The 56,614-nt window shown below is 71.4% G+C and carries 52 protein-coding genes, 2 tRNA genes and 1 pseudogene (2 of these 55 running past the window's edge); 38 read left to right on the forward strand and 17 right to left on the reverse strand.

What is annotated here, in order from left to right; all coding sequences use genetic code 11:
- The 4 genes in view from ligA to NAMU_RS07255 are tightly spaced (at most 27 nt apart) and all read left to right on the forward strand, a layout consistent with a single transcriptional unit that may run on beyond the window.
- Nucleotides 1-1,504 carry the 3' portion of an NAD-dependent DNA ligase LigA gene (gene ligA, locus NAMU_RS07240; protein WP_015746758.1) on the forward strand. It extends 707 nt beyond the left edge of the window, so the window shows 1,504 of its 2,211 coding nt (coding positions 708-2,211); its start codon lies off the left edge, out of view; the stop codon is at nucleotides 1,502-1,504.
- Entirely contained in the window at nucleotides 1,501-2,718 is a 1,218-nt protein-coding gene (locus tag NAMU_RS07245) for a cytochrome P450 (RefSeq protein WP_015746759.1), read from the forward strand. The genes ligA and NAMU_RS07245 overlap by 4 nt, the downstream gene beginning before the upstream one ends.
- Nucleotides 2,719-2,725: 7 nt before the next feature.
- On the forward strand, nucleotides 2,726-3,436 hold the full coding sequence (locus NAMU_RS07250) for an AAA family ATPase (protein WP_015746760.1): 711 nt from the start codon (nucleotides 2,726-2,728) through the stop codon (nucleotides 3,434-3,436).
- Between the two features lie 27 nt (nucleotides 3,437-3,463).
- On the forward strand, nucleotides 3,464-4,024 hold the full coding sequence (locus NAMU_RS07255) for a TIGR03086 family metal-binding protein (protein ID WP_015746761.1): 561 nt from the start codon (nucleotides 3,464-3,466) through the stop codon (nucleotides 4,022-4,024).
- Nucleotides 4,025-4,040: 16 nt separating this feature from the next.
- Here NAMU_RS07255 and NAMU_RS07260 read toward each other — a convergent pair whose 3' ends face one another.
- Nucleotides 4,041-4,802, reverse strand: a complete 762-nt coding sequence (locus NAMU_RS07260; RefSeq protein WP_052307844.1) for a transposase — start codon at nucleotides 4,800-4,802, stop codon at nucleotides 4,041-4,043.
- 81 nt (nucleotides 4,803-4,883) lie between these two features.
- On the opposite strand from NAMU_RS07260, the gene NAMU_RS07265 reads away from it, so the two are divergent.
- Nucleotides 4,884-6,266 (forward strand): IS256 family transposase, encoded by a 1,383-nt coding sequence (locus tag NAMU_RS07265; protein WP_407669224.1) that lies wholly within the window; start codon nucleotides 4,884-4,886, stop codon nucleotides 6,264-6,266.
- Nucleotides 6,267-6,322: 56 nt separating this feature from the next.
- Here the strand turns inward: NAMU_RS07265 and NAMU_RS27110 are convergent.
- Nucleotides 6,323-6,658: pseudogene (locus tag NAMU_RS27110) on the reverse strand (transposase); the annotation flags it as partial.
- 84 nt (nucleotides 6,659-6,742) lie between these two features.
- Between NAMU_RS27110 and NAMU_RS07275 the strand changes: the two are divergent.
- Nucleotides 6,743-7,360: an IS110 family transposase gene (locus NAMU_RS07275; RefSeq protein WP_052307846.1), complete on the forward strand. Its 618-nt coding sequence runs from the start codon at nucleotides 6,743-6,745 to the stop codon at nucleotides 7,358-7,360.
- A gap of 282 nt (nucleotides 7,361-7,642) precedes the next feature.
- On the opposite strand, the gene NAMU_RS07280 is transcribed toward NAMU_RS07275, so the two are convergent.
- Both NAMU_RS07280 and NAMU_RS07285 read right to left on the reverse strand, forming a co-directional pair.
- On the reverse strand, nucleotides 7,643-8,014 hold the full coding sequence (locus NAMU_RS07280) for a VOC family protein (RefSeq protein ID WP_015746763.1): 372 nt from the start codon (nucleotides 8,012-8,014) through the stop codon (nucleotides 7,643-7,645).
- A 37-nt stretch (nucleotides 8,015-8,051) separates the two neighbouring features.
- Nucleotides 8,052-8,738 carry an ACT domain-containing protein gene (locus tag NAMU_RS07285; protein ID WP_015746764.1) on the reverse strand — a complete coding sequence of 229 codons (687 nt, stop codon included), beginning with the start codon at nucleotides 8,736-8,738 and terminating at the stop codon, nucleotides 8,052-8,054.
- Between the two features lie 327 nt (nucleotides 8,739-9,065).
- On the opposite strand from NAMU_RS07285, the gene gatC reads away from it, so the two are divergent.
- Genes gatC through gatB form a run of 3 tightly spaced genes read left to right on the forward strand, consistent with a single transcriptional unit; the run spans nucleotide 9,066 to nucleotide 12,459 of the window.
- Nucleotides 9,066-9,395: an Asp-tRNA(Asn)/Glu-tRNA(Gln) amidotransferase subunit GatC gene (gatC, locus tag NAMU_RS07290; protein WP_052307847.1), complete on the forward strand. Its 330-nt coding sequence runs from the start codon at nucleotides 9,066-9,068 to the stop codon at nucleotides 9,393-9,395.
- A gap of 41 nt (nucleotides 9,396-9,436) precedes the next feature.
- Nucleotides 9,437-10,951, forward strand: a complete 1,515-nt coding sequence (gatA, locus tag NAMU_RS07295) for an Asp-tRNA(Asn)/Glu-tRNA(Gln) amidotransferase subunit GatA (protein ID WP_052308152.1) — start codon at nucleotides 9,437-9,439, stop codon at nucleotides 10,949-10,951.
- The gene (gene gatB, locus NAMU_RS07300) at nucleotides 10,948-12,459 is read left to right on the forward strand and encodes an Asp-tRNA(Asn)/Glu-tRNA(Gln) amidotransferase subunit GatB (RefSeq protein ID WP_015746767.1); all 1,512 of its coding nucleotides are present in this window, start codon (nucleotides 10,948-10,950) and stop codon (nucleotides 12,457-12,459) included. The genes gatA and gatB overlap by 4 nt, the downstream gene beginning before the upstream one ends.
- Before the next feature lie 31 nt (nucleotides 12,460-12,490).
- On the opposite strand, the gene NAMU_RS07305 is transcribed toward gatB, so the two are convergent.
- From NAMU_RS07305 to NAMU_RS27115, 3 genes are all read right to left on the reverse strand, one after another.
- Complete coding sequence (locus tag NAMU_RS07305; protein ID WP_015746768.1) at nucleotides 12,491-13,714, reverse strand: PQQ-dependent sugar dehydrogenase; 1,224 nt, start codon at nucleotides 13,712-13,714, stop codon at nucleotides 12,491-12,493.
- 89 nt (nucleotides 13,715-13,803) lie between these two features.
- A complete protein-coding gene (locus tag NAMU_RS07310) occupies nucleotides 13,804-15,324 on the reverse strand; it encodes a PH domain-containing protein (RefSeq protein ID WP_015746769.1) in 1,521 nt (506 codons plus the stop codon).
- Nucleotides 15,325-15,343: 19 nt separating this feature from the next.
- The gene (locus NAMU_RS27115) at nucleotides 15,344-15,961 is read right to left on the reverse strand and encodes a PH domain-containing protein (RefSeq protein ID WP_169312475.1); all 618 of its coding nucleotides are present in this window, start codon (nucleotides 15,959-15,961) and stop codon (nucleotides 15,344-15,346) included.
- A 296-nt stretch (nucleotides 15,962-16,257) separates the two neighbouring features.
- Here NAMU_RS27115 and NAMU_RS07320 point away from each other — a divergent pair, with 296 nt between their 5' ends.
- From NAMU_RS07320 to ilvC, 3 genes are all read left to right on the forward strand, one after another.
- Nucleotides 16,258-18,111 (forward strand): acetolactate synthase large subunit, encoded by a 1,854-nt coding sequence (locus NAMU_RS07320; RefSeq protein ID WP_015746771.1) that lies wholly within the window; start codon nucleotides 16,258-16,260, stop codon nucleotides 18,109-18,111.
- 92 nt (nucleotides 18,112-18,203) lie between these two features.
- Complete coding sequence (gene ilvN, locus NAMU_RS07325; protein ID WP_015746772.1) at nucleotides 18,204-18,716, forward strand: acetolactate synthase small subunit; 513 nt, start codon at nucleotides 18,204-18,206, stop codon at nucleotides 18,714-18,716.
- 83 nt (nucleotides 18,717-18,799) lie between these two features.
- Complete coding sequence (gene ilvC, locus NAMU_RS07330; RefSeq protein ID WP_015746773.1) at nucleotides 18,800-19,828, forward strand: ketol-acid reductoisomerase; 1,029 nt, start codon at nucleotides 18,800-18,802, stop codon at nucleotides 19,826-19,828.
- A 92-nt stretch (nucleotides 19,829-19,920) separates the two neighbouring features.
- Here the strand turns inward: ilvC and NAMU_RS27120 are convergent, their stop codons facing one another.
- The gene (locus tag NAMU_RS27120) at nucleotides 19,921-20,643 is read right to left on the reverse strand and encodes a hypothetical protein (RefSeq protein WP_015746774.1); all 723 of its coding nucleotides are present in this window, start codon (nucleotides 20,641-20,643) and stop codon (nucleotides 19,921-19,923) included.
- Between the two features lie 38 nt (nucleotides 20,644-20,681).
- Nucleotides 20,682-21,248, reverse strand: coding sequence for a hypothetical protein (locus tag NAMU_RS28845; RefSeq protein WP_015746775.1), 567 nt, complete (start codon nucleotides 21,246-21,248; stop codon nucleotides 20,682-20,684).
- Nucleotides 21,249-21,591: 343 nt separating this feature from the next.
- Here NAMU_RS28845 and serA point away from each other — a divergent pair, with 343 nt between their 5' ends.
- The 8 genes from serA to NAMU_RS07380 all read left to right on the forward strand — a co-directional run bounded on the left by serA (nucleotide 21,592) and on the right by NAMU_RS07380 (nucleotide 29,834).
- A complete protein-coding gene (gene serA / locus NAMU_RS07345; protein WP_015746776.1) occupies nucleotides 21,592-23,184 on the forward strand; it encodes a phosphoglycerate dehydrogenase in 1,593 nt (530 codons plus the stop codon).
- A gap of 133 nt (nucleotides 23,185-23,317) precedes the next feature.
- A complete protein-coding gene (locus tag NAMU_RS07350; protein WP_015746777.1) occupies nucleotides 23,318-24,340 on the forward strand; it encodes a 3-isopropylmalate dehydrogenase in 1,023 nt (340 codons plus the stop codon).
- 34 nt (nucleotides 24,341-24,374) lie between these two features.
- Complete coding sequence (cimA, locus tag NAMU_RS07355; protein WP_015746778.1) at nucleotides 24,375-26,078, forward strand: citramalate synthase; 1,704 nt, start codon at nucleotides 24,375-24,377, stop codon at nucleotides 26,076-26,078.
- 32 nt (nucleotides 26,079-26,110) lie between these two features.
- A complete protein-coding gene (locus NAMU_RS07360; RefSeq protein ID WP_015746779.1) occupies nucleotides 26,111-26,884 on the forward strand; it encodes a fumarylacetoacetate hydrolase family protein in 774 nt (257 codons plus the stop codon).
- A gap of 335 nt (nucleotides 26,885-27,219) precedes the next feature.
- A complete protein-coding gene (gene gltX / locus NAMU_RS07365; RefSeq protein ID WP_015746780.1) occupies nucleotides 27,220-28,758 on the forward strand; it encodes a glutamate--tRNA ligase in 1,539 nt (512 codons plus the stop codon).
- Nucleotides 28,751-29,530, forward strand: coding sequence for an HAD family hydrolase (locus NAMU_RS07370; RefSeq protein WP_015746781.1), 780 nt, complete (start codon nucleotides 28,751-28,753; stop codon nucleotides 29,528-29,530). The genes gltX and NAMU_RS07370 overlap by 8 nt, the downstream gene beginning before the upstream one ends.
- Nucleotides 29,531-29,593: 63 nt before the next feature.
- A tRNA-Gln gene (locus tag NAMU_RS07375) sits at nucleotides 29,594-29,665 on the forward strand.
- 96 nt (nucleotides 29,666-29,761) lie between these two features.
- Nucleotides 29,762-29,834, forward strand: a tRNA-Glu gene (locus NAMU_RS07380).
- A 69-nt stretch (nucleotides 29,835-29,903) separates the two neighbouring features.
- Here NAMU_RS07380 and NAMU_RS07385 read toward each other — a convergent pair.
- Complete coding sequence (locus NAMU_RS07385; RefSeq protein ID WP_015746782.1) at nucleotides 29,904-30,617, reverse strand: IclR family transcriptional regulator; 714 nt, start codon at nucleotides 30,615-30,617, stop codon at nucleotides 29,904-29,906.
- Nucleotides 30,618-30,707: 90 nt separating this feature from the next.
- Here NAMU_RS07385 and leuC point away from each other — a divergent pair, with 90 nt between their 5' ends.
- The 3 genes from leuC (at nucleotide 30,708) to NAMU_RS07400 (ending at nucleotide 33,701) form a co-directional block, all read left to right on the forward strand.
- Nucleotides 30,708-32,168 (forward strand): 3-isopropylmalate dehydratase large subunit, encoded by a 1,461-nt coding sequence (gene leuC, locus NAMU_RS07390; protein WP_015746783.1) that lies wholly within the window; start codon nucleotides 30,708-30,710, stop codon nucleotides 32,166-32,168.
- Nucleotides 32,169-32,211: 43 nt separating this feature from the next.
- Complete coding sequence (gene leuD / locus NAMU_RS07395; protein ID WP_015746784.1) at nucleotides 32,212-32,799, forward strand: 3-isopropylmalate dehydratase small subunit; 588 nt, start codon at nucleotides 32,212-32,214, stop codon at nucleotides 32,797-32,799.
- 233 nt (nucleotides 32,800-33,032) lie between these two features.
- A complete protein-coding gene (locus NAMU_RS07400; RefSeq protein WP_015746785.1) occupies nucleotides 33,033-33,701 on the forward strand; it encodes an HU family DNA-binding protein in 669 nt (222 codons plus the stop codon).
- A gap of 153 nt (nucleotides 33,702-33,854) precedes the next feature.
- On the opposite strand, the gene NAMU_RS07405 is transcribed toward NAMU_RS07400, so the two are convergent.
- Nucleotides 33,855-34,760 (reverse strand): NUDIX hydrolase, encoded by a 906-nt coding sequence (locus NAMU_RS07405; RefSeq protein ID WP_015746786.1) that lies wholly within the window; start codon nucleotides 34,758-34,760, stop codon nucleotides 33,855-33,857.
- Entirely contained in the window at nucleotides 34,750-37,041 is a 2,292-nt protein-coding gene (locus NAMU_RS07410; RefSeq protein WP_015746787.1) for an RNA degradosome polyphosphate kinase, read from the reverse strand. The genes NAMU_RS07405 and NAMU_RS07410 overlap by 11 nt, the downstream gene beginning before the upstream one ends.
- A 179-nt stretch (nucleotides 37,042-37,220) precedes the next feature.
- Between NAMU_RS07410 and NAMU_RS07415 the strand changes: the two genes are divergently transcribed.
- The 3 genes from NAMU_RS07415 to NAMU_RS07425 all read left to right on the forward strand — a co-directional run bounded on the left by NAMU_RS07415 (nucleotide 37,221) and on the right by NAMU_RS07425 (nucleotide 40,210).
- Nucleotides 37,221-38,024 (forward strand): lysophospholipid acyltransferase family protein, encoded by an 804-nt coding sequence (locus NAMU_RS07415; RefSeq protein WP_015746788.1) that lies wholly within the window; start codon nucleotides 37,221-37,223, stop codon nucleotides 38,022-38,024.
- A complete protein-coding gene (locus tag NAMU_RS07420; protein WP_015746789.1) occupies nucleotides 38,021-39,031 on the forward strand; it encodes an NAD(P)H-dependent glycerol-3-phosphate dehydrogenase in 1,011 nt (336 codons plus the stop codon). The genes NAMU_RS07415 and NAMU_RS07420 overlap by 4 nt, the downstream gene beginning before the upstream one ends.
- A 75-nt stretch (nucleotides 39,032-39,106) precedes the next feature.
- Nucleotides 39,107-40,210 carry a D-alanine--D-alanine ligase family protein gene (locus NAMU_RS07425; RefSeq protein ID WP_015746790.1) on the forward strand — a complete coding sequence of 368 codons (1,104 nt, stop codon included), beginning with the start codon at nucleotides 39,107-39,109 and terminating at the stop codon, nucleotides 40,208-40,210.
- Between the two features lie 77 nt (nucleotides 40,211-40,287).
- Here NAMU_RS07425 and NAMU_RS07430 read toward each other — a convergent pair whose 3' ends face one another.
- Nucleotides 40,288-40,863 (reverse strand): DUF3515 domain-containing protein, encoded by a 576-nt coding sequence (locus tag NAMU_RS07430; protein ID WP_015746791.1) that lies wholly within the window; start codon nucleotides 40,861-40,863, stop codon nucleotides 40,288-40,290.
- 8 nt (nucleotides 40,864-40,871) lie between these two features.
- Nucleotides 40,872-41,105, reverse strand: a complete 234-nt coding sequence (locus NAMU_RS07435) for an Lrp/AsnC ligand binding domain-containing protein (protein WP_015746792.1) — start codon at nucleotides 41,103-41,105, stop codon at nucleotides 40,872-40,874.
- A 187-nt stretch (nucleotides 41,106-41,292) separates the two neighbouring features.
- Between NAMU_RS07435 and NAMU_RS07440 the strand changes: the two genes are divergently transcribed.
- The 4 genes from NAMU_RS07440 to NAMU_RS07455 are packed head-to-tail and all read left to right on the forward strand — an operon-like array spanning nucleotide 41,293 to nucleotide 44,681.
- Nucleotides 41,293-42,255 carry a thiamine-phosphate kinase gene (locus NAMU_RS07440; protein WP_041368544.1) on the forward strand — a complete coding sequence of 321 codons (963 nt, stop codon included), beginning with the start codon at nucleotides 41,293-41,295 and terminating at the stop codon, nucleotides 42,253-42,255.
- 10 nt (nucleotides 42,256-42,265) lie between these two features.
- A complete protein-coding gene (locus NAMU_RS07445; RefSeq protein ID WP_015746794.1) occupies nucleotides 42,266-42,937 on the forward strand; it encodes a uracil-DNA glycosylase in 672 nt (223 codons plus the stop codon).
- Nucleotides 42,934-44,136: an MFS transporter gene (locus NAMU_RS07450; RefSeq protein WP_015746795.1), complete on the forward strand. Its 1,203-nt coding sequence runs from the start codon at nucleotides 42,934-42,936 to the stop codon at nucleotides 44,134-44,136. The genes NAMU_RS07445 and NAMU_RS07450 overlap by 4 nt, the downstream gene beginning before the upstream one ends.
- A complete protein-coding gene (locus NAMU_RS07455) occupies nucleotides 44,133-44,681 on the forward strand; it encodes a potassium channel family protein (RefSeq protein WP_041368546.1) in 549 nt (182 codons plus the stop codon). The genes NAMU_RS07450 and NAMU_RS07455 overlap by 4 nt, the downstream gene beginning before the upstream one ends.
- 5 nt (nucleotides 44,682-44,686) lie before the next feature.
- On the opposite strand, the gene NAMU_RS07460 is transcribed toward NAMU_RS07455, so the two are convergent.
- Nucleotides 44,687-46,090 (reverse strand): chloride channel protein, encoded by a 1,404-nt coding sequence (locus NAMU_RS07460; RefSeq protein ID WP_052307849.1) that lies wholly within the window; start codon nucleotides 46,088-46,090, stop codon nucleotides 44,687-44,689.
- A gap of 133 nt (nucleotides 46,091-46,223) precedes the next feature.
- Nucleotides 46,224-47,288, reverse strand: coding sequence for a nicotinate-nucleotide--dimethylbenzimidazole phosphoribosyltransferase (locus tag NAMU_RS07465; protein ID WP_015746798.1), 1,065 nt, complete (start codon nucleotides 47,286-47,288; stop codon nucleotides 46,224-46,226).
- A gap of 180 nt (nucleotides 47,289-47,468) precedes the next feature.
- Between NAMU_RS07465 and NAMU_RS07470 the strand changes: the two genes are divergently transcribed.
- The 7 genes from NAMU_RS07470 to NAMU_RS07500 all read left to right on the forward strand — a co-directional run bounded on the left by NAMU_RS07470 (nucleotide 47,469) and on the right by NAMU_RS07500 (nucleotide 54,152).
- Nucleotides 47,469-47,666, forward strand: coding sequence for a hypothetical protein (locus NAMU_RS07470; RefSeq protein ID WP_015746799.1), 198 nt, complete (start codon nucleotides 47,469-47,471; stop codon nucleotides 47,664-47,666).
- A gap of 62 nt (nucleotides 47,667-47,728) precedes the next feature.
- Nucleotides 47,729-50,428 (forward strand): valine--tRNA ligase, encoded by a 2,700-nt coding sequence (locus NAMU_RS07475; RefSeq protein ID WP_015746800.1) that lies wholly within the window; start codon nucleotides 47,729-47,731, stop codon nucleotides 50,426-50,428.
- Nucleotides 50,425-51,972 carry a bifunctional folylpolyglutamate synthase/dihydrofolate synthase gene (locus NAMU_RS07480; protein ID WP_015746801.1) on the forward strand — a complete coding sequence of 516 codons (1,548 nt, stop codon included), beginning with the start codon at nucleotides 50,425-50,427 and terminating at the stop codon, nucleotides 51,970-51,972. The genes NAMU_RS07475 and NAMU_RS07480 overlap by 4 nt, the downstream gene beginning before the upstream one ends.
- A complete protein-coding gene (locus tag NAMU_RS07485; protein ID WP_015746802.1) occupies nucleotides 51,969-52,397 on the forward strand; it encodes a DUF4233 domain-containing protein in 429 nt (142 codons plus the stop codon). The genes NAMU_RS07480 and NAMU_RS07485 overlap by 4 nt, the downstream gene beginning before the upstream one ends.
- A gap of 47 nt (nucleotides 52,398-52,444) precedes the next feature.
- On the forward strand, nucleotides 52,445-52,855 hold the full coding sequence (gene ndk, locus NAMU_RS07490) for a nucleoside-diphosphate kinase (protein WP_015746803.1): 411 nt from the start codon (nucleotides 52,445-52,447) through the stop codon (nucleotides 52,853-52,855).
- Complete coding sequence (locus NAMU_RS27130; protein ID WP_138179995.1) at nucleotides 52,852-53,439, forward strand: GNAT family N-acetyltransferase; 588 nt, start codon at nucleotides 52,852-52,854, stop codon at nucleotides 53,437-53,439. The genes ndk and NAMU_RS27130 overlap by 4 nt, the downstream gene beginning before the upstream one ends.
- Nucleotides 53,436-54,152 (forward strand): cyclase family protein, encoded by a 717-nt coding sequence (locus NAMU_RS07500; RefSeq protein WP_015746805.1) that lies wholly within the window; start codon nucleotides 53,436-53,438, stop codon nucleotides 54,150-54,152. The genes NAMU_RS27130 and NAMU_RS07500 overlap by 4 nt, the downstream gene beginning before the upstream one ends.
- 57 nt (nucleotides 54,153-54,209) lie before the next feature.
- Here the strand turns inward: NAMU_RS07500 and NAMU_RS07505 are convergent, their stop codons facing one another.
- Nucleotides 54,210-54,500, reverse strand: a complete 291-nt coding sequence (locus tag NAMU_RS07505) for a hypothetical protein (protein WP_015746806.1) — start codon at nucleotides 54,498-54,500, stop codon at nucleotides 54,210-54,212.
- A 532-nt stretch (nucleotides 54,501-55,032) separates the two neighbouring features.
- Between NAMU_RS07505 and NAMU_RS07510 the strand changes: the two genes are divergently transcribed.
- Nucleotides 55,033-56,614, forward strand: the start of a protein-coding gene (locus NAMU_RS07510) for an Rne/Rng family ribonuclease (RefSeq protein ID WP_015746807.1). The gene runs 1,661 nt beyond the window's last position; only the first 1,582 of its 3,243 coding nucleotides appear in the window; its start codon is at nucleotides 55,033-55,035; the stop codon falls past the right edge of the window.

The raw sequence follows: 56,614 nt of genomic DNA on the forward strand, positions 1-56,614 counted from the left end.
CTCCCGGCGGCTGACCATGCTCTGCCACGGGATCGGGGCCCGGGTCGGGTTCGACATCACCCGGCAGTCGCAGGCCTACGACCGGCTGCGCTCGTGGGGGCTGCCGATCTCCGACCACAACCAGGTGGTGCAGACCGAGCAGGAGGTCGCCGACCGGATCGCCTACTGGGCCGAGCACCGGCACGATCTGTCCCATGACATCGACGGCCTGGTCGTCAAGGTCGACGAGGTCGCGGTGCAGCGCCGGCTGGGGTCCACCTCCCGGGCGCCCCGGTGGGCGATCGCCTACAAGTACCCCCCGGAGGAGGCCACCACCCTGCTGCGCGACATCCAGGTCAACGTCGGCCGCACCGGCCGGGTGACCCCGTTCGCCGTGCTGGAGCCGGTGCTGATCGCCGGGTCGACCGTCGGCATGGCGACCCTGCACAACCAGGATGAGGTTCGTCGCAAGGGCGTGCAGATCGGCGACACCGTCGTGGTGCGCAAGGCCGGCGACGTCATCCCCGAGATTCTCGGCCCGGTCGTCGACCTGCGGGAGGGGCGGACGCTCCGCGAGTTCGTCATGCCCACCCACTGCCCGGAGTGCGGCACCGCGCTGGCGCCGGCCAAGGAGAACGACGTCGACATCCGCTGCCCGAACTCCCGGTCCTGCCCGGCCCAGTTGCGGGAGCGGGTGTTCCACCTGGCCGGCCGGGGTGCGTTCGACATCGAGGGAATGGGCTACGAGGCGGCGGTGGCTCTGCTCGCCGCGGGTGCGATCACCGACGAGGGCGACATCTTCGACCTGGACGAGGACCGCCTGCTCGGCGTGCCGCTGTTCACCACCAAGGCCGGCGCGCTGTCGGCGAACGGACGAAAGCTGCTGGCCAACCTGCAGATTTGCAAGGACCAGCCGCTGTGGCGGGTGCTGGTCGCGTTGTCCATCCGGCACGTCGGGCCGACCGCGGCCCGGGCGCTGGCCCAGCAGTTCGGCTCGCTGCCGGCGATCCGGGCGGCCGCCCAGGAGGAGCTGGCGGCGGCCGAGGGCGTCGGTCCGACCATCGCCGACGCCGTCATCGAATGGTTCACCGTCGACTGGCACCGGCAGATCGTGGACAAGTGGGCCGCCGCCGGGGTGCGCATGCAGGACGAGATCACCGATCGGCCGGAGCAGACGCTGGCCGGGCTGTCGGTGGTCGTCACCGGTGGCCTGGACGGCTTCTCCCGGGACGAGGCCAAGGCCGCCCTGCTGAGCCGGGGGGCCAAGGCGGCCGCCTCGGTGTCGGCCAAGACGGCGTTCGTGGTGGTCGGGGACAGCCCGGGCAGCAAGTACGACAAGGCGTTGGGCCTGGGCGTGCCGATCCTGGACGAGGCCGGGTTCCGGGTATTGCTCGAGCGGGGGCCGGACGCGGCGCGGGGCGTGGCCACCAACGCGCCCGAACCGTCGGCCGAGCCCGCTGTGGCGCCCGCCGACGCTGTCCCGACCCCGACCCCGACCCCTGACCCGGCGCCGGACTCGGAATGACCGCCGCCGAGCTGGGTTTCGACCCGTCGTCGCCGGAGTTTCTGGCCGACCCGTATCCGGTGTACGCGCGGCTGCGCGCGGCCGGCCCGATCCAGTGGCACGAGCAGCGACAGGTTCATCTGATCACCCGGTTCGAACCGGTGCACGCCGCGCTGCGCGATCGCCGGCTCGGCCGGGCCTTCGATCACCGCTACCGAGCCGCCGACTTCGGCCAGCCCGAACCCGATCCGCGCTGGACCCGGTGGGCCGAGTCGGAACGGTGGTCGCTGCTGAACCTGGAACCGCCCGACCACACCCGGCTGCGCCGCCTGGTCAGCGCGGTTTTCACCCCGCGCGCGGTCAGCGCGCTGCGCCCGGTGATCAAGCACTACAGCGACCAGACCCTGGGCGCGGCCCGCGCACGCGGCGAGTTCGACCTGATCGCCGACTACGCGCAACCGTTCTCGGTCGCGGTCATCTGCACCCTGCTCGGCGTGCCGGTGACCGACGGTCCGCGGCTGCTGGACTGGTCGCACGCCATCGTCAAGATGTACGAGATCAGCACCGACGACGCCCATCGGTTCGCCGCCGAGCGAGCCGCGGGCGAGTTCATCGACTACGTCACCGAGCTGATCGCGCAGCGGCGGGCCGCGCCCCGGGACGACCTGATCTCTCAGCTCATCGGGATCGCCGACCAGGGCGACCGGCTCACCCAGGACGAGATCGTCGGCACGGTCATCGTGTTGCTCAACGCCGGGCACGAGGCCACGGTCAACACCTTGGGCAACGGGATGCGGGCGCTGCTGCACCATCCCGACCAGTGGGCCCGGGTGGTCATGGGGCAGGTCGATCCGAGCGTCGCGGTCGAGGAGATGATCCGCTGGGACGGCCCGCTGCAGCTGTTCGAACGCTGGGTGCTCGACGACGGCGTCGAGATCGGTGGCCAGCAGCTGCGAGTGGGGGAGCGGATCGCCATGCTGTTCGGGTCGGCCAACCGCGACCCGGCCCGGTTCGCCGACCCCGATCGGTTCGACATCGGCCGCGGCGACACCGGTCACATCGGGTTCGGTGGCGGCACCCACTTCTGCATCGGCGCCCCGCTGGCCCGGCTGGAGGTGGCCGTCTCGCTCGACCGACTGCGCCGCGACGGCGCCGGGCTCGAGCTGGCGGCCGAGCCGGAGTACGAGCCGTTCTTCGTCATCCGCGGTCTGCGCGAACTGCGTGTCCGGAGCTGATCGCACGGTGGCGAAGAAGGCCGCCACCCGGCCGCTGCGGGCGATCCGCGGTGAGCCGGCGGCCGGTGACGGCTGGCCCTGGTCGATCCCCGCGGTCCGCCAGCTGCTGGCCGACGGCCTGGAACCGGGTGCGTTGACCATCCTGGTCGGCGAGAACGGCAGCGGAAAATCCACTCTCGTCGAGGGCATCGCGGTGGCTTACGGGATGTCGCCCGAAGGCGGCTCGATCGGCGCCCGGCACCGCACCCGGGCCACCGAATCCCCGCTGCCCGAGCGCCTCTCGTTCGTACGCAACCCCGGGTCGGCGCGCTGGGGATACTTCCTGCGGGCCGAGACGATGCACGGCCTATACTCCTACCTGGAGGCCAATCCCGGTGGTCCCGACCCGGTCTTCCACGAGCTTTCGCACGGTGAGTCGATCGTGGCCATGCTGGCCGCCCGGTTCAGCAGTCCCGGGCTGTACCTGATGGACGAGCCGGAGTCCGCGCTCTCCTTCACCAACACCCTGGCCTTGGTGCACCTGCTGGAACAGATGGTCGCGGACGGCACTCGGCAGGCCATCGTCGCGACCCATTCCCCGATCCTGGCCGCCACCCCCGGCGCGCAGGTGTGGGAGCTGGGCTCCTGGGGGATGCGGCGCACCGACTGGACCGAGCTGGCCCTGGTCGGCCAGTGGCGGCGGTTCCTGGCCGACCCGGAGCGCTTCCTGGGTGACTGACGGCGCCGGATGTGCTGCAGTGGGCGCATGATGCTCGTGCCGTACTACCGCAGCGCGGTCCGCCAGTTCGACAACCGGATCCGCGCCGTCGGCGCCGGTCAATGGACGTCGTCGACCCCCGACGACGACTGGGACGTCCAGCGCCTGGTCCGGCACGTGATCAACGTGCAGAACCGGTTCGCGGCCGGGGTGACCGGGCGGCCGAGCCAGGCGACCACGGTCGACGGACCGGCCCTGGTCGACGATTGGGCGGCGGCCTCCGCTTCCTCGACCCAGGCGTTCGCCGCGATCACCGACTGGTCGGTGCCGGCGCCGATTCCCACCGGCCGATCGACGTTGGAGGATCTGGGCTGGTTGGTCACCATGGACCTGACCGTGCACGCCTGGGACCTGGCCCGGGCCATCGGGGCCCACGACGAGCTGCCCAACGACCTGCTTGCTGCCGTCCTGGACCGGGCCAAGCAGGCCAAGGACCGCTGGTTCCGTCCGGAAGCCTTCGCCCCGTCGATCCCGGTCCCCGGCTGCACCGACGACCTGACCGAGCTGCTCGCCCTGTCCGGCCGCAACCGCTGGTGGCGTCCCGCCTAACCCCAATGCCGCTCAGTTAAGGATCTGGGGGCGTTGTCAAGTGTGGCGGTGACGTCGGCGTGTTGATGGTGACGGCGATTGTGATCTTGTAGCTGTTGCGGTCGACGTGGCCTTTGGCGCGGTGTTTGGATATTGCGCGTTTGACCACGCGAGGGCTGGTTCGGTTGCGGCGTGCGGGTAGCAGGTGGTGAAGGACGGCCTGGCCGATCTTGCCGACGAGGTCGATGGTGGTGTCGGCGATGATTCCGGCGGCGAGGATGATCTGGTCGCGGGCGGTGTTGAGAGCGATGGTGAAGCTCGCGCGGTCGGCGACGGTGTCGGCGGTGCTGGTGGCGTCGGCCACGGCTGTGCGCAGCGCTTGGTAGGTGGTCAGCAGGGCGTAGATCTCCTGGGTGATGCCGTCGGGGGTGCGGGCGCGCAGGACGCGACCGCCCAGCATGGTGGATTTCAGTTCCAGGTAGCTGGTCTCGATCGACCATCGCTGGTGGTAGAGGGTCACCAGTTCGCTTGCCGGGTGACGTTTCTCGTCGGTGAGGGTGGTGATCAGCAGGTAGCTTTCGGTGCGGCGGGGTCCACCGGCCTGGTGTACGACGATGTCGGCGCGAATGACGCGCACGGTGGTGGCGCCGATCCTGGACAACCAGGATCGGTCGCTGCGGCGGTCGATCGCCGGGAGTTTCCGGTTGTTCTTGCACCGGAACAGCAGGTCGGCTCCGGTGCCGGTGACCTGGGTGATCAGTTCGGCGGCGGCGAAGTTGCGATCGGCCAGCAACAGCATGCCCGGGCGTGTCAGATGGTCTGTGTAGGAACCGCGATCGGATGCTGAGGCGGGTGCCTCGCGAAGGAGCGGATCATGACCATGACCGAGCAGTCCTCATCGGTGCCGTCGTCGCCGGTCGATGATGAGGTGCCGGGTCCGGCCCGGTCGACTGGTCGGCAGCTGCGGGAGTTGCTGGCCGACGACGTGTGGCTCGACGAGTTGATCGACCGCGCCGAGGCCGGCGGGGTCCGGCTGACCGGCGAGGGCGGGTTCCTGCCGGAGATGATCAAGGCTGTGCTCGAACGAGGCCTGGCCGCGGAATTGACCGGGCACCTGGGCTACGAAGCGGGCGACCCGGCTGGTCGGGGCTCGCCGAACAGTCGGAACGGGCACACTCCGAAAACGCTCTCGACCGAGGTCGGTCCGGTTCCGTTGAGCGTGCCGCGGGACCGCAAGTCGACGTTCGAGCCGCGTCTGGTGCCCAAGGGCCAACGCCGCCTGGGCGGGTTGGACGAGCAGATCATCAGCCTCTACGCCGGCGGCATGACCGTCCGCGACATCCAGGCCCATCTGGCCCGGACACTGGGCACCGAGCTGTCCCACGACACGATCAGCAAGATCACCGACGCGGTCCTGGAAGAGGTCAAGGCCTGGCAGTCCCGGCCGTTGGAAGAGCTCTACCCGATCATGTACCTGGACGCGATCGTGGTGAAGGTCCGCGACGGGCACCAGGTTCGGAACAAGAGCGCGTACATCGCCGTCGGCGTCGATATGGCCGGGATCAAGCACGTGCTGGGGATCTGGGTGCAGTCCACCGAGGGCGCCAAGTTCTGGGCCGGGGTCTGCGCCGAGCTGGCCAACCGGGGCGTCAAGGACGTGCTGATCGTGTGTTGCGACGGGCTGACCGGGCTACCCGAGGCGATCGAGGCGACCTGGCCGCGGACGACCGTCCAAACGTGTGTGGTCCACCTGATCCGGGCCTCGATGCGGTTCGTGTCCTACACCGACCGGCGGGCTGTCGTGGCCCAGCTCAAGACGATCTACACCGCCCCGACCGTGGACGCCGCCGAGACGGCGCTGTTGACGTTCGCCGAGACCGATCTGGCCCGCCGCTACCCGGCCTGCCTGCGGACCTGGCAGGACGCCTGGGACCGGTTCATCCCGTTCCTGGCGTTCCCATGGCCGGTCCGCAAGATCATCTACACCACGAACGCGATCGAGTCGTTGAACTACCAGCTCCGCAAGATCATCAAGAACCGCGGGCACTTCCCCAACGACGACGCAGTGGTCAAGCTGCTGTGGCTGGCCATCCGCGATATCGAGGACAAACGCGCCCGGGACCGGGCCGCGGAGAAGGGCAAACGAGTCGGACGCACCGCCGAGGGCCGGCTCGTCGAGGGCCAGGTCACCACCGGTTGGAAACCCGCGCTCGGTGCACTGGCCATCCAATACCCCGACCGCATCACCCCCAGGATCAGCTGACCAACCCCAACCCAAGATCAACATCGCGACTTACACAGAAAACTTGACAGCCTCGGAACCGGACCGACCTCGGTCGAGAGCGTTTTCGGGGTGTGCCCGTTCCGACTGTTCGGCGAGCCCCGACCAGCCGGGTCGCCCGCTTCGTAGCCCAGGTGCCCGGTCAATTCCGCGGCCAGGCCTCGTTCGAGCACAGCCTTGATCATCTCCGGCAAGAACCCGCCCTCGCCGGTCAACCTGACCCCGCCGGCCTCGGCGCGGTCGATCAACTCATCCAGCCACACGTCGTCGGCCAGCAACTCCCGCAGCTGCCGACCAGTCGACCGGGCCGGACCCGGCACCTCATCATCGACCGGCGACGACGGCACCGATGAGGACTGCTCGGTCATGGTCATGATCCGCTCCTTCGCGAGGCACCCGCCTCAGCATCCGATCGCGGTTCCTACACAGACCATCTGACACGCCCGCTGACCATGGCCATGACCGGCCGGTTCACCGGCCACCACGCGTTCATGCTCAAACTGCATCTACAGGTCATCGATCAGTTGACCGCGGCGATCGAGGAACTGAGCAGCCAGATCGAGGTGGTGATCGAACCCTTTCGCGGCCAGCTCCGACTCCTGATCACCATCCCCGGGGTCAGCGAACAGATCGCGGTCGTCATCATCGCCGAGACCGGTGCGGACATGAGCAAGTTCCCCACCGCCGGACACCTGGCGTCCTGGGCCGGCATCTGTCCGGGCCACCATCAATCCGCCCAGGTCAACCAGAAAGCCAGGACCAGACCCGGGAACTCCTACCTCAAAGGCGCGCTGGGCCAGGCCGCCATGTCCAGCATGCAAGTCCACGACACGTTCCTGCAGGACCGTCATCACCGCCTCAAACCACGCATCGGTGGACTGAAGACCATCGTCGCGCTCGAGCACAGCATCCTGCGCTCGATCTGGCACATGCTGGTCAGCAACCAGCCCTACCGCGAACTCGGCGCCGGATACCACCAGCGACGCCACCCCCAGAACGTCCTTCGCCGGATCACCCGCCAAGCCCAAGAACTGGGCTACGCCGCCCACTTCGAACCCCTCCCGAAGACCGCCTGACCCTCACCTGCAGCACCGCTGGAGCTCCGTCACGGACGCCCCACCCTGCACCGCGCCCTGAGAGCCGCGCGCCCTGAAGACTTTCGTGTCAACAACGCCGGCGCGGCCGAAGTCGTCGACTCTCGTCCCACCCGTCACATTCGGTGCAGGTTCATCCGCGCAGCCGCCTGCGCGGATGAAGTCGTTGACTGTGGTCCCACCGGTCACATTCGGTGCAGGTTCATCCGCGCCGCGGTAGTTGATCCGCGCGGGAAAAGGGGGCCGAGTCGGGAGGGGAGGGCTTCAGCGGCCGTGCGTGGTGAAGCGCAGGTAGTAGCCGTCGGGGTCCAGGACCCGGAAGTCCTTCAGCCCCCAGGGGCGCAGGGTGATGTCCTCCTCGATCGGCCACCCCGCGCGGGCGATCCGGTCCCGCTCGGCGTGCAGGTAGTCGACCTCCAGGACGATCTCGGCGCCGGTGGGCGGGTGCCGGTGCGCGGGCGAACCGCCGGGCACCGTCACCGCGCCCAACCGGACGCCGTCTCGCACCAGGCTCAGGTACGGCAGCGGGTCGGCGCGACGATCCTCGACGAGCGAGAACCCGAGCAGATCGACGTAGAAACGCACCGTGGCGTTCAGATCGGCCGGGAAGATCTCGAGGCGGAGGTTGGTCGGCACAGGCCCGAGCCTATGCGGACCCGGGCCCAGGGATCGGCTAGTCCAGGATCGCCAGCGGGGATCGCCCGGTCACCACGGAGGTCAACCCGGCCAGGTGCCCGAGCCGGGCGACCTCGGAATCCCGGATGGCCGGCCCGCCCGGCCGGCCGACGATCACCGTCGTCTCCGGGTCCCACAGCGGCGCGGCGGCCATCTCGGTGCCGACGGTCTTCCAGTCCTGGGGCACCCACGGCGCCTCCGGGTCGAGCACGACGGCCTTGTCGATCGGCGACCAGCCGGGGGTCACCGCAGTCAGGTCAGGCACGCCACCGCCTCCGGCGAGCAGCTCGGCCGAGCCGGGTCCGCCGTTGGCCGGGGTCCGCACGACCATCGCCCAGCCGGCCCGCAGCACCAGCGGCAGCATCCGGGCCAGGGTCTGCACGGCCTGCTTGGGGTCGGCCGCGATGGCCTCCACCAGCTCCCACTCCTTGTGCCGGGCCGCGATGCCGGGGTCCGGGCGCACCGACTCGACGTGCACGCCCTCCACGCCCTCGGCCGCGGTGATCAGCGAGTCCGGCTGGCGGCCGGACGGTAGAGCCACCACGATGTCGTCCACGGCCAGGTCCGGCGAGCGCTCGACGACGTCCATCGCCAGGATGTCCGCGCCGACCTCGCCCAGGGCGGTGGCCACCGCCCCCAACGTGCCCGGACGGTCCGGCAGGACAACGCGAAGAACAAACGACATATCGATTCGCTCACTTCCAAGTGAAGGTCTTGGTCGGGTTCGATTCCGGACCCCATTCTCCGGCAATCGCGTTTCCGACAGATCACAGACATGCGTCCGATGGACCGCCCCTCCTCGCCCCGTGGTCGTTTGCGCAGGTCCAGCCTGGCCGGGCGCCCCGATCGGGTGGTGCCGGGTGATGCGCCCGCCGGTCGGGCAGCCGGCCTGGGCAATCCGGCTCCTGCGTCGCCGCATTGCCGTCGGCCCTCCCGCTGTGCTCGATGGTGGCCTCGCCCGCTCAGCCAACTAGGATCGTTTCGCCCTGTCGACCACTGCTGTCGACCGTTGATGAACTGTGTCGGGAGACCCGTGACCAGACCCACCTTGACCAGGGACGATGTCGCCCACCTCGCGCATCTGGCCCGGTTGGAGCTGACCGAGCAGGAGCTGGACACCTACGTCGGCCAGCTGTCGGTGATCCTGGACTCGGTGGCGACCGTGAGCGCGGTGGCCGGTGACTCCGAGGTCGAGCCGACCAGCCACGCCGTGCCGCTGACCAACGTCTACCGGGACGACGTGGTGCGACCCGGGCTGAGCCGGGAGGACGCGCTGGCCAGCGCCCCGGCGGCCGAGGACGGCCGGTTCCGGGTTCCGCAGATCCTGGGGGAGGAGCAGTGAGCGCCGATCTCACCCGGCAGACCGCGGCGACGCTGGCGGACATGATCGCCAGCGGCGAGGTCAGCTCCCGCGAGGTCACCCAGGCCCACCTGGACCGGATCGCCGCCGTCGACGGGTCCGTGCACGCGTTCCTGCACGTCTCCGGCGAGCTGGCCCTGGCCCAGGCCGACGCGGTCGACCGGGCCATCGCGGCCGGTGACGGTCCAGGGGCCGGGGCCGGGGTGGGCGCGGCGGGCGCCCCCCTGTCCCCGCTGGCCGGGGTGCCCTTGGCCCTGAAGGACATCGTCGTGCAGCGGGGGGTGCCGACCACCGCCGGATCCAAGATCCTCGAAGGCTGGCGGCCGCCCTACGACGCGACCGTCACCACCCGGCTGCTGGACGCCGGCGTGGTCATCCTGGGCAAGACCAACCTGGACGAGTTCGCGATGGGCTCCTCCACCGAGAACTCGGCGTACGGACCCACCCGCAACCCGTGGGACCTGAGCCGGATCCCCGGCGGCTCGGGCGGCGGCTCGGCGGCCGCGCTGGCCGCGTTCGAGGCCCCGCTGGCCATCGGCACCGACACCGGCGGCTCCATCCGGCAGCCGGCCGCCGTCACCGGCACGGTCGGCACCAAGCCGACCTACGGCGGGGTCTCCCGGTACGGCCTGATCGCCCTGGCCTCCTCCCTGGACCAGGTCGGGCCGTGCGCTCGCACTGTGCTGGACACCGCGCTGCTGCACGAGGTGATCGCCGGCCACGACCCGCGGGACTCGACGTCCATCCCCAGCCCGGTGCCCTCGGTGGTGCAGGCCGTGCGCCGCGGGCAGACCGACGGCATCGCCGGCCTGCGGGTCGGCGTGGTCAAGCAGTTGCGCGGCGAGGGCTACCAGCCCGGGGTGCTGGCCTCGTTCGACGCGGCGGTCGCCACCCTGACCGCCGCCGGCGCCGAGATCGTCGAGGTCGACTGCCCGCACTTCCAGTACGCGCTGGCCGCGTATTACCTGATCCTGCCCAGCGAGTGCTCGTCCAACCTGGCCCGCTTCGATGCGATGCGCTACGGCCTGCGGGTCGGCGACAACGGCATCGCTTCAGCCGAAGAGGTCATGTCCAAGACACGCGGCCAGGGCTTCGGCGCCGAGGTCAAACGCCGCATCATCCTGGGGACCTACGCCTTGTCGGCCGGCTACTTCGACGCCTACTACGGCTCGGCCCAGAAGGTCCGGACCCTGATCCGGCGCGATTTCGAGAACGCCTTCCAGTCCGCCGATGTGCTGATCTCGCCGTCGTCGCCGGTCACCGCGTTCCCGATCGGGGAGAAGGTGAACGACCCGATGGCCATGTATCTCAACGACCTGGCCACGATTCCCGGTTCGCTGGCCGGAATCCCGGCCATGAGCGTGCCCAGCGGCATCGCCACCGACACCGGCCTGCCGGTCGGCCTGCAGATCATGGGCCCCGCGCTCGGCGAGGAGCAGATCTACCGGGTCGCCGCGGCATTCGAAAGCGCTTATCTGGCCGAGCATTCCGCGCTGGTCCCGGACCGCGCCCCGGAACTGGAGGTGGTGGCCAAGTGAACACGGCTGCACTGCTCGACTACGACGAGGCGATCGAGCGATTCGACCCGGTGCTCGGCTTGGAGGTGCACGTCGAACTGGGCACGGCGACCAAGATGTTCTGCCCGTGCCCGACCGAGTTCGGGGCGCCGCCGAACACCCAGGTGTGCCCGGTCTGCCTGGCCCTGCCCGGGGCGATGCCGACCATCAACCGCACCGCGGTGGAATACGCGATCCGCATCGGGCTGGCCTTGAACTGCACGATCGCGCCCTGGTGCCAATTCGCCCGGAAGAACTACTTCTACCCGGACATGCCCAAGAACTTCCAGACCTCCCAGTACGACGACCCGATCGCGTCCAACGGGTACCTGGACGTGCAGGTCGACGGGGAGACCGTGCGGGTGGAGATCGAACGGGCCCACATGGAGGAGGACACCGGCAAGTCCACCCACGTGGGCGGAGCCACTGGCCGGATCCACGGGGCGGAGTTCTCGCTGCTGGACTACAACCGGGCCGGCGTGCCGCTGGTCGAGATCGTCACCAAACCCATTGTCGGCACGAAGGCCTCGGCGCCGCAGGTGGCCCGCGCGTACGTCACCGCGCTGCGCGATCTGCTCAAGTCGCTGGACGTCTCGGACGTGCGGATGGACCAGGGGTCGCTGCGCTGCGATGCCAACGTCTCGCTCACCCCGGCCGGCAACCCGGTGTTCGGGACCCGGACCGAGACCAAGAACGTCAACTCGCTGCGCTCGGTCGAACGCGCGATCCGGTACGAGATCACCCGCCAGGCCGCGGTTCTTCTCGACGGTGGCCGGATCACCCAGGAGACCCGGCATTTCGACGAGGCCTCGGGCACCACCTCGTCCGGCCGGTCGAAGGAGACGGCCGAGGACTACCGCTACTTCCCCGAGCCGGATCTGGTGCCGGTCGCGCCGGACGCCGACTGGGTGGAGCAGATCCGGGCCGCGCTGCCCGAACTGCCGTGGCTACGCCGGGACCGGTTGCAGGCCGAATGGGGCTTCACCGACCTGGAGATGCGTGACCTGGTCGCCGCCGACGCGGTCGGGCTGCTGGCGGCCACGGTCGATGCCGGGGCGCCCGCCGCGGCCGCTCGCTCGTGGTGGACGTCCTACCTGGGTCAGCAGGCCAACGCCCAGGGGATCGGCCTGGACGAGCTGGCGATCACCCCCGCGCAGCTGGCCGCCGTCATCGGCAAGGTGACCGCCGGGGAGCTGACCACCAAGATGGCGCAGCGCGTCGTCGACGGCGTCCTGGCCGGGGAGGGTGAGCCGGATGAGGTGATCGCCGCCCGCGGGCTGGTCGTGGTCAATGACGACTCGGCCCTGCAGAAGGCCGTCGACGAGGCGCTGGCCGCGCAACCCGCGGTGGCCGACAAGATCCGGTCCGGCAAGGTGCAGGCGGCCGGGGCGATCGTCGGTGCGGTGATGAAGGCGACCAAGGGTCAGGCCGACGCGGCTCGGGTGCGCGAGCTGGTGCTGGCCACCGTCGGCGGGCCGGAAGCCGGCTGAGCAGGACGGCCGGCGGGCTTGCTCAGTCGACTCAGTCGAGCCCGCCCTCGCCGCCGCCCCCCGAGGGGACGACCAGCACCCGGTCGTCGCTGGGCACGGGCTGACCGAGCCCGTCCTTGTTCGACGTGGTCAGCCAGAGCAGGCCGGTCTTGTCGCCGACGACAGTCAGCAGCCGGCCGTACCGGTTGTCCAGCAGCACGCTGGGCGAACCGGTGAACGTGGTCGGCCCGGCCATCTGCAGCCCGGTGAGCTCCTGCTTGTCCAACGAGGTGGTGGCCAGCACGTTGGCGGCGATCGCGCAGCTGGCCGCGCCGCCCTCGGCCGCGCTCCAGGTCCACAGCGCGTCGCCGGCGGCCGGCGTGCCGTAGTTCTTGCCGGCGGCCAGCGGCAGCAGCACGTCGGCGGTGCTGCGGTGGTCCAGGGCGGCCATCGTGCCGTCGGTCAACGGGCACATGCCGGTCACCTGGCTGAAGCCCGAGGCGTAGATCGGTGAGCCCGGGACCGGGTTGGTCGCGTCGGGCTTGCCGAACTCGTCCAGCCGCAACACCTTTCCGGCCAGGGAAGTGGCGTCGGCGGTCAGTGCGGGGTTGCCCGTGTCGCCGGTGCCGACATACAGGCTGCGGTCCGGGGCGAAGGCGATCCGGCCACCGTTGTGGCTGGTGCCCTTCGGGATGCCGGTGAAGATGGCCTTGGGCACGTCGCCGGAAGCGATGCGGATGATCCGGTTGTCCTCGGCGGTGGTGACGTAGGCGTAGATCAGGCCGTCCTCGTCATAGGACGGGGACAGCACCAGGCCCAGCAGGCCGCCGTCGCCGCTGCCGTCCACCCCGTCGATCTGGGCGACCAGCTCCGGCTGTGCTCCCTTGCGGACCTTGAGGATGCGACCGGTGGTGCGCTCCCCGACCAGGGCGGACTGGCCGTCGGGCAGCGGGGCCAGCCCCCACGGCGCGGTCAGACAGGTGGCGATGACCGCCTCGTCGGTCGGCGCGCACGGGTCGGTCGCCTCGGCCGACCCGCTCGGCGACGGCGACGGGGAGCTGCCCGAGGGCGGCACGGCGGACGGGATGGCGCCGGGGGTGCTCTCGTCCGGCACGACCGCACGCGCGGTCAGCGACGGCTGCACGGTGAAGGCCGGGGGCTCGGTGGAGAAGTCGGCGCAGGCCGCCAACGGCAGGCCGAACGCCAGCAGGGCGATCGGCAGGACCCGGCGCGCCCGTCGGGGGCGCAGCCGGTCGGGGGCGGGCACGGATGGCATCACCGTCCACGGTACGGATCCGGCCGTTGGTCCGGCGTCAGCGGTCCCCACGATCAGCCCCCACCGGTGATCCCCGATCCGCGGCGCGATCAGTGCTTGCGATCGGCGGCCGGCATCGCCGGGTCCGGATCGGCGGCCAGGTCGGGCCGGCCGACCGCGTGCAGCAGCAGGAGCGCGTCCCGGTCGGCCATGTAGTGGATCTTGGCGCCGCGACCGGAGGAGAAGCGCAGCTTGAATCCGGCGACATGGGCCTTGGCCTTCCACGGCGAGCTGAGCCACTCGGTGCTCTGCACCCCCGACCGGTGGGCGATGACCGTGTTGCGGGCCAGCACCCGCCGCCAGCGCAGGGTCACCGTCTCCTCGTCGATCTGCCAGCGGCCCTCGCGGGCCCGGGTCCAGCCCAGCAGCACGGCCAGCGGGATGGGCAGGATCGCCAGCAGCGCCCACCATCCGGGCAACAACAGCAGCAGCAGGGTGAACCCGTAGGCATAGTTCAGCGGCACGACCAGGTACTTGCGGTGGATCCGCTTGGGGATGGGCAGCAGTTCCTGCTGGGGCAGGGCCAGTTCGGGCAGGGCCCGGCGGATCAGCGCGTTCGCGCGTTCGGTCTTGACGAACGGGAACAGGATCCGCTGATTGGCGTTGGCCCGGCCGAACCCGGCCACCTCGACCTGCAGGCTGCAGTAGCCGAACATCGTGCGGGTCAAGCCCTCGACGATGCGGACCGCCTGGATCCGCTTCACCGGGATCGTGGCGGCCTGCTTGCCCAGCAGCCCGCGGGTGTTGCGGATGACCTCGCCGTCCCGGATCAGGGTGAACTGGTTGAGCCGCAGCGCGCCGAACACCACGCCGCCGACGATCGCCACCACGATCAGCGCGACGATCACGGCCAGCACGCCGCGGGGTTCGACGGAGGTCTTCATGACGTCCGCGGCCCGTTCCGGCACGAACTGGGAGAACCGGAACCAGACCACCATGGCGCCGGCGAAGATCAGCGGGATGGTGTTGTTGGTGACCGTGGCCAGCAGCATGTCCGGGGTGGTCAGCACCGCGATCACGTCCGGGCCGTCCGTGATCGACTCGGTGTGCCGCCAAGCCAGGTAGCGCCGGATGGTCGAGCGGCCCGCCGGGTGTTCGGCGGCCGGGTGGTGCGAGCGGCCGGACTCCAGCGCAACCCGCAGCTCGTCCAGCCGCCGGCCGGACAGGCTGGCCAGGCTGACCACCGACCCGGCGCCGTCCCCGGGCGACTGCACCTTGAGCCCCCACACCCCGATCAGCCGCTGGGTCAGCGAGCGATGGGCCTCCAGGGCGGTGATCCGGGTGATCGGCACGATCCGGATCGTCCGGTTGACCAGGCCGCTGCGGACCCGCAGCACCCCGCCGATCACCGAGTACTTGCGCACGTACCACTGGGCGGTGGCGACCATCATGATCAGCACGAACAGGGCGACGTTCACCTGCCAGGGCGCCCCGCCCAGGATGGTCACGACCAGGAACGGGATGGCCTGGCGCACGGTGTTGGCCGTCTCGGTAACCAGGTAGATCGGGTGCAGCCGGGTGTCGGGGACGGCCACGCCGAGCGCGCTGGGCGGCACCGTCTCAGCAGTCATCGGCCGTCATCGGGCGCTCTCACAGGTCGTCGGCCACGTCGGCGAGCTGGCTGATCCGGGTGCAGACCTCGTCGGCCTCGGGGCGGCCCAGGCCGGAGACCGACAGGGTGCTGGCCGCGGTCGAGATCCGCAGCGTGGACATCTGGAAGTGGTCGGCGATGGGCCCCCGCTCCACCCGCATGCTCTGCACCCGGTTCATCGGAATCACGCTGCGCTTGATGAAGATGATCCCGTGCTGGATGTCGATCTCGGTGGGGGAGATGGCGTACCAGAACACCCGGTACCGGATCGGCGGCAGGATGATCAGGGCGACGAAGGCGGCGACGGCGAGCACGAGAAACGCCGACCAGCGCAGCCAGGCGTCGCCCCAGGGGATCACGATGGCCAGCGCGGCCAGCAGCAGCAGGGCCGGCAGCAGGCTGAGCAGCCACCGCCACCGCCAGTAGGAGATCACCCGCCGGGACAGCCGCTGACGCTCCTTGACCTCGTCGCCGACCAGCGGCAGTGAGCCGATCGGTGGCGTCTCGACCGGTGCGGGTGGGGAGCCGGGTGCCGGGGTCGCCTCCGCCGCCGATGAGAGCGGGGCAGGCGGCATCGGCGCCTGGTCGGGCACCCCCGTCGCGGGCCGGCTCGTCACGCGCATCAGGGTACGGCGACGCGGGAGCGGCTGAATCCATCCACACCGGACGGTCGAGGCCCCCGGCGAGGCGCGTCGTCCACGCCGCCGTTTGACAGCGTGTCGAATCGCGTCCTACTCTGCCGGGGTGGCTCAGCTCCTCGTAATCAGTTAGCGCGTCTTCGCCGATCCGGCGACGACGCGCCACCCCTTGGACACCGCACCCCGGTGACGAGGGGTTTTTTGTTGCCTGGGGCATGTCACATGCAGGAAACACAAACCCGCACCGCGCAGAACACAGCGAAGAAGAGGTTCCGATGACGCAGGGTCGCACCGCAGAACGCCTGGCTGTCATACCGCCCGCCGGCCCGCAGGCCGGGGCAAGCGCCGGCTCGAGCGCTGCCTCGAGTTCAGCGACGACCCGCACGGTTGAGCGGGTGACCGGCGCCAAGTCGGTCGTCCGATCCCTGGAAGAAGCGGGCGTCGACGTCGTCTTCGGCATCCCCGGCGGCGCGGTGCTGCCGGTCTATGACCCGTTGCTGGACTCCACCAAGGTCCGCCACGTGCTGGTCCGCCACGAGCAGGGTGCCGGGCACGCGGCCACGGGATACGCACAGGCCAGCGGTCGGGTCGGGGTCTGCATGGCGACCTCCGGGCCCGGCGCGACCAACCTGGTCACCCCGATCGCCGACGCGCAGATGGACTCGGTGCCGATGGTGGCCATCACCGGCCAGGTCGGCCGATCGATGATCGGCACCGACGGCTTCCAGGAGGCCGACATCTGCGGCATCACGATGCCGATCACCAAGCACAACTTCCTCGTCACCGATCCGGCCGAGATCCCACAAACGATCGCGGCCGCGTTCCACCTGGCAGCAACCGGCCGACCCGGTGTTGTCCTGGTGGACATCCCCAAGGACGTCCTGCAGTCGGAGACCACCTTCGTCTGGCCGCCGGATGTCCATCTCCCGGGTTACCGGCCGACCATGCGGCCGCACGCGGGACAGATCGCCGCCGCCGCGAAGCTCATCGCGTCTTCGCGTCGTCCGGTGCTCTACGTCGGTGGTGGGGTGTTGAAGGCTCGGGCGACCGAGTCCCTTCGACAGCTGGCCGAGTCGACCGGTATTCCGGTCGTCACCACGCTCATGGCCCGCGGCGCGTTCCCCGATTCGCACATCCAGCACCTGGGGATGCCGGGGATGCACGGCACCGTGGCGGCAGTGGCGGGTATGCAGCGGGCGGACCTGATCATCGCCCTCGGCGCCCGGTTCGACGATCGGGTCACCGGCCAGCTTTCGACCTTCGCGCCCGGCGCGACCGTCATCCACGCCGACATCGACCCGGCCGAGATCGGTAAGAACCGGGTCGCCGACGTGCCCATCGTCGGTGACGTCGGCGAGGTGATCGCCGACCTGGTGGTCGCCGTCGCCGCCGAGCAGGCCTCCGGCGTGGTCGCGGATCTCACCGCCTGGTGGGCCGAGCTGGACGACTTCCGGGAGACCTTCCCGCTGGGGTACGACTGGCCGGCCGACGGCTCGCTCTCGCCGCAGTACGTGATCGAACGGCTCGGCGCCATTGCCGGTCCGGACGCGATCTACGCGGCCGGTGTCGGCCAACACCAGATGTGGGCGGCCCAGTTCATCAAGTATGAAAAGCCTTTCACCTGGCTGAATTCGGGCGGTCTGGGCACCATGGGCTACGCGGTGCCGGCGGCGATGGGGGCCAAGATGGGCCGGCCGGACGCGGTTGTCTGGGCGATCGATGGCGACGGCTGCTTCCAGATGACCAATCAGGAGCTGGCCACCTGCGCGATCGAGGGCATCCCGATCAAGGTCGCCATCATCAACAACGGCAACCTGGGCATGGTCCGGCAGTGGCAGACGCTGTTCTACGGCGAGCGCTACTCGCAGACCGACCTGGGCACGCACAAGCACCGCATCCCGGACTTCAAGATGCTGGCCGAGTCCTACGGCTGCGTCGGGCTGCGCTGCGAGTCCAAGGAGGACGTCGACAAGACGATCCAGGCGGCGATGGAGATCAACGACCGGCCGGTCGTGGTCGACTTCACCGTCGGGGCGGACGCCCAGGTGTGGCCGATGGTCGCCGCCGGTACCGGCAACGACCAGATCATGGCCGCCCGCGGCATCCGCCCACTCTTCGACGAGGAGTGACCCGCGCGGCCGGTCGCCGCTCCACCACCCGATAGCCTGTCCGGTCGGTTGCCCGTGCCTACGGCCCGACCCCACCGAGGAGTAGGAATCCCTTGTCCCGCCACACGTTGTCCGTGCTCGTGGAGAACAAGCCCGGCGTGCTCGCCCGGGTGTCCTCGCTGTTCTCACGGCGCGGCTTCAACATCCATTCCCTGGCGGTCGGGCCGACCGAGAACCCCGAGGTCTCGCGGATGACCATCGTGGTCGCGGTTGAGGGGCTCCCGTTGGAACAGGTCACCAAACAGCTCAACAAGCTGGTCAACGTGCTCAAGATCGTCGAGCTGCCGCCGGCCCAGGCGGTGCAGCGGGAGCTGCTGCTGATCAAGCTGCGCTCGGACGCCGCGAGCCGGCCGCAGATCGTCACGATCGTGGACATGTTCCGGGCGCACATCATCGACATCACCCCGGACGCCTTGACCGTCGAGGCCACCGGCACCAGCGACAAGCTGGACGCCCTGGTCAAGATGCTGGAGCCGTTCGGCGTCCGGGAGATGGTGCAGTCCGGCATGGTGGCCCTCGGCCGGGGGCCGCGGTCCATCACCTCCACCAGCAGCAGGGCAGACTGACCCCCGACGTTCATCGCACCACCTCGGCGGGGCCAGACGGGTCCTGCCGCTGCACAGCACGAGAGAAAGCAGGAGCACACCCAATGGCCGTGGAGATCTTCTATGACGACGACGCCGATCTGTCGATCATCCAGGGGCGCAAGGTCGCCGTCATCGGCTACGGCTCGCAGGGCCACGCTCACTCGCTGAGCCTGCGCGATTCCGGCGTCGACGTCCGCGTCGGTCTGCCCGAGGGCTCGAAGTCCCGGCAGAAGGCTGCCGACCAGGGCCTGCGCGTGGTCACCCCGGCCGAGGCGGCCGCTGAGGCCGACGTGATCATGATCCTGACCCCGGACCATGTGCAGCGGCACGTCTACGCCGAGTCGATCGAGCCGCACCTGGCCGCCGGCAAGGCGCTGGCCTTCGGGCACGGCTTCAACATCCGCTTCGGCTACATCAAGCCGCCGGCCGATGTCGACGTCATCATGATCGCCCCCAAGGGACCGGGTCACCTGGTCCGTCGCGAGTTCGTCGACGGCAAGGGGGTGCCCTGCCTGATCGCGGTCGAGCAGGACGCCACCAGCGGCGCCCAGGCGCTGGCCCTGTCCTACGCGCGGGCGATCGGCGGCACCCGGGCCGGCGTGATCAAGACGACCTTCCCGGAGGAGACCGAGACCGACCTGTTCGGTGAGCAGGCCGTGCTCTGCGGCGGCATGTCCCGGCTGGTCCAGCAGGGCTTCGAGACCCTGGTCGAGGCCGGCTACCAGCCGGAGATCGCCTACTTCGAGTGCCTGCACGAGCTCAAGCTGATCGTCGACCTGATGTACGAGGGCGGCATCGCCAAGCAGCGCTGGTCGGTCTCCGACACCGCCGAGTACGGCGACTACGTCTCCGGCCCGCGGGTCGTGGACGATCACGTCAAGGAGAACATGGCCACGATCCTGGCCGAGATCAAGGACGGCACCTTCGCCGCCCGGTTCATCGCCGACCAGGACGCTGGCGCGCCCGAGTTCAAGAAGCTGCGGGCCGAGCAGGAGCAGCACCCGATCGAGGAGACCGGGCGCAAGCTCCGGCCGCTGATGAGCTGGGTCGCCGTGACCGACGACTACGAGGGCACCGCCGCGCGCGGCTGACCCGACCCCGCACGCCGAAAGGGCGGCGCCACCGGAGAGATCCGGGGGCGCCGCCCTTTTTGGTCGGCCGGCATCGGCCGGGCCGTACTGGCTCAGAAGGTGCGACCGCCGACCGAGCGGAACCAGGCCCGGGACTGGGTGTTGAGCAGGAACACCACGATCAGCACCGGGATGACGAAGCCGAGCAGGAAGGTGAAGCCGAACCCGGACAGGATGATCGACAGGATCGCCAGGATCGCGTAGACCGCACAGGCGATGACCAGGATCTGGCCGTTCTTGCCGTTCAGGGCGGTGACCCCACCGGCGATCATCAGCGCGGCGACGACGATGGTGCCGATGGTGATGGCGATCAGCCACCCGCCGACACTGTTGACCGAGCTACAGGCAGCGGCGGTGTCGGCGTCGTAGTAGGTCTGCGAGTTGCAGACGGCGGTGCTCGCCGTGGTCAGGATGCTGCCGGCGAGCAGTCCGAAGATCGAGAACAAGATCCCCAGCCCGCCCCAGACGAAGGCGAGCACGGCGGCCGCGGTGACCATGCCGGGCCGGCCGGTCTTGGCCGGCTGACCGTAGCCGGGGTAGCCGGCCGCGTACTGCGGCGGCGGGTACTGCCCGTATCCGGCCTGCGGGGGCGGGCCGGAGTAGGGCTGCTGGAACCCGCCGGAGGGATGGCCGGCGGCGGGATAGCCGGGCTGTCCGTAACCGGGCTGTCCGGCCCCGTAGCCGGGGTTCTGGCCGTAGTTGGGCGGCTGGCCGTAGGACCCGCCCTGCGGCGGTCCCGATGCGTACGGATCCTGGGGGTATCCGGGAGTGCTCATGAGGACACCGGCCTCTTTCGTCTCGGGCGATGCGGTGATTAGAAGGTGGGGGCGCCCTTGGCCTTGAACCAGGCCTTGCTGACCGGCTGCAGCAGCAGCGCGATGATGGCGACCGAGATGGCCAGCCCGATCAGCGAACTGGTGCTGAAGTCGCTGATCATGCTCAGCAACTGAAGGGCGGACGCGGCGATCGCCACGATGGTCAGGATCTTGGCGTTCTTGCCCTGCAAGGCCATCACGCCGGCCCAGATGTACAGGGCGCCGACGGCCAGGATCAGGATCGAGATCACGATCACCAGGCCGCCGAGCCCGCCGATGTAACCGGTCAGCGCGCTGCCGGCGAACAGGGCCAGCAGGCCGCCGAGGATGGCCAGGCCACCGACCACGAAGGCCAGGACCGCGGCCGCGGTCACCATGCCCGGGCGGGCCAGGGTCGGTCCGGCGCCGTAGGCCCCGGCCGGCGGGTAGCCCTGGGCGCCGCCCGGGTACTGGCCGACCGGCGGGTAGCTGGGCTGCTCGTAGGGGTTGGCGCCGGCCGCGCTCGGCTGATTAGGCGTGCTGTACGGGTCGTTGCCGCTGCCGGGGTAACCGGGGGATGTGCTCATGGGGGTTCCGTTCTGTCGGAGCGCCGGCCGACGGTTTGTCGACCACGATGCACGCAAGGACGATATCGCTGCCTGTGACTCCAGGAGAGGTTCGCAACCGACTTGATACCGCCATCGGTGTGAATTGACGCCCGGGTGCCGACGTCGGACTGCGAGGAGACGGGAGCGTCGGGCCGGCGGTCGCGGCGAACCACCGGTCGGTGGCCGAGCAAAGGCCAAGTAGCATGATTGCCCGGACGCGCACGGCCGACTCGCCGCACGTCCGTGGTTGCCCAGTGATCGCCGGCGTGAGCCGGCCGGATCGAGCGCCGCCAGCCCCGACCGACCGTGGAGATGACAAGCCGTGCCCAAACCCGTCGTGCTGATCGCCGAGCAACTGGCCCAGTCCGCCCTGGACGTCCTCGGCTCCGAGGTCGAGATCCGGCACGTGGACGGCGCCGATCGCAGCGCCCTGCTTCCGGCCCTCAAGGACGCCGACGCGGTGCTGATCCGGTCGGCGACCACGATGGACGCCGAGGCGCTCGCGGCCGCGCCGCAGCTCAAGGTCGTCGCCCGGGCCGGCATCGGCCTGGACAACGTGGACGTGCCTGCGGCCACCGCCAAGGGCGTGCTGGTGGTCAACGCCCCCCAGTCGAACATCATCACCGCGGCCGAGCACGCCATCGCGCTGCTGCTCTCGGTGGCCCGCAAGATCCCCGCCGCTGACGCCTCGTTCCGCGCGGGGGAGTGGAAGCGCAGCAAGTTCACCGGCGTCGAGATCGCCGACAAGACGGTTGGCGTGGTCGGCCTGGGCCGCATCGGCCAGCTGTTCGCCGCCCGGATCGCGGCGTTCGGCACCAGCGTCATCGCCTACGACCCATACCTGCAGCCGGCCCGCGCGGCCGCCCTCGGCGTGCGCCTGGTCGACCTGCCGACGCTGCTGGCCACCGCCGACATCATCTCCATCCACCTGCCCCGCACGCCCGAGACGCTGGGGCTGATCGGCGCGGCCGAGCTGGCCACCGTCAAGCCCGGGGTGATCATCGTCAACGCCGCCCGCGGTGGACTCATCGACGAGCAGGCGTTGGCCGACGCGCTCACCGAGGGCCGGGTGGCCGGGGCCGGACTCGACGTGTTCGTCAACGAGCCGCTGGGCGCCGACAGCCCCCTGCGGACCGCCCCCAACACGGTGCTCACCCCGCACCTGGGCGCCTCCACCAACGAGGCCCAGGACAAGGCCGGCACCGCCGTCGCCCGGTCGGTCAAGCTCGCGCTGCGCGGCGATTTCGTCCCTGACGCGGTGAACGTGCAGGCGGCCGGCCCGGTCTCGGACGAGCTGCAGCCGTGGATCCCGCTGGTGTCGCGGCTGGGCACCATCCTCACCGCGGTCACCGGCGGCGTGCCCAGTCAGGTCTCGGTCGAGGTCCGCGGCGACCTGGCCGCGATGGATACCTCGATCCTGCAGCTGGCCGCCGTCCGCGGCATCTTCGGCAGCGTCATCACCGACGCCGTCACCTTCGTCAACGCGCCGGCCCTGGCCGCCGAGCACGGGTTGACCCTGACCGGCGAGTCCACCGAGGAGATCGGCGACTTCCGGTCCTCGGTGCGGCTGCGGGCGGCAATGGCCGACGGTTCTCAGCGGACCGTCTCCGGCACGCTGTCCGGGCCCCGGCAGGTGGCCAAGCTGATCGAGATCAACGGGCGCCACTTCGACCTGCGGGCCGAGGGCAACCTGCTGGTCTTCGCCTACGGTGACCGGCCCGGCGTGATGGGCACCATCGGCGCGCTGCTCGGCGAGCAGGGCACCAACATCGAGGCGGCCCAGCTGTCCCAGGAGCTGGACGGCCACGCGGCGATCATGGTGCTGCGGGTGGACCGGCTGCCCGACCAGGCCCTGCTCGACAGGATCGGTGCCGCGATCGAGGCCATCCAGGTGCGGGGCATCCCGGCCGAGTGACCCGGCGCCTACCGAGCGCAAACTCCATCGTTCGTCGGACGGTACCCTTTGCCGGGCTCGATACGGGTCCGGGTAAGGGGTGCAGTGCCCCCGCGGCGTGACGGCCCGCCCCATGGCATGAGAGAGGTCAACAATGAAGCTGGCGGTCATCCCCGGTGACGGCATCGGTCCAGAGGTGGTGGCCGAGGGACTGAAGGTGTTGCGCGGCGTCGTGCCCGACGTCGAGACCAACGAGTACGACCTCGGTGCGGCGCGCTGGCACCGGACCGGTGAGTTGCTCCCGGACTCGGTGTTGCGCGAACTGCGCGAGCACGACGCGATCCTGCTCGGCGCCGTCGGCGATCCGACCGTGCCCTCGGGGATCCTGGAGCGCGGCCTGCTGCTGCGGCTGCGGTTCGAGCTCGATCACCACGTGAACCTGCGGCCGGCCCGGCTCTACCCGGGCGTGCCCGGGCCGCTGGCCGGGGACAAGGCCATCGACCTGGTCGTGCTGCGGGAGGGCACCGAGGGCCCGTACGTCGGCAACGGCGGCATCCTGCGCAAGGACACCCCGCACGAGATCGCCACCGAGGTCTCGCTGAACACCTACTTCGGCGTCGAACGCGTCGTGCGGGACGCGTTCGAGCGGGCCGCCCGCCGTCCCCGCCGGCACCTGACCCTGGTGCACAAGACCAACGTGCTGGTGCACTCCGGCCAGTTGTGGAGCCGCGTGGTCGAGGAGGTGTCCATGGAGTACCAGGACGTCGCCGTCGCCTACTGCCACATGGACGCGGCCATGATCTACCTGGTCACCGACCCGGGCCGGTTCGACGTCGTGGTCACCGACAACCTGTTCGGCGACATCTTCACCGACCTGGCCGCCGCCGTCTCCGGCGGCATCGGGCTGGCCGCCTCCGGCAACCTGGACGTTTCGCGCACCAACCCGAGCATGTTCGAGCCGGTGCACGGCAGTGCGCCGGACATCGCCGGCACCGGGACCGCGGACCCGACGGCCACCGTGCTGTCGGTGGCCCTGCTGCTGGACCACCTGGGCCTGCCCGAGGCGGCCCGGCGGGTGGAGGCCGCGGTGGCCTTCGACCTGGCAACCCGGCAGAGTGGGTCCGTCGGCCGGACCACGGCCATCGGCGACCGGTTGGCCGCCCTGGCCTCCAGCTGATCCGTTCCAGCCACCCCTGACGAATGCCGTGACCATGACCGTGTCGACCACCTCCGCCGTCTCGCCGGTTGCCCCGCCGCGAGTTGCGACCCGTCGCAGCTCGCCGCTGGGCGATGCCTTCCACGTCTTCGACACCACGCTGCGCGACGGTGCCCAGCGCGAGGGCATCACCTACTCGGTGGCCGACAAGATCGCGGTCGCGACGCTGCTCGACGAGCTGGGGGTCGGCTTCATCGAGGGTGGCTGGCCGGGGGCGATGCCCAAGGACACCGAGTTCTTCGCCCGGGCCGCGGCCGGGGAGCTGGCGCTGACCACGGCCAAGCTGGTCGCCTTCGGGGCCACCCGTAAGGCCGGCACCCGGGCCGATCAGGACCCGCAGGTCCGGGCCCTGCTCGACTCCGGGGCCGAGGTGATCACGCTGGTCGCCAAGTCCGACGTGCGGCATGTGGAACGCGCCCTGCGCACCACGCTGAGCGAGAACCTGGCCATGGTCGGGGACACCGTGCGGCTGCTGGTCGACCACGGCCGGCGGGTGTTCCTGGACTGCGAGCACTTCTTCGACGGGTACGCCGCCGACCGGGACTACGGGCTGCGGGTGGCCGAGGCGGCGGTGAGTGCCGGCGCCGACGTGGTCGTGCTGTGTGACACCAACGGCGGCATGCTCCCGATGGGCATCGAGCGGGTGGTCCGTGAGGTCCGCGAGCGCGGCGGCTTCCGCGTCGGCATCCATTGCCAGGACGACACCGGCTGCGCGGTGGCCAACACGGTCGCCGCGGTGCAGGCCGGGGCCACCCATGTGCAGTGCACGGCCAACGGTTACGGCGAGCGGGCCGGCAACGCCGACCTGTTCGCGGTGGTGGGCAACCTGACCACCAAGATGAACCTGCCTGTGCTGCCGGAGGGCGCGCTGCCGGAGATGATGCGGGTTTCGCATGCGCTGGCCGAGCTGGCCAACATCGCCCCCAACACCCACCAGGCCTACGTCGGCTCGTCCGCGTTCTCGCACAAGGCCGGCCTGCACGCCTCGGCGATCAAGGTCGACCCGGACCTGTACAACCACCTGGACCCGACCGTCGTCGGCAACGACATGCACATCCTGATCACCGAGATGGCCGGCCGGGCCTCGGTCGAGCTCAAGGCCAAGGAACTCGGCGTCGATCTGGCCGGGCGCACCGACGCGGTGGGCCGGATCGTCGACGCGGTCAAGGACCGTGAGGCCGCCGGCTGGTCGTACGAGGCGGCGGACGCCTCCTTCGAGCTGCTGATCCGCGACGAGCTGGCGGCCACCGACGCCGCCGCGGCCGGCGTCGAGGTGCCGCCGCGGCCGTTCACCCTCGAGTCCTACCGGGTGATCGTGGAGAACACCGGCGGCACGGTCAGCAGTGAGGCCACGGTGAAGGTGCATGTCGGCGACCGGCGGATCATCACCACCGCCGAGGGCAACGGACCGGTCAACGCCCTGGACTCGGCGTTGCGCAGCGCCGTCGCCGAGCGCTACCCGGAGCTCAACGAGGTCGAACTGGTCGACTACAAGGTCCGCATCCTGGCCGGCCATGCCGGCACCGACTCGATCACCCGGGTGTTGGTGTCCAGCTCGATCCAGGGCCTGCGCGGCCCCCAGGAATGGACCACCGTGGGCGTGCACGCCAACGTCGTCGAGGCCTCCTGGCAGGCGCTGGTCGACGCACTCGTCTACGTCCTGCCCTCGTCGACGGGAAACCCCGTCCTGCCCACCTGACCCGCCCGACCGCCTCGAAAGGCTCCTCTCGCATGCGACTGGCCCGAATTGCCCATCCCGACGGCGTTGCCTTCGTGGCCATCGACGGGCCCGACGGCAGCGAGCAGCGGGCCCGGGAGATCGCCGACCACCCGTTCGGCGCGCCGACCTTCACCGGCAAGTCCTGGCCGCTGGCCGATGTCCGGTTGCTGGCGCCGATCCTGCCGTCCAAGGTGCTGTGCCTGGGTCGCAACTTCCGCGACCATGCGGCCGAGCTGGGCAACCCCGTGCCGACCAGCCCGATCCTGTTCATGAAGCCCTCGACCAGCGTCATCGGGCCGAACGCGGCGATCAAGCTGCCGGCGAACTCGGCGCGGGTGGACTACGAGGGCGAACTGGCCGTGGTCATCGGCAAGCCCTGTCGGGACGTCAAGGCCGAGGACGCCGCCTCGGTCATCCTGGGCTACACCGTCGGCAACGACGTCACCGCCCGCGACCAGCAGAAGGCCGACGTTCAGTTCACCCGGGCCAAGAGCTACGACTCGTTCTGCCCGCTCGGCCCGTGGATCGAGACCGAGCTGGATCCCTCCGAGTTGCGGATCACCACCGAGCTGGACGACGTGGTCGTGCAGGACGGGTCCACCGCCGACATGGTCTTCTCGATCGGCGAGTTCCTGGAGTACGTCAGCGGCATCATGACGCTGCTGCCCGGCGACGTCCTGCTCACCGGCACCCCGGCCGGCGTCGGGCCCATGGTCGCCGGCCAGAGCATCTCCATCACCGTCGAGGGCATCGGCACCCTGACCAATCCCATCCAGGCCCGCTGACCGCCCCGCGCGCCCCCTCTCCCGCCCCGTCCTTCCTGCCGGCCCCCTCCTTCCCGCGCGGATCATCTTCGCCGGCGCGGCCGAAGTCGTCGACTCCTGTCCCACCAATCACATTCGGTGCAGGTTCATCCGCGCAAGGCCGCCAGCCGGGTCCGCGCGGATGAAGTCGTGTCCTGCTGTCCCACCGGTCACATTCGGTGCAGGTTCATCCGCGCTGGGGAAGTTGATCCGCGCGGGTGAGCGGGGGGTGGGGGAGTTGATCCGCGCGGGGGTGGGGGTGGGGGATCTGATCCGTGCCGGGGGAGCGGGGGTGGGGCGATAGGGTCGGTCCTGCCATGACACAGACACCTTCGCCGGCGGATCGGCCGGATTCGCGCCCGGTTCGCGCTCGCTTCTGCCCCTCGCCGACCGGTACCCCGCATGTCGGGTTGGCCCGCACCGCCCTGTTCAACTGGGCGTTCGCCCGGCACCACGGCGGCACTTTCGTCTTCCGGATCGAGGACACCGACGCCGCCCGGGACTCCGAGGAGTCCTACGAGGCAATCGTCGACGCGATGACCTGGCTGGGCCTGGACTGGGACGAGGGTCCCGGGATCGGCGGCCCGCACGCCCCCTACCGGCAGAGCCAGCGCGGCGAGATCTACCGCGAGGTGGTCGCCGAACTGGTGGCCGCCGGGCACCTGTACGAGTCGCATTCCACCGCCGAGGACGTCACCGCGCGGCACCTGGCCGCCGGCCGCGACCCCAAGCTCGGTTACGACAACTACGACCGCACTCCCGATCCCGTCCTGATCGAGGCGGCCACGGCAGCCGGCCGGGCGCCGGTGCTCCGGCTGCGGATGCCCGACCGGGACATCGGGTTCGACGACCTGGTTCGCGGCCGGGTCGTCTTCCCGGCCGGGACGGTGCCCGACCCCGTCCTGGTCCGCGGCACCGGTGACCCGCTCTACACCCTGGTCAACCCGGTCGACGACGCGCTGATGGGGATCACCCACGTGCTGCGCGGTGAGGACCTGCTGCCCTCCACGCCGCGGCAGATCGCGCTGTATGAGGCGCTGATCGACATCGGGCGGGCGGAGCTGGTGCCCCAGTTCGGGCACCTGCCGTTCGTCACCGGCGAGGGTAACCGCAAGCTGTCCAAGCGGGACCCGCAGTCGAACCTGTTCCAGTACCGCGACGACGGGTTCATCACCGAGGGCATGGTCAACTACCTGGCCCTGCTGGGCTGGTCGCTGCCGGCGGTAGGTGGGGAGGACCGGGACATCTTCACCCCGGCCGAGCTGGTCGGCGCCTTCGACGGGACGCGGATCTCCGGCAACCCGGCCCGCTTCGACCGCAAGAAGGCCACCGCGATCAATGGCGCGCACATCCGGTTGCTCGGACCCGAGGACTTCGCCGGCCGGCTGGCCGACTACCTCGCGGCCACCGGGACGCTGCCGGCCGAGCCGTCCGATGAGCAGCGTGTGCTGGTCGCGGCCGTCGCCCCGCTGGTTCAGGAACGCTCCGCGCTGCTGTCCGAGGCGGCCACCATGGCCGAGTTCCTGTTCGCCGGCGACGACTTCGCCGTCGACGAGGCCGCGGCGGCCAAGGTGCTCAAGGCCGACGCCGCCCCAGTGCTGGACGAGGCGATCGCCGCGGCCCAGACGGTGCCCGAGTTCACCGCGGCCGCGTTGGAGACCGAGCTCAAGGCCCGGCTGATCGACCGCCTGGCGCTCAAGCCCCGCGTGGCCTTCGGGCCGGTCCGGGTCGCCGTCACCGGGCGGACGGTCTCCCCGCCGCTGTACGAGTCGATGGAGTTGCTCGGTCGCGACGTCGCGCTGACCCGGCTGCGGGCCGCCCGGGCCCTCGTGCCCGCGGGCCCGGCTGGTGCCTGAGGGCGGTCCCCGGCCGGGCGGCCCGCTGTCCGCCGTCCTGTTCGACGTCGACGACACCCTCATCGACTTCGCCGGTGCGGCCCGGGCCGCGCTGTCCGATCTGGTGCTGGCCGCGCTGGGGGCCGGTCCGGGGCGTGACACCACCGCGGATCAGGACCTGCTCGAGGCCGCGCACCGGGCCTGGCGCCAGGTCTCGGAACGGGAGTACACCCGCTTCACCCTCGGTGAGCTGGACTTCGACCAGATGCGGCGCAGCCGGATGGCGGCCTTCCTCCAGGCGATCGATCGACCCGCGGCCCGCGAACTGGACCACGAGCTGATGGAGCAGCGGCGGCACGAGGCGATCTTTGGGCACTTCCGCGCGTTCGCCGACGTCCGGCCGGCGCTGGACCGGCTGCGGCGGGCCGGTATCGCCGTGCACGTGCTGTCCAACAGCGACGGGCCGCATCAGCGGGCCAAGCTCGCGGCGGTGGGGCTGGACGAGCTGGCCGCGGACGGGTTCTATTCCGGCGATCTGGGCGTGGCCAAGCCGGACCCGCAGATCTTTCGGCTGGCCGCCGAGCGGCTCGGCCGGGCGCCGGCCGAGCTGGCCTACGTGGGAGACCGCTGGGATGTCGACGTGCTGGGATCCGCAGCCGCCGGGTTGGCCCCGGTGTGGCTCAATCGAGCCGGACTCGCCCGGCCGGACCAGGCCGCCGCGGCCGGTGCGGTCGTCCAGATCGCCACCCTGGACGAGCTCGTCGTCGACGCCGACGGGCTGCATTTGGGATGAGAGCACCGGGCCGGTAGTATTGTCTGCCGGTGCCCCGGCCGGCCGGAAGGTCAATGGGGCCCTTGGGGTATGGTGTAATTGGCAACACTAGGGATTCTGATTCCCTCATTCTAGGTTCGAGTCCTAGTACCCCAGCGTCCGGCTGGCGTGGCCACACGTTTCGGTCGGGTAGCATGTTCGAGGTTCGGCAGCGTCGCCGGGTGAACATGTTGAAGTTCTGAGTAGTTCTAGGGCCCCGTCGTCTAGCGGCCTAGGACGCCGCCCTCTCACGGCGGTAGCGAGGGTTCGAATCCCTTCGGGGCTACAGAAGTGGAACAGGCCGGGCGCGCGAGCGCCCGGCCTTTTTCGTGTCGGGCCCGGGCCCGCGAAGGGGTCAGGACGCCGGTTCCAGGGCGGCGGTCAACGCGCGGGCCGCGGCCACCAGGTCCTGTGCCCAGCGGACACCGGGTTGCCGGCCCATCCGGTCCACCGGGCCGGACACCGACACCGCCGCGATCACCTCGCCCGCGGGTGAGCGGACCGGTGCGGACGCCGAGGCCACCCCGGCCTCGCGCTCGGCCACCGACTGCGCCCAGCCGCGCCGGCGCACCTGGTCCAGGGACCGTTCGGTGAAGCCGGCCTGGGCCAGGACTGCCCGCCGGTAGGCCGGATCGGCCCAGGCGGTCAGCACCTGGGCACCCGAACCCGCGGTCATCGGCAGCCGGGCCCCCAACGGCACCGTGTCCCGCAGCCCGGAGGTCGGTTCGGCCACCGCAATGCACACCCGGGACAGCCCGTCGGCCCGGTAGACCTGCACGCTCTCGCCGGTGATGTCCCGCAGCTCGGGCAGCACCCCGGCGCTGGCCCGCACCAGCGGGTCGGGCGCCCCGGCCGCCAGCACGGCCAGCTGCGGTCCCTGGCACCACCGGCCGCCGGCGTCCCGGGTCAGCAGCCCGTGCACCTCCAGGCCGACGGCCAGCCGGTGCGCGGTGGCCCGGGGCAGCCCGGTGACCGCACACAGTTCGGCCAGCGTCAACGGGTTCGCGGCCGCCGCGGTGAGCACGGCGACGGCTTTGTCCAGGACACCGATACCGCTATGCTGTCCCATGAGGCGATACTAGATTCCCACATAGTGAGATGTCCATCCGGCCGCCGAATGCCCCCGGACATCCCTGTGGGTGACAGGGAGAAACTGGCGATGGCGCTGACGCTTGCCGAGAAGGTCTGGAACGCGCACGTGGTGCACGCGGCGGAGGGCGAGCCCGACCTGCTGTACATCGACCTGCACCTGGTGCACGAGGTGACCAGCCCGCAGGCCTTCGACGGGCTGCGGCAGGCCGGCCGGCCGGTGCGCCGGCCCGACCTCACGCTGGCCACCGAGGACCACAATGTGCCGACCCTGTTCCAGGTCGACGCCGACGGCGGCACCCGCAGCCGCAATCTGCTGATCGAGGACCCGGTCTCGCGCACCCAGGTGGAGACCCTGCGGGCTAACTGCGCCGAGTTCGGCGTCCGGCTGTTCCCGATGGGCGACTACGAGCAGGGCATCGTGCACGTGGTCGGTCCGCAGCTGGGCATCACCCAGCCGGGCATGACCATCGTCTGCGGGGACTCGCACACCTCCACCCACGGCGCGTTCGGCGCGCTGGCCTTCGGCATCGGCACCAGCGAGGTCGAGCACGTGCTGGCCACCCAGACCCTGCCGCTCAAGCCGTTCAAGACGATGGCGATCACCGTCGAGGGCACGCTGGCCCCCGGGGTGACGGCCAAGGACATCATCCTGGCGGTCATCGCCAAGATCGGGACCGGCGGCGGCCAGGGCTACGTCCTGGAGTACCGCGGGGAGGCGATCCGGGCCCTGTCCATGGAAGGCCGGATGACGATCTGCAACATGTCGATCGAGGCCGGGGCGCGGGCCGGCATGATCGCGCCGGACGAGACCACCTTCGCCTACGTCCAGGGCCGCGACCACGCGCCCAAGGGCCAGGACTGGGACCGGGCCGTCGAGTACTGGCGTTCGCTGCGCACCGACGACGACGCGACCTTCGACGCCGAGGTGATCCTGGACGGCTCCGCGCTGACCCCGTTCGTGACCTGGGGCACCAACCCCGGCCAGGGCCTGCCGCTGTCCGACGTGGTGCCCGACCCGGAGGCCATGGTCGACGACAACGAGCGGCTGGCCACCGAGAAGGCCCTGTCCTACATGGATCTGACGCCGGGCACGCCGCTGCGCCAGATCCACGTGGACACCGTCTTTCTCGGCTCCTGCACGAACGGCCGGATCGAGGACCTGCGGGCCGCCGCGGACATCCTGCGCGGGCGGCGCATCGACCCGACGCTGCGCATGCTGGTCGTGCCCGGCTCGATGCGGGTGCGCGCGCAAGCCGAGGAGGAGGGCCTGGACCAGGTCTTCCTGGACGCCGGGGCCGAGTGGCGCAGCGCGGGCTGTTCGATGTGCCTGGGTATGAACCCCGACCAGCTCGCTCCCGGAGAGCGCAGCGCGTCGACCTCGAACCGCAACTTCGAGGGTCGTCAGGGCAAGGGCGGACGCACGCACCTGGTCTCGCCGCTGGTCGCCGCGGCGACCGCGGTCCGCGGCACCCTGTCCTCCCCGGCCGATCTCGAGCCGGCGGCCGTTCCGGCCGGATCGAACGCCTGACCCGGTCCCGATTTCGCCGAACCTGCTGCCCAAGGAGACAACGATGGACGCATTCACGACCCATACCGGTGTCGGGATTCCGCTGCGCCGGACCAATGTGGACACCGACCAGATCATCCCGGCCGTGTACCTCAAGCGGATCACCCGGACCGGATTCGAGGACGGATTGTTCGCCGCCTGGCGAGGCGATCCCACATTCGTGCTGAACCAGTCCGATTTCCGGTCTGGCTCGGTGCTCGTGGCCGGGGCCGACTTCGGCACCGGATCGTCGCGGGAGCACGCGGTTTGGGCGCTGATGGACTACGGGATCCGGGTCGTCATCTCGCCCCGTTTCGCCGACATCTTCCGGGGCAATTCGGCCAAGGCCGGGCTGGTCGCCGCACAGGTGACCCAGGACGAGGTCGAGTTGCTGTGGAAGCTGCTGGAAAACGAACCGGGCACCGAGGTGACCGTCGACCTGCAGGCCCAGACCATTACCGCGGGGTCCCTGGTCATCAAATTCCAGATCGATCCGTACATCCGTTGGCGTCTGCTCGAAGGCTGGGACGACATCTCGTTGACCCTTCGGCACGCCGATGAGATCACCAATTTCGAGGCGTCCCGGCCGTCGTTCAAGCCGGTCACCCAGTAACCGCCCGCCCGGCCCGCCGCATCTCGAATCGTCTGTCGCGCAGTCGATCTCGACGGCGGGACGAGCGGGCGGGGCGGGTCCGGCGGCTCCCGGCGAGCGTGTGGAGAAGCTGAGAACCGTTAGACTGCACTGGTTCCTGGGCGTGGCGCACTAGCGCTTTCGCCGGTTTGCGCCTACCGTGTGCCAGCAATCGGCCCCCAACGTACCGCGGGCCCGAGTGCCCGGGAGGGACAGTGAACAAGACCGACCTGATCAACCAGCTCGCCGAGCGGTTGGACGGAGACAAGAAGAAGGCGCAGGTTGCGGTCGAAGGCGTGATCGACCTCATTCAGCGTGAGGTCCAGAAGGGTCGCAGCGTCTCGATCTCGGGCTTCGGGGTCTTCGAGAAGCGGGCCCGCGCGGCGCGCACCGCGCGCAACCCGCGCACCGGCGAGGCGGTCAAGGTCCGCAAGACCAACGTCCCGGCCTTCCGTCCCGGCAAGTACTTCAAGGACGTCATCGCCGGCACGGTCAAGCTGCCCAAGCCGAGCAACACCCCGCTGACGGCCCGTGCCGCCGCGGCCGCCGCTCGTGCCGCGGCCGCCGCCGCCCCGGCCAAGACGACCACGACCCGCACCCGGGCCGCGGCGTCCACCGCGGCTCCGGCCAAGACGACCACCACCCGCACCCGGGCGGCGGCGGCCAAGCCGGCCGCGACGGCGACCACCGGCGCGACCCGGACGCGCTCCGCCGCAACCAAGACCGCGGCGGCGGCGGCTCCGAAGGCGGCCAGCACCCGGGCGACCAAGACGGCCGCGGCGGCCAAGACGGCGACGGCGCCCAAGGCCGCCGCCAAGACCACGGCCACCAAGGCGCCGGCCCGGCGGACCGCCACCAAGGCTGCGGCGGCCGCGTCCAGCTAGTCCGGCCCGTCAGTCCGGTTCAGGTTTCCCCGATTCGAACCTCCGCCCCGGCGGACGTGGCCTCGCGCCACGTCGGCCGGGGCGCTGGCGTTGGCGGCGGGTTCGTGGGGTGCCGGGCGCGCGGCAGACCCCGTGGCGGTCCGGCCCGGGTGCTCAGACCTGGGGCGCCGGATAGGGATCCGCCTGCACCAGCCGGCGACCGTCGAAGGACAGGAACCAATAGGCCGCCTTCGGGGTGCTGACCCCGGCGACCGGCACGTCGTCCCGGGTCGCCAGCGACTTGACCACGCCCGGGATGACGCCGCCCTGGCTGCACACCACGGTGGTCTCGCCCGGCAGCTGGGCCACCGCCAGGTCGACCAACCGGCGCCGGGCCGCGGCCGGGTCGTCCCGGTAGGCGTCCTCGGACAACGACTTCTCCGGCACGACGCCGGTGCCCAGCTTCTCGGCCAGGGGAGCCACCGTGCCCCGGCAGCGTTCCAGCGGCGCGCTGTGCACCGTGGTCGGCGCGTACACGCCCAGCTCACCGACCAGGGCCGCCGCCTGCCGGCGGCCCTTGGCGTCCAACGGGCGCAGGGCGTCGTCGCCCACGAAGGCCTCCCGCTGGCCGGCCCGCGCGTGCCGCACCAGCAGCACCCCCTGCTGGGCCGCGGGTTCCAGGGCGAAGGTGCTCAGCACCGCCCGGTCGAACTCGTAGCTCATCCGGGCCCGGGCCTTGTCCATGGACAGCCACTCCAGCCGATCGACCTCCTTGTTCGGCGCGAAGAAGCCGCCGAGCCGGCGAGCGGCGAAGTACTGCACCGTCTTCGGGCCGGCGCTGGTGGTGTAGGACACCGTGGTCAGCGAACGGCCGATGGCGGCCCGGAAACCGGTCTCCTCCTCGACCTCCCGGGCCGCGGTCACCTGGGGGACCTCGTCGTGCTCGGCCTTGCCCTTGGGCAGCGACCAGTCGTTGTACCGCGGCCGGTGCACCAGGGCGATCCGCAGGCCGTCCCGTCGGGACGGCTTCCACAGCACCGCGCCGGCGGCGCGGATCACCGCGGCGGACTCACTCGCCACGGGCCACCCGGCCGCGCAGCAGCTCCTCCTGGATGTCCACCCCCGGACCGTCCACCGGCGAGGGCGTCCAACCGTCCGGACCCAGGGTCCAGCAGCGGGTGTCGGGCGCGGTCAGCAGCTCGAACAACCGGGCCATCCGGTCGGTCGCACCCTTGTCCTTGACCTGGACCAGGACCTCGACCCGGCGGTCCAGGTTGCGGTGCATCATGTCCGCGCTGCCGATCCAGTACTCCTCGGTGCTGCCGCCGCCCTCGACCGGCTGGCCGCCGTTGCGGAAGTAGAAGATCCGCGAGTGCTCCAGGAACCGGCCGACAATCGAGCGGACGGTGATGTTCTCGGACAACCCGGGGACGCCGGCGCGCAGGGCGCAGATCCCGCGGACGGTGACGTCGACGGCCACGCCGGCCCGGGAGGCCCGGTAGAGCGCGTCGATTACCCGCTCGTCCACGATCGAGTTCATCTTGAGCCGGACCAGGCCGCCCCGCCCGGCCCGCTGGTGCTCGATCTCCCGCTCGATCCGGGTGACGATCCCGCTGCGGATGGATTGCGGGGCCACCAGCAGGTTCCGGTACTCGGTCTGCCGGGAATAGCCGGTCAGCACGTTGAACAGGTCGGTCAGGTCGGCGCCGATGTCCGGGTCGGCCGTCAGCAGCCCGAGATCTTCGTAGATGCGCGCGGTCTTGGGGTTGTAGTTGCCGGTCGCCAGGTGGCAGTAGCGCTGCAGGGTCTTGCCCTCCTGCCGGATGACCAGCGCGGTCTTGCAGTGCGTCTTGAGCCCGACCAGGCCGTAGACCACGTGCACGCCGGCCCGTTCCAACGCCTTGGCCCAGGAGATGTTGGCCTGCTCGTCGAATCGGGCCTTCAGCTCGACCAGGGCGACCACCTCCTTGCCGGCCTCCGCGGCCGAGATCAGCGCGTCGACGATGGGGGAATCGCCCGAGGTGCGGTACAGGGTCTGCTTGATGGCCAGCACCCGGGGATCGGCCGCGGCCTGCTCGATGAACCGCTGCACGGTGGTGGCGAACGACTCGTACGGGTGATGCAGCAGCACATCTCCGTCGCGCAACGTCGAGAAGACGCTCTTGGGCGTCTCTCCTTCGGCGAACGCGGGGTTGGTGGCCGGCACGAACGGGGCATCCTTCAGGCCCGGCTTGTCGATCCCGTAGAGCTGCCAAAGACTGGACAGGTCAAGCAGTCCGGGGACTTCGACGGCATCGGCCGGGTCGACGTCGAGCTCGGCCAGCAACCAGGCCAGCACTCGTTCGCTGGTGGTGTTGGTGACCTCCAGCCGGACCGGCGGGCCGAACCGGCGCCGGGCCAGCTCGCGCTCCAGCGCCTGCAGCAGGTCCTCGTCGCGGTCCTCCTCGACCTCCAGGTCGGCGTTGCGGGTGACCCGGAACGCCTGGTGCTCGGTGACATCCATGCCCGGGAACAGCTGCCCGAGATGGGTGGCGATCAGTTCCTCCAGCGGCAGGAAGTCGTAGACGCCCCGGCGGACCTGGATGAAGCGGTCCACGTTCGGCGGCACCTTGACCCGGGCGAACCGTTCGGTGCCGGTCTCCGGATTCCGCACGATGATGGCCAGGCTCAGGCTCAGCCCGGAGATGTAGGGGAACGGGTGGGCCGGGTCGACGGCCAGCGGGGTCAGCACCGGGAAGATCCGGGCGGTGAAGTATTCGCCCAGGCGGGCCCGGTCGGCCTCGTTCACCTCGCTCCAGTGCACGATCCGGATGCCGGCATCGGCCAGCGCCGGCAGTACCTCGTCGACGAAGCAGCGGCCCTGGCGCTCGACCAGCTCGCGGGTCCGGGCCGAGATCAACGCCAGCTGTTCGGACGCCGTCAACCCGTCCGCGCTGGTCACCGACAACCCCATGTCCCGGCGACGTTTGAGGCCGGCCACGCGCACCATGTAGAACTCGTCCAGGTTCGAGGCGAAGATGGCCAGGAACTTGGCCCGCTCCAGCAGCTTCTGCCGGGGATCCTCGGCCAGGGCCAGTACCCGGGCGTTGAAGTCCAGCCAGGACAGCTCGCGGTTGGAGAACCGGTCGTCGGGCAGCGCGTCGTCCTCGATCTCGGCGACCACCGCGCTGTCCACCGCGACCTCGGACGGCCCGCCGTGGAACGGCTCGACCATCGCGTCCGCCATCGGATCGCCCATCGGACCGCTGGTGGTCGCCGGGGTCGCCGGGCGGGTGCGGGGGCGTCGGGCCGGGCGCCCGGTGGCTCCGGACGCCGTGCCGTTGGTTTCGGTCGTCGACTTGGTGGTTTCGCTCGCTGTCACGGCGCCATTGTCCAGGGTGCCCAGCGTGACCCGCTACCTCCGAGGTGAACAGTGCGTATCGGTGCCCGGACCAGCCCTGGCGCCGGGACCGCGGCGATGACGCCGGTCCTGATGACGCCAGGACTAAGGTGCGCAACGGCTAGGGTGAGCGACGTCGTCGGCACGAAGGAGAGCTCAAGGTGGCGCGCAGTCCCGTGTACGAGAAGGGCAACGCCTGGCTCGCCTTCTGCAAGGTCGTGATGTACCCGTTGGCGTCCCTGCTGGGCCGGCAGAAGGTGGGCGGCGCCGAGCACGCCCGCCGGCGCGGCGGCTACCTGCTGGTGGCCAACCACATCTCGCACCTGGACCCGCTGTTCGACGCCGTCGCGGTCCGCAAGACCGGCCGGATCCCGCGGTTCATGGCCAAGGCCTCGCTGTGGAAGGTGCCGGTGCTGGGCAAGGCGCTGGCCGGGTCCGACCAGATCCCGGTCGATCGGACCGGCGCCGGGGCCGGCCAGAACAGCCTGGAGGCGGCCACCGCCGCGTTGAACGCCGGCCGGGTGGTGCTGATCTACCCCGACGGCACGGTCACCCGGGACCCCGAGATGTGGCCGATGAAGCCGCGGATGGGCGTGGGGGCGCTCGCCCTGTCCGGCGACTTCCCGGTGATCCCGATGGCTCACTGGGGCTCCAACCAGGTCTACACCTCCTACGTGCAGGGCCGCCGGTTCCACCCGTGGCCGCGCAAGGACGTGCACACCGTCTTCGGTGAGCCGATCGACCTGTCCGATCTGCGGGCCGGGGCCCGGGACGCCCGCGCCGTCCGGGCCGCCTCGGTCCGGATCATGACCGCGGTCCGGGACATGGTCGGCGAGGTCCGCGGCATCACCCCGCCGACCGAGTTCTACGACCAGCGCAAGGCCGAACGGTTGGCCCAACGCTCGGCCGCCGCGGACGCGGAACCGCCGGCGGCCGCCGCCCCGCCGGAGACGCCGGACCGGTGACCGACACCCTGCAACGGCTGGCGGTGCTCGGCGCGGGGTCCTGGGGCACCACCTTCGCCAAGGTGCTGGCCGACGCCGGCCGCGACGTCACGCTGTGGGCCCGCCGCGAATCGGTGGCCACCGCCATCCGCGACACCCGCCGCAACCCCGACTACCTGCCCGGCGTCGACCTGCCCGAGAACCTGCACGGCACCTCCGATTTCGACGCCGCGCTGGACGGCGTCGACGCGGTGGTGCTGGCCGTGCCGAGCCAGGCGCTGCGGGAGAACATGCGGGTGTTCCGGGACAGCCTGCCGGCACGGATCCCGGTGGTCTCGCTGGCCAAGGGTGTGGAGATCGGCACCGGCCTGCGGATGAGCGAGGTGATCTCGCGAGTCGGCCAGATCGACCCCGAGCGGATCGTCGTGCTCACCGGGCCGAACCTGGCCGCCGAGATCGCCCTGACCCGGCCGACCGCCTCGGTGCTGGCCTGCACCGACCACGACCGGGCCCGGGCCGTGCAGGAGGCCTGCGCCACCCCGTACTTCCGGCCGTTCACCACCACCGACGTGGTCGGCGCCGAGATCGCCGGCACCGGCAAGAACATCATCGCGCTGGCCTGCGGCATCGCCGACGGCCTGGGCCTGGGGCTCAACGCCGGCGCCTCGCTGATCACCCGGGGGCTGAACGAGGTGACCCGGCTGGGCGTCGAGCTGGGTGCGGTGCCGGCGACCTTCGCCGGCCTGGCCGGGCTCGGTGACCTGGTGGCGACCTGCTGGTCGCCGCTGTCGCGCAACCGGACGCTGGGGGGCCGGCTGGCCGCCGGCATGGGCCTGGACGCCGCGCTGGAGGCGGCCGGCGGGCAGGTCGCCGAGGGCGTCGTCAGCTGCCGGTCGGTGCGCGACCTGGCCGTCCGGCACAAGGTCGACATGCCCATCACCGAGGCCGTCTACCAGGTCTGTTACCGGCATCTGCCGCCCGGCCAGATGATCCGCTTCCTGATGGACCAGCCGCACAGCGCGGAGTGAGCGCGTCTCGATCGGCCCCGGCCACGCTGTGTCGATCGGTGGCCCACCGGCGGCGCCCCGATAGGGTCAACGACCATGAGTGCTGACCGGATCCGGGTGGCCGTGGTGTTCGGCGGGCGCAGTGGGGAACACCCGGTGTCCTGCATTTCGGCCGCCGGCGTGCTGGCCAACATCGACACCGACCTGTTCGACGTCACCGCCGTCGGCATCACCCCGGCGGGCCGCTGGCTGCAGATGGACCCGGCGGCGATCCCCACGACCGGTGGGCCGACCCTGCCCGAGGTGAGCACCGGTTCGGCGGTCGCCCTGCCGGTGGATCCCACCGCCGCCGCGCTGGTCAGCATCGACCCGTCCGTCGATCGCTCCGCGGTGGTCGACGTGGAGGTCGTCTTCCCGGTCCTGCACGGTCCCTACGGCGAGGACGGCACCATCCAGGGCCTGCTCGAGCTGGCCGGGGTGCCCTACGTGGGCGCCGGGGTGCTGGCCTCGGCCGCCGCCATGGACAAGGAGTTCACCAAGAAGCTGCTGGCCGCCGAGGGGCTGCCGGTGGGCGACTGGGTGGTGCTGCGGCCGGGCACGCCGACCCTGACCGCCGAGCAAAAGCAGCGGCTGGGGCTGCCGGTGTTCGTCAAGCCGGCCCGGGCCGGCTCGTCGCTGGGGGTGAGCCGGGTCGCCGAATGGGCCGAGTTGGACCGGGCCATCGCGATCGCCCGGGAGACCGACCCGAAGGTGCTGGTGGAGGCGGCCGTGGTCGGCCGCGAGGTCGAGTGCGGGGTGCTCGAGCACCCGGACGGGCGGATCGAGGCCTCCCCGCCGGCGGAGATCCACGTCGGCGGCGGGTACGAGTTCTACGACTTCGACGCCAAGTACCTGGACGACACGGCGGCCAGCTTCGACATCCCGGCCGACCTGCCGGACGAGGTGACCGCGCGCATCCACGAGCTGTCCCGCCGGGCGTTCGCCGCGCTGGACGCCCAGGGCCTGGCCCGGGTGGACTTCTTCGTCCGGCCCGACGGCGACCTGGCCGACCGGGTCGTCATCAACGAGGTGAACACCCTGCCGGGCTTCACCCCGATCTCGATGTACCCGGCCATGTGGGCCAAGGCCGGGGTGTCCTACCGGGACCTGATCACCGTGCTGATCCGCACCGCGCTGGCCCGGGGCACCGGCCTGCGCTGACCCCGCCGGGCTGACCCGGCCGGACCGAACCGACCGGGGTGAGCCGACCGGGCTGACCCCGGGGAGACGGCTGGGCGCTATTCGCCGTCGCCGAGCAACGGAACGCCGTCCCGGCAGATGGCGCGTTCGGGCAGGGTCGCGCCGATGATCGTGGAGGCCTGCTGCCAGGGCCCGGTGGAGGTGACCGCGGCCGGCACGGTCAGGGCGACCCGGACGGACCGGTCGACCAGGAAGTAGGTGGTGTCCCCGCCGGTGGACAGCGGCAACCAGGCCACCCCGTCCACCTCCTGCAACGCCGCCGTGCAGGTCAGCTCCGCCGGGGTCGGCACCCCGCAGCGCAGGACCACCGCCGGCTCGCCCCAGGCCGCCACGCCGGCCAGGGAGGGATCGTCGGCGTGCTCGATGACGCGCCGGGGCAGGCCGGCCAGGGAATCGGGCAGCGCGGCCATCAGGCTCGTACACGCCGGCGTCGTCGCCCCGGGGGACTGCACCGAGGACAGGGACAACGGGTCGTCGACGGAGGTGGCCGGCCGGGACTTGACGTAGCCGGCGGCGACGATCACGCCGACCACGGCCAGCACGGCCACCGTGATGGCCGCGACCAACCGCCAGCGCGGCAGCCCGTCCCGGGCGGCCGGCGGCGACTCGGGCATCACTGCGGTCAGAGGTGCACCACCGGGCAGGTGAGCGTCCGGGTGATCCCGGCAACCCCCTGAACCCGGGCGACGACCAGTTTGCCGAGCTCGTCCACGGTCTGCGCCTCGGCCCGGACGATGACGTCGTAGGGGCCGGTCACGTCTTCGGCGCTGGTGACACCGGGCAGTTCGGCGATCGCCTGGGCGACCGCGGCGGCCTGGCCGACCTCGGTCTGGATGAGGATGAACGCCTGCACCACGGTGTGCCCCTTCCGTACTTCTGCGAAATCCTGCGAACTCGTGCGAACGGTGTGGTTCCGGCCAGAGCCTATCGGTCCGCGCGACGTCCGATTCCCGGCACCCGGATCGGCCATGATGGTCAGGCGGCTTTCGACAGTTCCCGACAGCAGTGATCAACAGCGGCAGTGATCAACAGCGAGGTGCACCATCAGCAACCAACCGGCCACCCTGGCCTCCACCGGCGAGTTCTCCGTGATCGACGCGCTGGTCGCGCGGACCGGTCAGCCGACGACCACCCTGCTCGGCCCCGGGGACGACTGCGCGATCGTCGCGGCGGCCGACGGCCGGGTGGTGGCCACCGTCGACGTGCTGGTCGACGGCGTGCACTTTCGCACCGACTGGGCCAGCGGCGAGCAGATCGGCCGGCGGGCGGCGCTGGCCTCGATGGCCGACGTCGCCGCGATGGGCGCCACCCCGACGGCGCTGCTGGTCGGGCTATGCGCGCCGGCCGAGACCCCGACCGACCTGGTGATGGACATCGGACGCGGCCTGGACGCCGAGGCGAGCAAGGTGGGCGCGGGCATCGTCGGCGGCGACATCACCCGATCCACCGTGCTGACCATCTCGGTGACCGTGCTGGGTGATCTGGCCGGGCGGGAACCGGTGCGCCGGTCCGGGGCCCGGGTGGGCGACGTCGTCGCCGTGGTCGGGCGGCTGGGCTGGGCGGCCGCGGGCCTGGCCGTGCTGTCCCGCGGCTTCCGCTCGCCGGCCGCGCTGGTGGGCTCGTACCGGGTGCCCGAGCCGCCGATCGAGCAGGGCGTGGTCGCCGCGCTGGCCGGGGCGACGTCGATGATCGACGTGTCCGACGGCCTGATCGCCGACCTGGGCCACCTGGCCGACGAGTCCGGGGTGGCCATCGAGGTGGCCACCCGGGTGGTGCCGGTGCACGCCCGGCTGACCGAGGTGGCCTCCGCGTTGGGCCGCGATCCGATGGAGTGGGCAATGACCGGCGGCGACGACCACGCGCTGGCCGCGACCTTCCCGGACAAGGCGTCGGTGCCGGCCGACTGGACGCCGATCGGCATGGTCCGCGAGGGCAGCGGGATCGTCGTCGACGGGCAGCCGTGGACCGGGACCGGCGGCTGGGACCACTTCGGCTCCGGCGGGTAGCCTGCCGCCCATGCCGGCACCGCTGAGTTCCCTTGTCGCCGACGACTGGGCGCAGTCCCTGGAACCGGTGGCCGACCGGATCACCGCGATGGGCGAGTTCCTGCGGGCCGAGGTGGCCGCCGGCCGCCCGTACCTGCCGGCCGGCCCGCACATCCTGCGCGCCTTCGAACGGCCGCAGGCCCAGGTCAAGGTGCTCATCGTGGGCCAGGACCCGTATCCCACCCCCGGCCATCCGATCGGCCTGTCGTTCGCGGTGGATCGCCACGTGCGTCCGGTGCCGCGCTCCCTGGGCAACATCTACAAGGAACTGCAGGCCGACACCGGGATCACCCCGCCCGCGCACGGCGACCTGACCGCCTGGTCCGACCAGGGGGTGCTGCTGCTCAACCGGGTGCTGACCGTCCAGCCGGGCAAGCCCGCCTCGCATCGAGGCAAGGGCTGGGAGCCGGTCACCGACGAGGCCATCCGCTCGCTGGTGCGTCGCGGCGGCCCGCTGGTGGCCATCCTGTGGGGCCGGGACGCGCAGACCCTGCGGCCGCTGCTGGGTCAGACCCCGGTGATCGAGTCCGCGCACCCGTCGCCGATGTCGGCCGACCGCGGCTTCTTCGGGTCCCGGCCGTTCTCCCGGGTCAACCGTTCGCTGGTCGAGCAGGGCGGCGAACCGGTCGACTGGACCTTGTGACCCCGTCCCGGCGGCTCACCGCGGCCCTGTTCGCGGGCGGCGTCGCCACCTTCGCCGAGCTGTACGCGGTGCAGGCGGTGCTCCCCGGGCTGGCCGCCGAGTGGTCGCTGACCGAATCGCGGGCGACGCTGGCGGTGTCGGTGGCCACCGGGGCGCTGGCCGTGTCGGTGCTGCCCTGGGCGGCCGTGGGCGACCGGATCGGGCGGGCCCGGGCGATGCGGATCTCGGCGCTGGTGGCCGCCCTGTCCGGACTGCTGGTGGCGATCGCCCCGACCTTCGAGATCCTGCTGGCCCTGCGGGCGGTGTCCGGAGCCGCCTTGGGCGCGTTGCCGGCCCTGGCCGTGGCGCACCTGGTGTCCGCCGCCCCGCCGGCCCGGGTGGCCGCGGCCGGCGGCCTGTACATCGCGGGCACGACAATCGGCGGATTGTCCGGCCGGGTGTTGACCGGTGCCGTCGGCGGGGTGTTCGGCTGGCGTTGGGGTCTGGTGACCACGGCGGCGTTCGTGGTCGTCGCCGCGGTGGTGTTCGTCGTGCTCCTGGAGTCTCCGGCCACGGCTCGCACCGCCGATCAGCTGGGCGGGCGGCCAGCGGGCGGGGAGGCGGCCAAGGTGCGGCTGGCGCTGTCCGACCGGGTCGCCTGGGTGTTCTACGCGCAGGCGTTCCTGCTGATGGGCGCCTTCGTCACGGTCTACAACCTGCTCTCGTTCCGGCTGCTGGCCGACCCCTACCGGCTGCCCGCCTCGGTGGTCAGCCTGCTGTTCCTGACCTACCTGGTGGGCACGATCGGCTCGTCCGGGGTCGGGCGGCTGGTGGCCGGATTGGGTCGCCGCCGGGTGCTGGCCGGGGCCGGGTTGACCATGGCCATCGGCGCGGCGATCACCGTGCCGGCGCCGCTGTGGAGCGTGCTGACCGGCCTGGTGCTGCTCACCTTCACCTTCTTCGTGGCGCACGCGATCGCCGCCACCTGGGCCGGGGAACGGGTGCCCGCGGCCCGCTCGCAGGCCTCCGCGATCTACTCGTTGGCCTACTACGCCGGCTCCAGCGTGGTCGGGCTGGTCGGGGCCGCCCTGTACGCCCGCGGCGGGTGGCCGGCCGCGATGACGTTGGTGGTGACGATCACCGCGGCCGCGGCGGTGTTGGCCTTCTTCGGCGCGCCGCGCCGGGATCGGCCGGCGGAGCGGCAGAGTTCCTCGGTGTGAGTGAGCGTCCGCCGGCCCCGGAGCTGTCCTCGGGAATGGTCAAGCCGGCCCTGTGGATGGGGCTGCGGCTGGCCGTCTCGATCGTCGCGTTGCTGTGGGTCTACTACACGATCCCGGTCAAGGACTCCGCCGACGGCGACTCGGACCTGCCCTGGTTGCTGCTGGAGCTGCTCATCTTCGGCGCGATCGTGGGGGTGCAGGTGCCGCTGATCAGCCGGGCCCGGTACCCGGTGCTGCGGGGACTGGAGTCGCTGGCCCTGACCGTGCTGCTGTTCCTGCTGATCTTCGCCCGGGTGTACCTGTCCAACTCGGCCTCGGACCCCGCGGTGTTCACCCAGGTGTTGGACAAGGACACCGCGCTTTACTTCACCACCACGGTGTTCGCCACCGTCGGCTTCGGCGACATCGTCGCCGCGTCCAACCCGATGAAGCTGCTGGTGACCCTGCAGATGCTGCTGAACCTGGTGGTGTTCGGGCTGGTGATCCGGGTGATCACCTCGGCCGCCCAGCGGGGCATGGCCCGCAAGAAGAAGGACCAGAACTAGCCGGTTCAGGCCTTGGGCGCCCCGACCGGCGCGGCCAGCGCCGCCGGACGCCGGGGTCCGGGCTCGGGCAGCACGAACGTCACCACGAACGCGACCGCGACCGCGATGACGACCTGCGGGGTGACCGAGAGCCCGTCGCTGCCCAGCAGCAGGACGGCCAGCAGGGTGGAGGTCATCGGCAGCCGCAGCATCGACGCGCACATCGCCCCGATGCCCATGGCGATCGCCGGGGCCAGCGTCATCCCGGGCAACCCGGACGCGGCGATGCCCAGCGCGGCGCCGATGAACATCGACGGGAAGACCGGGCCACCGCGGAAGGCACTGAGCGAGAGGCTGTAGGCGAACGCCTTGGCCACGATGAGCACGATCAGGGCGCCGACCGAGTACTGCGCGGCGTTGCTGACCAGCTCGGGCATCGCATCCTGACCGGAGAACAGCACCTGGGTGAAGCTGTGCCCGGTGATCAGCTGGTACACCATCGCGGCCGCGCCGACCAGCAGACCGAGGGCGCCGGTGACCAGGACCCGGTTGGTGTGCACCAGCGGTCGCAACGACAGCGCGCCCGAGCGGATGACCCAGGCCAGCAGCGCGCCGACCGCACCCATCACGATCGCCCAGCACAGGGTGGCCACGGTGGGGCCGGAATCCGGCGGCACGGTGCCCAGGGACAGCGAGAACGTGCCCAGACCGGTGAGGTTGTCCAGCCCGACGAAGATCAGGGCGCCGATGCCGGAGGCGAGCAGGCCGGGCAGGGCGACCAGGCTCAGCGTGGCGCCGCCGATCCCGGCCGCCTCCATGATCAGGAAGGCGCCCAGCAGCGGGGAGCCCAGCAGGGTGCTGATGGCGGCGAAACTGCCGGCCGAGGCCATGATCGTGACGGCCATCGGCGGCGCGTCCGATCGGACCAGCCGTACCACCAGGGCGGCCAGGCCACCGCCGATCGCGATCAGCGGGGCCTCGGGGCCGAGCACCGCGCCCAGGCTCAGCGTGGTCAGCGCGGCCAGGAAGACGCCGACGAGCTCCTTGCCGGTCGGCGGGGCGCCACCGGTCTGGAAGCCGAAGGCGGGGGAGTGGCCGCAGTTGCCGGGCAGGTAGCGGATGGTCAGCCCGGTCAGCAGACCGCACAGCAGCAGCCAGGGCAGTGGCCACCAGGCCGGGGCCGGGCCACCGGTCACCGAGGTGGGCAGGTCGGTGAACAGGTACTGCTGGATCTTGCTGACCAGGGCCAGGAAGCCGTAGGCGATCGCCGAGATCGGGATGCCCAGGATGGCCGCCAGGATCAACGCGGACAGGTAGGCCGGCGACCGGATGACCTTGCGCGGGTCGATCGCGGCCGGGCCGGCCGCGCCGGGAGCCGCACCGGCACCCGCGGGGGGTGACGCGGCCGGCGGGGTGGTCGAGTCGGCCATCGGGGCACCTCTCAGTGGCGGAAGGCGGTTCCGAGCCGACAACATAACCCGCTGGGCGGTTTGTCCCCGGCCCACCCGCCGCAGTTCACCCCAGGTGGAGGAGCCGGATCGTTCGGGGTCCGCCAGCAGGGGCCTACAGCAGGGTGGCGTCCCAGGTGCTGATCGCCTCGGCCGACCGCGGCGGGGTCACCGCGCGGTCGACGGCATCGAAGGCCCCGACCGCGGCCAGCAGCGAGGGCAGCACCAGCAGCGCACCGACCCCGGAGTGCCCCGTCGTCGACCAGTCGGTGAGCGGCTGGCGTCCCAGCAGGTCCAGCAGTCGCGGATGCCCGCGTTCGGGGGCCAGCGAGGACACCAGCAGGTAGGTGTCGGCGCCCGGCGCGAGGCGGTGGGCCAGGACGGCGGCCACGGTGCTGGGCATGTCGTGCACGAGCACCGGGGTGCGCCGCACCGCCGCCTGGGCGATGAACCCGGTCAGCGCAGCCAGGTCGGGCCCGCCGCCGACCCGCAGCATGGTCAGGGCGTCGGCGCCGGCCCGGCGGATCCGGAACAGGGCATCGCGCACGATGGCCGCCTTGCGGATCCAGGCGTTGTCGTCGATGCCCGATCCGCGGGAGGTGGCCTCGACCGGCTCCATCGCGGTCAGCGCGGCGGTGATCGCGGCGACCGGGGTGCTCACCCCGACCCCGCAGGTCGCACCGACCAGCAGGTCGGCGCCGGAGTCGACGGCGGCGTCGGCCTGATCCCGGCCGGCCTGCACCGCCGCGGCCAGCTCGTCCTCGGTCAGCGCGTCGCTGCGATCGATCCGGCCGGCCGGGCGGGCCTGGGCCAACCGGTCGGGCACGGCCGGGTCGGGTACGGCCAGACCGACGTCGACCACGTTCACCCCCACCCCCGAGTGCCGGGCCAGGCCGGCGGCCAACCCGACACCGGTGGCCAGCTCGACCGCGCGGGCCACCGACTGCGACGCCGGGGCGGCCGAGATGGCGGCCTGGGACACCGCGTGGTCGGCGGCGAAGACGGTCAGCCGGGGGTGGGGCAGCAACGGCCCGTCCCCGGGCCCGCGGGAGCCGGCCAGCAGGTCGATCACCGACGCCCACACCCCCAGCGCGCCGACCGGGAGTCGATCGCGCACGGCGGCCGCGGCCAGGACGGCCTCGGCGTCCAGGGCGGGCACGGGCGGCAGATCGAGGACCATTGGGCTGAGTATGCCGATGACGGGCCCTCGCCGGCCCCGCGACCCGTCCACTTGCGCAACGGCCGTGCCCGGGATCGTAAAGCCATGGGAAAATGTGCTGCTCACAGGGGATTGTCAGACTGCCCCGATAGCGTTGCCGTTACCAGCACGGTGAGTTCGACCACACGAAGGGAGAAACCGATGGTGTACCTGTGGCGCTACGCGGACGAAGCCGGTGTCGTGGCCGAAGGGCCGGAGATGTCGTTCGGCTCCCAGGACGAGGCCGAACAGTGGCTCGGTGAGACCTGGCCCGATCTGCTCGAGCGCGGCATCAGTGCCGTCTCGCTGTTCAACGACCAGCAGGCGATCTACGGGCCGATGGCCCTGGCCGAAGCCTGAGCCCGCCGGCCTCGCGCTGATCGGCGTCCAAGGACGCCGCGCGCGGTCCCTAGACTTGTCGGGTGACTTCCACCGCCGCCCATCCCGCACACGACGATCTGCCCAAGCAGTACGACCCGGCGGCGGTCGAGGTACCCCTGTACGCACGTTGGCAGCAGGCCGGCTACTTCAAGGCCGACGAGGGCGCGGTGCTGCGCGGCGAGCGCAAGCCGTTCTCGATCGTGCTGCCGCCGCCCAATGTCACCGGCAACCTGCACGTCGGGCATGCGCTGGACCACACCCTGATGGACGTGCTCACCCGCTGGCACCGGATGTCCGGCGACGAAGCGCTGTGGTTGCCCGGCATGGATCACGCCGGCATCGCCACCCAGACCGTGGTCGAACGGCAGCTGGCCTCGAAAGGAAGCAGCCGGCAAGAACTTGGCCGCGAGCTGTTCGTGCAGAAGGTGTGGGACTGGAAGGCCGAATCCGGCGGCGCGATCCTGGGCCAGATGAAGCGCCTGGGCGACTCGGTCGACTGGGACCGTGAGCGGTTCACCCTCGACGAGGGACTGTCCGACGCCGTGCAGACCATCTTCAAGCGGATGTTCGAGGACGGCCTGATCTACCGGGCCGAGCGGATCATCAACTGGTGCCCGGGGTGCCTGACCGCCCTGTCCGACATCGAGGTCGAGCACTCCGACGACGACGGCGAACTGGTCTCCATCCGCTACGGATCGGGCGAGGGGGACGGCGAGGCCGATGACGCGGTGGTGGTCGCCACCACCCGGGTGGAGACCATGCTCGGAGACACCGCGATCGCGGTGCACCCCGACGACGAGCGGTACCGGCACCTGATCGGGCGCACCGTGCTGCTACCCATCGTCAACCGGCAGATCCCGGTGGTGGCCGACGAGCACGTCGACCCGCAGTTCGGCACCGGCGCGGTCAAGGTCACCCCGGCGCACGACCCCAATGACTTCGAGATCGGCCGCCGGCACGGCCTGGACGCGCCGACGATCATGAACGAGAGGGCCGAGATCACCGGCACCGGAACCCGTTTCGACGGGATGGACCGGTTCGCGGCCCGGGTGGCAATCAAGCAGGAGCTGCGCGCACAGGGCCGGATCGTGGCCGAGAAGGTGCCCTACGTGCACGCCGTCGGCCATTGCTCGCGGTCCGACGACGTCATCGAGCCGCGGCTGTCCACCCAGTGGTTCGTGCGGGTGGAGTCGCTGGCCAAGGCGGCCGGCGACGCCGTCCGCGACGGCCGGACGACGATCCACCCGCCCGAGCTCGCCGCCCGGTACTTCGACTGGGTCGACAACATGCACGACTGGTGCATCTCCCGGCAGCTGTGGTGGGGGCACCGCATCCCCGTCTGGTACGGACCGGACGGTCAGATGCGGGCGGTCGGTCCGGGGGAGGAGCCGCCGGGCGAGGGCTGGACCCAGGACCCCGACGTGCTCGACACCTGGTTCTCCTCCGGGCTGTGGCCGTTCTCGACCATGGGCTGGCCGGAGCAGTCCGACACCCTCAAGGCGTTCTATCCGACCTCGGTGCTGGTCACCGGCTACGACATCCTGTTCTTCTGGGTCGTCCGGATGATGATGTTCGGCCTGTACGCGACGGCCAACGAGGACGGCGAGCCGCAGGTGCCGTTCCACACGGTGGCCCTGCACGGGCTGGTCCGGGACCAGTTCGGCAAGAAGATGTCCAAGTCGCGGGGCAATACCGTGGACCCGCTCAAGTGGATCGACACCTACGGGGCCGACGCGGTCCGGTTCACCCTGGCCCGCGGCTCCAACCCGGGGGCCGACCAGGCCATCGCCGAGGAGTGGGTAGCCGGCGCCGGCAAGTTCTGCTCGAAGCTGTTCAACGCCACCCGGTTCGCGCTGCTCAACGGTGCGGTGGTGCCGGACGTCGCCCTGATCGAGGCGGACCTGACCCCGGCCGACCGGTGGATCCTGGACCGGCTGGACGAGATGGTCACGACCACCACGGCGCTGCTGGGCGACTTCCAGTTCGCCAAGGCCGCCGAGGGTCTCTACCACTTCGCCTGGGACGAGGTCTGCGACTGGTACCTGGAACTGGCCAAGGTGCAGATCGCGGCCGGCGAGCGGGGCGAGGACGGCCCCGACCGGTTGGTCACCACCCGGCAGGTGCTCGGCACCGTGCTGGACGGCCTGCTGCGGCTGCTGCACCCGTTCGTGCCGTTCGTCACCGACACCCTGTGGACGTCGCTGACCGGCCAGGAGTCGCTGGTGATCGCGGCCTGGCCGGAGTCCTCCGGGCGCACCGCGCAGCCGGCGGCGGCGGACTGGGTCCGCGACGTGCAGACCCTGTCCACCGAGATCCGGCGGGCCCGGGCCGATCAGAAAGTGCCGCCGAGCCGCGCCCTGCCGGCCCGGATCGTAGGCGCCGACGGCGGCCTGGACCTCACCGCGCGGGCACTGACCCGGCTGACCGCGGACGGCGGTGACGCGGCCGGCTTCCAGGCCACCGTGACGCTGCCGGTTCGGCTGTCCGCCGGCGTGGTCACGGTGCAGCTGGACACCAGCGGCGTGCTCGACGTGGGCGCCGAGATCGCCCGGGCGACCAAGGATCTGGCTGCCGCCCAGAAGGAGATCGCGGACTGCGGGCGCAAGCTCGGCAACGCCGACTTCCTGGCCAAGGCCCCCGAGGCGGTGGTCGGCAAGATCCGGGCCCGCGCCGACAAGGCGGCCCAGGACGTCGACCGGCTCACCGAGCGGTTGCGGTCGCTGCGCGAGGACGGCCGGTGACCGGCGGACCGATCGACCCGTCGGAGCCGGCCGGCCGGGCCGGTGACCCGTTGGGCTGGGACGCCGACGCCGTCGGCGCGCTCGGGCCCGACGACCTGGCCCTGCACGGCGAGGACGAGGCCGAGATCGCCGCCGCCACCGCGGATCTGGATGACCAGGCGCCGGACGGGACGACCGCGTTGGTGCCCGACTCGCCGCCGCTGACCCTGGGTTACGTCGAGTCGCTGCTGGACACCCGGCGCAACGAGGTGCAGATCTCGCCGACCCTGGACCGGATCAGCCTGCTGCTGGACATGCTCGGCCACCCCGAACGCAGCTACCCGGTGATCATGATCGCCGGCACCAACGGCAAGACCTCCACCGCCCGGATGATCGACGCGTTGCTGAGCCGGTTCGGGCTGCGCACCGGCCGGTTCACCTCGCCGCACCTGCAGTCGGTCACCGAGCGGATCGCCCTGGACGGCGAACCGATCTCGGCCGACCGGTACGTGCAGGCCTACAGCGACCTCGCGCCGTTCGTCGAGCTGGTCGACCAGGCGTCGGCGCGCACCGGCGGGGTCCCGCTGTCCAAGTTCGAGATCCTCACCGCGATGGCCTATGCCGTCTTCGCCGACGCCCCGGTCGACGTGGCCGTGGTCGAGGTCGGGCTCGGCGGCACCTGGGACTCGACCAACGTCGCCGATGCCCGGGTCGCGGTGATCACCCCGGTGGGCATCGACCACATCGAGTTCCTCGGGTCCACGCTGCGCGAGATCGCCACGAACAAGGCCGGCATCGTCAAGCCCGATTCGGTCGCCGTCATCGGCGCGCAGGAACCGGACGCGATGACCGCGATCCTGCGTCGCACCGTCGAGGTGGACGCCGCGGTGGCCCGGTTCGGCAGCGAGTTCGCCGTGCTGGAGCGATCTTTCGCGGTCGGCGGGCAGCGGTTGACGCTGCAGGGGCTGGGCGGGGTCTACGAGGACATCTTCCTGCCGCTGTCCGGTGAGCATCAGGCGGCCAACGCCGCCGGCGCCCTGGCCGCGGTCGAGGTGTTCTTCGGCGCCGGGGCCACCCGGCAGCTCGACCTGGGTCCGGTGCAGGACGGCTTCGCCGCCGCGGCCGCGCCCGGCCGGCTCGAACGCGTCCGCACCTCCCCGACGATCATGGTCGACGCCGCCCACAACCCGCACGGCGCGGCCGCTCTCGCCGCCGCGCTGGCCGCCGAGTTCTCCTTCACCCGGCTGGTCGGCGTGCTCGCCGTGCTGGGCGACAAGGACGTGCACGGCATCCTCGAGGCGTTGGCCGACTCGTTCGACGAGGTGGTCGTCACCCGCAATTCCTCACCCCGGTCGATGCCGCCGGCCGAGCTGGCCGCGCTGGCGGAGGACGTGTTCGGGGACGGCGTGGTGCACGTGGCCGAGCGGATGGACGACGCGATCGCGCTGGCTGTCGAACTGGCCGAGACCGGCGTCGAGGACACCTCCGGCACCGGGGTGGTGATCACCGGCTCGGTGGTCTCGGCCGGGGACGGGCGGGCCCTGGCCGGTCTGGGGCCGGCGTGAGCGGCCCGGACACCGCGCCGGACGAGCAGGCGCAGGAGTTGGCCCGCCGGCAGGCCGCGATCAACAAGGGGCTGCGCGGGGTGATGTCGGCGACGCTGGTGCTGGAGGCCATCGCCGTACTGCTGGCCCTGCCCGTCGCCATCAACGTCGACGGCGGGGTCGGTCCGGCCGGCATCGCCGCGATCTGCCTGCTGGCCGCCGCCCTGATCATGTGCTGCGTCATCGTCCGGCGGCCCTACGCGGTGGCCGTCATCCTGGGCCTGCAGGCGCTGATGATCGTCGGCTGGTCCATCACGCCGACCCTGGGCGTGATGGGCATCGTGTTCGCCGCGGTGTGGGCGCTGATCCTGTGGTTCCGCGCCGAACTCCATCGCCGGCTGGTGGCCGGTACGCTGCCGGTGCCGCCGCAACCGGGCGGCGCCTGACGCAGGTGGCCGAAGCGGCCACCCCACCTGAGGAGACAGCCCCGCCCATGTCCGAACGCACTCTCGTCCTGATCAAGCCCGACGGCGTCGAGCGGCACCTGGTCGGCGAGATCCTCGCCCGGATCGAGCGCAAGGGCCTGTCCCTGGTCGCCCTGGAACTGCGGACGGTCGAGTTGGCCGTCGCGCAGGAGCACTATGCCGAGCACGAGGGCAAGGGCTTCTACCAGAGCCTGCTCGACTTCATCACCGGCGGACCGCTGGTCGCCGCCGTCGTTGAGGGTCCCCGTGCGGTGGCCGCGTTCCGGCAGCTGGCCGGCGGCACCGACCCGGTGGAGAAGGCCGCCACCGGCAGCATCCGCGGCGACTTCGGCCTGGAGACCCAGTTCAACCTGGTGCACGGCTCGGACTCGCCGGAGTCGGCCGCTCGGGAGATCGCGCTCTGGTTCCCCGGCCTGTGACGGCGGCGCCGCCGGGCGGCGCCTGGAGTGCTGCCGCGCCCACCATCCGCCGGGTCGGACCAGGGGTCCGGCCGGGCGGGGATGCGGCCAGCGCCCCGATGGCCGCCGACAGCGCCTTCGGTGTCGCCCTGGTCGGCCTGTGGCACGAGTCGGCGCAGGCCGGCGGGGCCGTCGGCTTCGCCGCCGCGGCGCCTCGGGCGGAGATCGCTCGGGCCGCGGTGCCGCTCGTGGACAGCCTGCGCCAGGGTCGGGCCCTGGGCGTGGCCGCCGATCAGGCCCGTCGCCTGGTCGGCGCCGCCGTGCTGCGTCCGGGTCAGGGCACCCGGTCGCGCACCGGCACCCTCGAGCTGCTGATGGTGGAACCGGCCCTGACCGGCTGCGGCCTGGGCAGCCAGTTGCTCGGTGAGCTGCTGACCGCCGCCCGGGACCGCGGGCTGCAGCGGGTGGATGTCGCGTTCGCGCAGGACGAGCGCGGACAACGGTTCTTCGAGAAGGCCGGATTCACCGTCTGGGGTCGCCGGCCGCACTGGCAGCAGGGCCCGGACGGGGATCGTGACGAGCTGATCATGGGAGTACAGCTATGACCGGGGCCGGCAGGCCGGTCGACCGCGAGGTGGTCGATCTGTCGCATCCGATCGTCGAGGGCATGACGACCTACCCGGGCATCCCGGGTCCGACGCTCGGTGCGCATCTGACGTTCGACGAGTCGGCCGCCCACTACGCGGCCGGGACCGAGTTCTCGATCGGCACCATCAGCATGGCCGCCAACACCGGCACCTACCTGGACACCCCGGCGCACCGCTACCGGGACGGCGACGACCTGTCCCGGGTGGACCTGGCCCGGATGGTCGACCGGTCCGGTGTCGTGGTTCGGGCTCGCGATCTCGTCGCGGCCGACCGGGCGATCGACGAGGCGCGCCTGCGGTCCGCGCTGGAGGCGGCCGGCGTGAGCGAGCCGGCCGGCCGGGCCGTGCTGATCGAGACCGGACACAGCGATCGGTGGGGGACCAGCGCGTACTTCACCGACCACCCGTACCTGACCGACGACGCGGTCGAGTTCCTGGTCTCGGTCAAGCCCTCCCTGGTCGGCATCGATTCGCTCAACATCGACTCGACCCATACCGGGCGCCGGCCGGCCCACACCTGGCTGCTGGCGGCGGGGATTCCCGTGGTCGAGCACCTGACCGCGCTGGCCGAACTGCCGGACACCGGATTCCGGTTCACCGCGGCGCCGCCGGCCGTCGTCGGCATGGGCACGTTCACGGTGCGCGCGTTCGCGGTCCTGACCGCTGACTGATTGACCGCTGATTGATTGACCGCTGACTGATTGCCCGCCGGCTGATTCGCCGGCCGGCTAGCGGTGCTGGCCCTGGCGCCCGGTGGCCAGGAAGGCCCAGCCGACGGCGGCGGTGCCCAGCAGCAGCAGGCCCAGGCCCAGCACGACCGGCCAGACGATGTCCAGACCGGTGCTGGCCAGGACCATGGCGGTCGGCGGGGCGGCCGGATCTCCCGTCGGCTGGTCGCTGATCGGGGTCCACACGGTGGCCGCGGCGGCCGTTCCGGCGGTCAGCACGCTCACCCCGAGCATCGACACCAGGAACATGCCGACGGCCAACCACCGTCGCAGGGTCCTGGTCGAGGTCATCGGTGGTTCCGTTCTGTGTCGGTGGTCCGCGCGCCGGACCGGGTTCCGTCCGGCATTCTCGGGCCCGACCACAACGGGCCCAAGAACAAGACGTGTGAAGTGCTGGTGTGGTTGCCTGCCCCCGGTCGTGCGTTCGTCCGGACCTGGGCGCGTCGCCGGCCGGGGAACACAACTTCCCAGTGTAGAAAGCATCGCCCTGGACGACCGGCACGCCGCGCCGGACGACCGGCGCCGGCCCGCGGCCGGGCCACCTGAGGGCCCCGACCGGTCGGCTGTGGGATACTCGTCCTCGGAGCAGCGCTGGTAGCGACCGGCGATGCCCCCGGGTGGACGACGTCAATGCCCTTCCGCACCGTTCGGTGACCTGCGCAGATGCGCAGCCGTCACCGCCCGCGGTCCGCGGTCCGGGCGGTCGTCGATCGCCCGACCACCAGACTTCCCGAGGGCCCGACGGGCCCCGGCATTGACCCGCAGGACCCCTGTGCGGACGCGTTCGCTGCGCGCCCGGGGGTCCGTGAGAGGAACCGTCGCGATGACGTACACCCTGGAAACCGCCCTGGCCGACCTGCCCACCAAGCCGCGGGTCCACGAACTGTCCAAGCGGGTGGGCACCACCAGCAAGGAAATGCTCGCCGTACTGGCCGAGCGGGGCCTGACCATCGGCAGCGCCTCGGCCTCGGTCCCGCGCGAGGTCGCCATTGCGGTGATCGAGCAGTACCTGGGCGGACCCGCCGTGGCCCCGGCCGAGGTGCCCGCCGCGGAACCGCCCGTACCCGCCGAGCCGGCGGCCCCGGACGAGCCGACCGCGGCCACCCCGGCGCCGGCCCCGGTCACCGACCCGTTCAACCCGTTGTTCCTGCCGCCCGAGGTCACCGTGTTGCCGGGCCAGCCCGACGTGGACGTGGACACCGGCCCGGACGAGACCCCGGTCCCGGAGCCGAGCGGCAAGCGCCCCCGGCGCCGGCGGGGCCGGTCCTCCGGCCGCCGTGACCACGCCGCGCCCGAGGGCCTCGACGAAGCCCTGGAGCCGGCCACCACGGAACGGCCGTCCCCGGAACCGGACGAGGCCGGCACCGAGCGGGACACCGACCAGGCCAGCGACGAGTCCGCCGCCGACGGTCCGGACGAGTCCGCCGACGAGACCGACGAGCTGGGTGGGGACGGCGCCGGTCGCCGTCGCCGGCGGCGCGGTCGGCGCGGACGGGGCCGGGTCACCGACGCCGACGACCAGAGCGACGAGCCGGACACCGACCAGGACCAGGGCGCCGGCGGCGACGAGGCCGAGCCGGTCGCCGAAGGCGAGTCCGAGGACACCGAGAGCGAGCCGGCCGACGCGGGCGACGCCGACGAGGAGAGCTCGTCGGGCGGTACCCGGCGCCGCCGGCGCCGCCGGCGGCGGGCGACCGGGGACGACGCGCCCCCGCGCGAGGACGATCCCGACAACACCGTCGTGCACGTCCGCGAGCCCCGCGGTTCGGCCCCGTCCTCGTCGTCCAACGAGGTGCAGGGAGTCCGCGGCTCGACCCGGCTGGAGGCCAAGCGGCAGCGTCGGCGCGACTCGCGCGACTCGTCGCGGCGCCGCCCGCAGATCCTGACCGAGGCCGAGTTCCTGGCCCGGCGCGAATCCGTCGACCGGGTGATGGCGGTGCGCCAGCGCGGTGAGCTGGCGCAGGTCGCCCTGCTCGAGGACGGCATCCTGGTCGAGCACTTCGTCTCGCAGACCGGGGCCGACTCGCTGATCGGCAGCGTCTTCCTGGGCAAGGTGCAAAACGTGCTGCCCTCGATGGAGGCGGCGTTCGTTGACATCGGGCGCGGCCGCAACGCGGTCATCTACGCCGGTGAGGTCAACTGGGACGCCGCCGGGCTCGGCGGCAAGGCCCGGCGCATCGAGTCGGCCCTGTCCAGCGGCGACACGATCCTGGCCCAGGTCTCCAAGGACCCGGTCGGACACAAGGGTGCCCGGCTGACCACCCAGATCTCGCTGCCCGGCCGCTTCCTGGTCTACGTGCCCGGGGGCGGTGCCACCGGGATCTCCCGCAAGCTGCCGGACACCGAACGCAAGCGCCTCAAGGCGATCCTGGACCGGATCGTGCCCGAGGACGCCGGAGTGATCA

Source organism: Nakamurella multipartita DSM 44233 (assembly GCF_000024365.1).
Lineage (GTDB): Bacteria > Actinomycetota > Actinomycetes > Mycobacteriales > Nakamurellaceae > Nakamurella > Nakamurella multipartita.

Excerpts from the sequence above, each read along its gene's own strand:
- NAMU_RS07445 (WP_015746794.1), top strand. The coding sequence starts at position 42,266 with ATGCCGGCACCGCTGAGTTCCCTTGTCGCCGACGACTGGGCGCAGTCC.
- ilvC (WP_015746773.1), top strand. The coding sequence starts at position 18,800 with ATGGCCGTGGAGATCTTCTATGACGACGACGCCGATCTGTCGATCATC.
- NAMU_RS07505 (WP_015746806.1), bottom strand. The coding sequence starts at position 54,500 with ATGACCTCGACCAGGACCCTGCGACGGTGGTTGGCCGTCGGCATGTTC.
- NAMU_RS07460 (WP_052307849.1), bottom strand. The coding sequence starts at position 46,090 with ATGGCCGACTCGACCACCCCGCCGGCCGCGTCACCCCCCGCGGGTGCC.
- leuD (WP_015746784.1), top strand. The coding sequence starts at position 32,212 with ATGGACGCATTCACGACCCATACCGGTGTCGGGATTCCGCTGCGCCGG.
- gatA (WP_052308152.1), top strand. The coding sequence starts at position 9,437 with ATGATCGCCAGCGGCGAGGTCAGCTCCCGCGAGGTCACCCAGGCCCAC.
- leuC (WP_015746783.1), top strand. The coding sequence starts at position 30,708 with ATGGCGCTGACGCTTGCCGAGAAGGTCTGGAACGCGCACGTGGTGCAC.
- NAMU_RS07285 (WP_015746764.1), bottom strand. The coding sequence starts at position 8,738 with ATGTCGTTTGTTCTTCGCGTTGTCCTGCCGGACCGTCCGGGCACGTTG.
- NAMU_RS07310 (WP_015746769.1), bottom strand. The coding sequence starts at position 15,324 with ATGACTGCTGAGACGGTGCCGCCCAGCGCGCTCGGCGTGGCCGTCCCC.
- gatC (WP_052307847.1), top strand. The coding sequence starts at position 9,066 with ATGAACTGTGTCGGGAGACCCGTGACCAGACCCACCTTGACCAGGGAC.
- NAMU_RS07385 (WP_015746782.1), bottom strand. The coding sequence starts at position 30,617 with ATGGGACAGCATAGCGGTATCGGTGTCCTGGACAAAGCCGTCGCCGTG.
- ndk (WP_015746803.1), top strand. The coding sequence starts at position 52,445 with ATGTCCGAACGCACTCTCGTCCTGATCAAGCCCGACGGCGTCGAGCGG.
- NAMU_RS07320 (WP_015746771.1), top strand. The coding sequence starts at position 16,258 with ATGACGCAGGGTCGCACCGCAGAACGCCTGGCTGTCATACCGCCCGCC.
- NAMU_RS07275 (WP_052307846.1), top strand. The coding sequence starts at position 6,743 with ATGACCGGCCGGTTCACCGGCCACCACGCGTTCATGCTCAAACTGCAT.
- NAMU_RS07430 (WP_015746791.1), bottom strand. The coding sequence starts at position 40,863 with ATGCCCGAGTCGCCGCCGGCCGCCCGGGACGGGCTGCCGCGCTGGCGG.
- NAMU_RS07500 (WP_015746805.1), top strand. The coding sequence starts at position 53,436 with ATGACCGGGGCCGGCAGGCCGGTCGACCGCGAGGTGGTCGATCTGTCG.
- NAMU_RS07470 (WP_015746799.1), top strand. The coding sequence starts at position 47,469 with ATGGTGTACCTGTGGCGCTACGCGGACGAAGCCGGTGTCGTGGCCGAA.
- NAMU_RS07245 (WP_015746759.1), top strand. The coding sequence starts at position 1,501 with ATGACCGCCGCCGAGCTGGGTTTCGACCCGTCGTCGCCGGAGTTTCTG.
- NAMU_RS07260 (WP_052307844.1), bottom strand. The coding sequence starts at position 4,802 with ATGCTGTTGCTGGCCGATCGCAACTTCGCCGCCGCCGAACTGATCACC.
- NAMU_RS07305 (WP_015746768.1), bottom strand. The coding sequence starts at position 13,714 with ATGCCATCCGTGCCCGCCCCCGACCGGCTGCGCCCCCGACGGGCGCGC.
- NAMU_RS27120 (WP_015746774.1), bottom strand. The coding sequence starts at position 20,643 with ATGAGCACTCCCGGATACCCCCAGGATCCGTACGCATCGGGACCGCCG.
- NAMU_RS07425 (WP_015746790.1), top strand. The coding sequence starts at position 39,107 with ATGAGTGCTGACCGGATCCGGGTGGCCGTGGTGTTCGGCGGGCGCAGT.
- NAMU_RS28845 (WP_015746775.1), bottom strand. The coding sequence starts at position 21,248 with ATGAGCACATCCCCCGGTTACCCCGGCAGCGGCAACGACCCGTACAGC.
- NAMU_RS07465 (WP_015746798.1), bottom strand. The coding sequence starts at position 47,288 with ATGGTCCTCGATCTGCCGCCCGTGCCCGCCCTGGACGCCGAGGCCGTC.
- gltX (WP_015746780.1), top strand. The coding sequence starts at position 27,220 with ATGACACAGACACCTTCGCCGGCGGATCGGCCGGATTCGCGCCCGGTT.
- NAMU_RS07350 (WP_015746777.1), top strand. The coding sequence starts at position 23,318 with ATGAAGCTGGCGGTCATCCCCGGTGACGGCATCGGTCCAGAGGTGGTG.
- NAMU_RS07265 (WP_407669224.1), top strand. The coding sequence starts at position 4,884 with ATGACCGAGCAGTCCTCATCGGTGCCGTCGTCGCCGGTCGATGATGAG.
- NAMU_RS07360 (WP_015746779.1), top strand. The coding sequence starts at position 26,111 with ATGCGACTGGCCCGAATTGCCCATCCCGACGGCGTTGCCTTCGTGGCC.
- cimA (WP_015746778.1), top strand. The coding sequence starts at position 24,375 with ATGACCGTGTCGACCACCTCCGCCGTCTCGCCGGTTGCCCCGCCGCGA.
- NAMU_RS07255 (WP_015746761.1), top strand. The coding sequence starts at position 3,464 with ATGATGCTCGTGCCGTACTACCGCAGCGCGGTCCGCCAGTTCGACAAC.